Below are 55,169 nucleotides of genomic sequence, written 5' to 3' on the forward strand. Positions count from 1 at the left end.
CCGGGCGTCCCGGAACGCCGCAGCCACGACTACATCCGTGCCGGCACCACCACCCTGTTCGCGGCGCTGGAAGTGGCAACCGGCTAGGTGATCGGCTCACTGCACCGCCGCCATCGGGCAGTCGAGTTCAAGAAGTTCCTGGCCAAGGTCAACAAGGAAGTACCAGCCGGCCTCGAGGTGCGCCTGATCCTCGACAACTACGCAACCCACAAGGCACCCGAGGTCAAGAAGCGGCTGCTGGCCCACCCTCGATTCGACCTGCACTTCACACCCAATAGCTCGTCCTGGCTGAACCTGGTGGAACGGTGGTTCGCCGAACTCACGCAGAAGAAACTCAAACGCGGCATCCACCGTTCCGTCCAGGCCCTGAGCCTTTTCCAACCTCAGACTGAGGCTTGGTGAAGGACAAGAACGGTCTTCACGAGGTTGTTCCCGGTGGCACGCACCAGGGATTGGGCCCCTCGTCCGTTCCTTCAGGAAGCCCGGATCGCCCGATCGATCTCCGCGCCGGTACGGGCCACGATGACGGGCCACTCGTCCTTGAGGGCGGCAGGCAGAAGGTCGCGGTCCTCGTCCCGCTGAATCATGGTTGGTCCGCCCGGGACGACGAGCACGGCATCCAGCCGGCGTAGCAGGATGGCCAGGAGGTCCATGATGCCGTTGCCTCCGAAGCGATTGAAGGTGATGTTGCCCGGGCTGGAGAAGAACACACACGCCTCCTCCCTCTCCGCCGTACGCACCTGCAGGAAGTTCGTCCGGGAGTCCCGTGCCACCACATAGGGGTTGAGGACCTCCTGCGCAGTACGCATGTCCAGCGGCGTCGGCTCACCGTTGTCGAACCGGCATACGAAGATGTCAAAACTCATGAAGTCTTTTCTAGCCTCAGGTTGAGGCGTGGTGAAGGACGACGACGGCATTCAGGATGTCAGTGATCCGGTTGGTGCTGCAGCGGAGTTTCCGCAGAAGGCGCCAGCCCTTCAGTGTGGCCATGGCCTGTTCGACGAGGCAGCGGATCTTGGCGTGGCTACTGCTGTGCCGCCGCTTCCAGCGCTTGAGCCGACGGCCCCAGAAGGGCACCCGGACCGGGCGACCGGCGCCCTGGTAAGCCTTGTCCGCCCAGCACTTCACGTCGGCCTCGGCGAGTGCGTCGATGATGCCGTGGTACCGGGCGGCGGTCAGGTCATGGGTCGATCCGGGCAATGCCGGCGAGGCCCACAGCAGTCGGCCGAACGGATCGGTGAGGACCTGGACGTTTATGCCGTGGCGTTTGTGTTTTCCCGAGTAGTACGGGGTGTCGGCGGCGATCCGGTCGATCGGCAGCAGGGTGCCGTCCAGGATTACGAAGGCTTGCGCCCGTATGGTCTTCGTTGCCTCGGTCAGGGTCGGCGCGGCGGCGGCCAGGACGTCGATCACCTCACGTACGCATCGCAGGGCCTGACGCCCGCCGACAGGTAGGCGTCGCCACCGAGTCCCGATCTCTCGTTGCCGGGCGCGCAGCCGTTTGGTCAGGAAGTGCAGGGTGCGGCTGGACAGATCGATCGACGAGGGGTGAGCAAGCACGTGAAGCTCCTGAAGCACACGGATGTTCATGGTCGACGACCCGTCTACCAGGACCTTCGTTGCTCCGCGGAGCTGGCAACCTCCAACACATCACCGCCGCCGTCAGATTGGAAAAGGCTCACTGCAGCCTGAGAAGTGAGGAGCATCGGCCCGGAGGGGCCTCGCACTGGCGGGTTCAGAGCGGCCGGGTCTCGAGGATGTCCTGTCTCGCTGAAGCCGAGGCAGTCTCGGTCCATGCGAGGCATGAGGTCGTACGTCTCGCTCGATTCCGGGCATCTGCTGCTGGGTCCCAGTGTCAGCCCGGCGCGTCCATCAAGGCGGTGACATAGGCATCCAGCCGCTCCTCCACGGATCGCGTCGTCAGCTCCGCCCTCCCAGCCTCCCGCCATGGCTGGGACACCGACCGCACTTCTTCCGAGGCGGCCAGCGCGTCCCGCACCCGCCAGTACAGCCGCTCGCTCGCCGTCGCGGCCAGTACCCCGCGGGACTCCTCGTACGCCTCGGCGAACCGCATACCCCACGCCGGGCCGTGCAGCAGCGCGAGATTGACGGAGCAGTGCGCCACATCGAGATCCACCGGACCCCAGGAGGCCGCTGCCCAGTCGACGACGCCGGTGATCCGGGCATCTTCCGGGTTTGAAGGCGGTACGTCGAACAGCACGTTGCCGGGCTGGAAGTCCCGGTGCAGGAAGCGCCCTTCACAGGGCGGCGCGGGCTTGCGGATCACGTCGATCGCCTCGCTCCATACGGCCGCGTCGGCGCCCTTCGGGACGATGACGGTGTCGGCGGTCGTCAACGTCACATATTTTCGGGGCCGCTCGACGGGTCGTAACGCGTGGATCGCCACGAGTTGGCGGGCCAGCAGGCGAACACGCGTCTCCACTTCCTGATCGTCGAGGACCGTCCGGCCCGCCAGATGTGTCATCAGGAGCGACGGAAACTCGCACTGCGCGGCGGTCGGATCAACCGCGACCAGTGAAGGAGCCGGCACGCCGGTCCCCGTGAGCAGGGTCAGGGCGCCAGCTTCCGCATACAGCCCGCCCTCGGCGTGCTCCAGGTAGAACGGGTCGACGTAGGTCCGCAGCACCAGGTCACGGGTGCCTCCGTCCCGCGTCCCAATGGTCAGCCTCCGCATCTCGGCGGTGATGCCGCCGTGCAGCGCCACGGCCTTGACGATCCGCTCGCCGGCCTCCAGGTGCCGGCTCACCCAAGCCAGTGTCAACGGCCGGACAGTTGCCGCCTCATCGTGGTTCATCACCGTGCCACCTCATCATCCGGACGGCGGCACGCGCGAAGGTTTTTACGGGTGGCGACGGGCGTGCGGCTGAAGTCAGCAAGCCGCCAGCTTCCGGTGCAGGGCGACGGCGTGAAGGCTCCAGCCGGTCAGCGGCACGGCGGCGAGCGTGGTCAGGAGCAGAGCGCGCTGTGCGGAACCGGTGCCTAAGGGCAGGGCGGAGTCCATACTGGAATCTCTCTCGTCTCGTAAGGGATGAGGAGCCCGGGACGGCCGTCGGTTGCCAAGCAAGGCGGCTGTCCCGAAAGTCATACTGCGGACAGCTCAGGCCAGATCCGGCCGGATGGCTGGGGACGGTCAGGGCCCGGCAGTGTCGATACACGCGCAACGCGGTGCCAGGAGAGCCGTCAGCGGCTTAGCCCCTGGATCTCCGGACCCGCCGCAGTCGCGGCACGAGGCGTTGGCGCCCCCGGGTCGAGGCCCCGTGAGTGCCCGCAGTGTGTACACCGAGCGCGATCGAAGACATCGCCGGTGTCGGGGTTTTGTACCTGATACTCCTCAGCGCCGGCCCCGTCCCGGGGGCAGCGGATCGTGCTTGCTGAAGTGGGGATCCGTGCGGTGCCACGGTCGCGGTCGCGTCGGGGGTCCCAGCGGGTGCAGTGCGTGTGGACGTGGCCGTTGGCGCTACGCACGGTGATCTGCCAGATCGTCGGGTGTTTGCCCTGCTCCTGCTCGAAGCCCTCAAACCCGGCGAGACCAGTGAGCGGCATGACAGAACCCTGAACCTCTTCAGATTCCTCTGCTTGGCCAACTGCGGCATTTGCCGCCCCTTGCCGCCATCGAAGGCCCTGATGACGATGTCGTCAATGCAGAAATCGTTGAGTGACGGGATCGTGGGATCGCTAACCCCGTAGCCCAGTTGTCTGCCTGAAGTCGAGCATGCCGAGGTCGACCATGCCGTGGCGTGGAACGTGCAGGAACCCTCCGGTCCGCCGGTCTGACCGAGAGGAGACCTGCTGCTACACCGCCCGGCGGGACACCATCTGGGACGAGGAGAATCGTGCCTGAGCCTAGCCCCTGGACAGGTGCTCGACTGCGCCGAGGAAGTCGCGGAAGGCCCGGTCGGTGCGGGTGGTGTCGCCGGTGGCGTCGAGGTCCATGAGGAGACCACGGATGACAGCGAGAACGAGCGTCGCGAGATCCGGCCGGCCGATGCTGCGCAGGCCGTCCTCGAGCGGCCCGAGCCAGTCGGTCGTCGCGGTGCGCCGGAAGTTGGGCCACAACTGCTGCTCCGCGCTCTCGCGCAGCTGACCGAACATCCGCAGGTACGGCTGCCCGTCCGGGCCGGTGATGGAGGTCCAGGCGCGGTTCAGGGTGGCCGTGTACGGCTCGTCGGGTCGCACCCGCAGGAGGTCGCCGAATGTGTCGAGCTGACGTTGCCGTGCGTGCCCGAGGACGGCCCGCAACAGTGCGTCGCGGGTGCCGAAGTGATAAATCAGCATGCGGGCTGACGTGCCGGTGGCGGTGGCCAGCGGCTCGAGCCGGTCGGGGAGGCCGTGCGCGAGGGCGTGGTCAGCGCAGGCATCGAGCAGCCTCTCCTTGATGTGCGGTTGCGGTCGTCTACCCACCGCCTCACTTTTTCACGTAACGGCTATTACGTCTATCGTCGGCAGGGGGGCAGTCACGGCAGACGTGGAGGTAGCGATGAGGGTCGTGTTCGTGCATGGGGCGGGCGTGCGGGACGGGTCGTGGTGGTGGCACCGCACCGCCGAGCTGCTGCAGGAGCGAGGGGTGCCGAGCGTGGCCCCGGCGCTGCCGAGCTGCGGCGAGGCGGGCCTGCCCGGCGGCGTCGGCGGTCCGGGGCTGCCCGAGGATGTTGCCGCTGTGCGGCAGGTGCTGCAGGACAGCGACGAGCCGACCATCGTGGTCGCCCACAGCTACGGCGGCATCATCACCGCGGAAGCCGCCGCGGGAATCGGGTCAGTACGCCACCTGCTGCTGGTCTCCAGCTACCTGCCCGAGGTCGGGCAGAGCCTGTCGGAGTTCGGGGACGGCAGCCCTGCCCCATTTCTCGACGTCGACCCCGACGCCGGCACATTCGGGGTCCGCCCCGAGCTGCTCGTGGATACATTCCTGCAGGACTGCGATCCCGAGGTCCAGGCCCAGGCGGCGGCCCACCTCGCCCGGCAGAGCGTGCAGGTGACCGGGCAGCCGGTCGGGGCGGCCGCATGGCAGCAGTTGCCCTCTACGTACCTCATCTGCGCCCAGGACCGGGGCACCCCGCCGCGGCTGCAGCGCGAGTTCGCCCGTCGGGCCGGCAGCATCGTCGAACTCGACGCCGGACACCACCCGTTCCTGTCCCAGCCCGCTGCGGTCCGGGACCTGCTGCTGAGCCTGTGACGGCAGCTGCGGACGAGCCGGGCCGGCGATCCGAAGGCCAGGAGACCGTCGTGAGTGCCGAGGAAGAACTGCTGTCAAGGGCCTACCTGGCCTACAACGGGCAGGACGTCGACGGCCTGCTACTCAACCGTATCCGCCCGATTCTCGGCGAGTCCTACGGAGACCCCGAGAGGGCCGACGACTTGACGGGTGCAGAGAAGGTTCGTATGGGCACATGGTTGAGGCAGGTAAGGGTCCACTTTGTGCGTTGGCAAGATGTATGGAACGCACCCAGGGGCGATCGCGGCTACTGGATGCCGTCGGCGAAGCAGCGATGGTGCTGTCGTTCCAGGAGGACCGCACGTTCGCCGCACTCAAGGCGGACGAACTCGCCGTCGTGTTCTGGAGCAATCTCGCAGTGCCATCCGTGGCTTTGCCTGCCGCGCTTGTAGCAGTCCAGGCGGAAGCGGTGTTGGGGTGCTCTCCTGAATGCTGGATCTACTCGTCGACTGATCAACGTTCATGCTGGTGTGACGGGCATGTCCGTTTCGATTCGCCAGGTTGGTGCGGATTCTCCCGTCAGCTCGCGGGACATTTTGTTAGCCATTGCCCAGTGGATCATTGTCCCGGACCTCTGTGGCAGGGCTTCGTAGTCCCGTGCCAGACGGCGGTGCTGCATCAGCCAGCCGAAGGTCCGCTCGATCAACCACCGCTTCGGCAGCGGCTCGAATCCCTTCGTCCGCGGTCGCTGTGACCGGGGTCTTGGAAGACCTGCTCGGCGACCGGCTGGGCGGACTCGCTGACGTGCACCACTATCCGGTCGATGGGGTGGTCCTGGGAACGGTCGGTAGCGCGGTAGTTGGCGCCGGACGCGGCGCTCCATGCGGCTCCGGTCTGGTCGACACCCCTGGCCGCGACGCTGATGCCGTAGCCGTCCGTGGTGTCCGCGGCGGTGCCGACGAAATAGCCGATCGCGCCGAGGGCGGCGGCCCGGTGCCGATGAGCAGCGCTGCGTGGAGCCGGAGGCGCCGACGTCGGTACGGGGGCGGGTTCGGGTGGTTCATATGGTCCTTCACGTGATGGGCGCGGGGGCGTAGGGCGCACGGCGCGAGGTCATGCGGCCGTTGGCCGTGTCGCGAGCGGCTTGTCGGCCTGCGCGCCCCGCTGGGCGATGGCGCGCAGGCAGCTGATTCGCGGCCGGCGCGTAACCGGTGTCGGGGTGTGAGGTGGAGCGGGCGAAGGCCATCCCGTGCACCCGCCCGTCGGCGGTCAGCAGCGTCCGCCCGCCGGAGTTGCCTGGGTGGACGGTGGAGCGGAGCTGGTAAATGTTCCGGGTCGGCCAACAGAATCCGACGGTCGAGCAGTGCCACATCGGGCCCCTTTCCCAGTGCCGGCCTGAATGAAAGGGGGCGCCAGCACGTGGATCATGAACGGAAGCCGGTGGAGATCAACCTCTTCGGCACGTGGCGCGTCACCAGGCATTTGTGCCGCTGCTGCGCAAGGCGCAGGGTGCCCGCATCGTCAACGTGTCCAGCGAGGCTGCCTCGCTGGCGCGCATGGGGGCCGGCACTCCTGCCTACGGCACGTCCAAGGCGGCTCTCAACGCGCTGTCCGTGCCGCGAGTCCGGGCTGGACGGCGACCCGCTGTTGGTGGCGAGGGTGGCCGTCCCGTCGCGGAGGGCACGGCCACATCAAGCACGTCGTCAACCTGCCCGCCGAGGCGGGTACCGGCGTCTTCTACCAGGACGAGCAGATCCTGCCCCGGTAAGACCACGATGCGCAGGGGCAGGACCGCGCAACGGTCCTGCCTGCCGCCCTTCAATGACGCGGTGCCAGGCGGTCGGCGATCTGGACAAGCGTGCTGCCGTGCTCGCCGCGCTCTTCGCCAGTGCGCCACTTCTCCTTCTCTCCTGACCGCGAAGGCTTGCCGACGCCTGATGGCCCTGCCTTAACCGAACGAGCTCAACATGCAGCAGTGATCAGGGCATCGAGGGCCGTCGCCCGCCCCCGGCTTCCGGGCGTAGGCGTGCACCACCATCACGTCGTGTCCGTCGGATGACGCCAGCGCATCCGCCGCGGGGATCGCGAAAGGGGTGGTGCGCTGCACGACAGGACGAGGTGTCTTCCGTGATGGGTTTCAGTGCTGTTCCCTGTCGCCGGTGGGCTCTCCTCGCTGGAGCCGAGTTGCCGCCCAGCTGGCGAGAAGCTTGAGCCGGTCCTCGTCGGGGGTGCCCGGCTCGGCCGTGTAGATGGTCAGGGAATGCACCTCACGAGGGGAAAGGGGCAGGACCAGCGGCTGGTAGACGAGTTTCAGGGGGCCGGCGTCAGGGTGCTGGAACTCTTTGACCCCGCCGTGGTGGATGCGTACGTCGTGGGCGGCCCAACGGGTGCGGAACTCGGGGCTCGTCGTGGACAGCTCACCGATCAGTTCACGCAGCGCCTTGTCGTGCGGGTAGCGGCCGGCCTCGGCGCGCAGCAGTGCCACGGTGACGTCGAGAGCACCCTCCCAGTCGGCGACGAAGTCGGGTGCGCCGCGGTCGAGGAACCAGTACCGGGCGAAGTTCGGACGGCCGCGTCTGTCCGTCTCGCTGTCGAACAGCGGCGCGAACAGGGCACGGGCCAGTGCGTTGGTGGCGACGATGTCCAGGCGGCCGTTGGTGACGAACGCCGCGGACAGGGTCATGGAGTCGAGCAGCCACTGGACGCGGGGCGGGATGTCGACGGCCTTGCGGCGGCGCGGCGTCCGGCTGGGCGGCTGTGCGGCCTGGGCCAGGTCGAACAGGTAGATGCGCTCGTCCTCGTCCAGCTGCAGCGCGCGGGCGACCGCGTCGAGGACGTCCTCGGACACACCGGCGATGTGGCCCTTCTCCAGCCGCGTGTACCACTCCGTGCTCACACCGGCCAGGACAGCGACCTCCTCGCGCCGCAGCCCCGGAACCCGGCGCCGCCCGCTTGTGGGCAGCCCGACCTCCTCCGGCGTGATCTTGGCGCGCCGGGTGGCGAGGAAGTCACGGATGTCGGCGCGGTGGTCGGGGAGGCGTTCCATGCCATCCACGCTACGACCCTCACCCCGGGAAAAGGGGGGTCGAGCTTGTGCCCCCCATAAACGCAGCCTGCCGCGCCTGACGCAGCTGCGGTCTCCTGGAATCGCGTCTCGGTCACGACACCACCGACCTTGCGCCTTTCCCCCCGATCGAATATGAGGTCCACTGAAATGGAACGTCGCAAAACGCTCGGACTGATCGCCGCTTCCGGCGCCGCCGCCTTCACGGCTCTGCCCTCCTTCGGTGCGGAGACCGGCCGTGCCGCAGGCGCCACAGGCCAGGGCAGGGCCACGGCCAAGGGCGGTTACACCTTCGCGTTGGACAAGAACGTCAGGCGGACCTCGGTGCGGTTCAGGAACCGCTACGGCATCGAGGTCGCCGCAGACCTCTACGTGCCGAAGAATGTCAGGGGCAAGCTGCCCGCCCTGGTGGTCAGCGGCCCGTACGGCGCGGTCAAGGAACAGTCCTCGGGGCTCTACGCCAACGAGTTCGCCCGCCGCGGCTACGTCGCCCTCGCCTTCGACCCCTCCTTCACCGGGGAGAGTGGCGGCACGGTGCGCGATGTGGGCTCGCCCGACATCTTCACCGAGGACTACAGCGCCGCCGTCGATTTCCTCGGCGTGCAGAAGATCGTCGACCGTGATCGGCTCGGCGCGCAGGCCATCTGCGGCTTGAGCGGTATGGCGCTCACCGCGGCGGCGGCGGACAGCCGTATCAAAGCGGTCGCCACGTCCTCGATGTACGACATGTCGCGCAGCATGTCCCGCGGGTACAGGGACAGCTACACGCGCGAGCAGCGCCAGAAGGTCGTGGACTACCTCAGCCGGCAGCGCTGGATCGACGCCGAGAAGGGCACCTTCGCGCGGGGATCCCACGAGGTGCCCTTCGACGAGAACGGCAACGTCGCCCCTTCGAACCTCATTCTGCCCAAGGCCCTCCCGGCGGACGCCGACCCGATCACGAAGATCTTCTTCGACTACTACCGCACCGAGCGCGGCTACCACCCGCGCTCGATCATCTCCACCACCGCGTGGACCGCGACCACGCCGATGTCGTTCTTCGCCTTCCCGCTGACGACGAACATCGAACTGTTGGCGCCCCGCAAGGCCCTCCTGGTGGCCGGCGCCGACGCGCACTCCCGCTACTACTCCGAGGACGTCCACGCGAAGGCCCCCGACGCCGCCGACCTCGTGATCGTCCCCGGCGCGGACCACGTCGACCTGTACGACCGCAAGGACCTCATCCCCTTCGACCGGCTCGACGAGTTCTTCACCAAGAACCTCGCCTGACCGTGAGTACCTCTGCAGGCGGCTTGCCCGCTTGCCTGCAACTTGGCGTGACCAGCTGCCACAACGCTGGCCTCCACCCCCGATTTCGACCAGCTGCGGAGTAGAAGAATGACTACGCGAGGAGACACCCTCCACGCCCCTGCCGAGATGCGGAGCAGCAGCCACAAGCTGCCGCCCGCCCGGCTTCCGCTCCTCGTCTACGTGCTGGCCCTGGGCACGTTTCTGATGGGCACGACCGAGTTCGTGGTGGCGGGCCTGCTGCCGGAGATCGCCGCTGACGTGCAGGTCGGCGTGGCCCAGGCCGGACTGCTGATCACCGTCTTCGCGGTCGGGATGATCGTCGGCGCGCCGCTGATGGCGATGCTGACGCTGCGGCTGCCCGCGCGGCTGACGCTGGTCATGGCGCTGGGGATCTTCGTGGCCGGGCACGTCGTCGTCGCCCTCGGCTCCAGTTTCGCCCTGATCCTGGGTGCCCGGTTCCTGACCGCTCTGGCGACCGGCGCGTTCTGGGCGGTGGCCAACGTGGTGGCCGCACGCGCCGCCGGCCCGGCCGCGAGCTCTCGCGCGCTGGGTGTCGTGGGTGCCGGTGCGATGCTCGCCAACGTCGTCGGTGTACCGCTGGGTGCGTTCGCCGGGCAGCTGATGGGCTGGCGGGGGCCGTTCTGGGCGCTCGCCGTCCTGGGAGCCGCCGCCATGGTGCTCATCGCCCGGAAGGTTCCGCGCGACACCGGCGGCGACCAGGCGGTCTCGGTCCGTTCCGAGCTGTCCGCTCTGCGCTCGGGCCGCCTGTGGCTCGCTCTTGCGGCCTGCGTGAGCACCGCCGGCGGCGTGCTGTCGACGTACACCTACATCTCGCCGCTGCTGACCGACCGGGCGGGTCTGGCCGCCGGTCTGGTGCCGCTGGTTCTGGTCGGGTTCGGTGTCGGCGCCTTGGCAGGCTTCCTGGTGGGAGGCCGTCTCGGGGACCGCCGGCCGTACCTGACGACGATCGTGGCGCCCGCGGTGACCACGGTCCTGCTGCTGGCGATTTGCCTGTTGTCCGGATACGCCGCGCCCACGATGGTGCTGGTCGCCCTGCTGGGGCTGTTCGGTCTCGGCGCCAACCCGGTGCTCATCTCCCTGGCCGTCCGCTTCGCAGGCAAGGCCCCCACCCTGGGCTCCGCCCTGACCGTCTCGGCGTTCAATCTCGGCACGGCCATCGGCTCCTGGATCGCGGGCTTCGCTCTCGAATCGCCCTTGGGAGCCACAGGTCCGGCCGCCGTCGGCACCGCCATCGCCGCTCTCACGCTGATCCCCACGATCGCCATCGCGCTCACCCAGCGCCGTCGCCACTCGGCCCCGGCGCACACCCAGGGCGCACCTGCAGCGAGCTAGAGGGTGTCTGCCCTAGTCCCTTCCAGCGGACTCGACGGCGCGAGCCCCGCACATCGAGGAAGCCGCCGCACTGCTGTGCCTTCCTGAAACACAAACCGGCGCCTCGGGCGCCCGCACCACAGAGCAAGGAGAACCACCATGCGTGGAGTAGTGATGTACACCGCCGGCGACGTCCGGGTGGAGGAGCGCGAGGATCCGAAGATCATCGAGCCGACCGACGCGATCGTGAAGCTGACCGCGACCTGCATCTGCGGCTCGGACCTGTGGCCGTACCGCGGCATCGAGCCCGCAGACCACCAGGTCATGGGGCATGAGTACGTGGGCGTCGTGGAGGAAGTCGGCTCCGAGGTCAAAAACGTCGAGGTCGGCGATTTCGTCGTCGGGTCGTTCGTCATCTCCGACAACACCTGCGAGATCTGCCAGGCCGGGTTCCAGTCCAAGTGCGTGCACGCCGAGTTCGTCGCCCAGACGATCGGCACCCAGGCCGAGAAGGCCCGCATCCCGCACGCCGACGGCACCCTCGTCGCCACCCCGGGGCAGCCCGACCCGGAGCTGATCCCCGCCCTGCTGGCCGCCTCCGACGTGCTCGGCACCGGCTGGTACGCCGCCGTCGCCGCCGAGGCGGGTCCCGGCAAGACCGTCGCGGTCGTCGGCGACGGCGCCGTCGGGCTCATGGCCGTCCTGGCCGCCAAGCAGCTCGGCGCGGAACGCATCATCGCCATGTCCCGCCACCCCGAGCGGCAGAAGCTGGCCCGCTACTACGGGGCCACGGACATTGTCGAGGAGCGCGGCGATGAGGGTGTCGCGAAGGTCAAGGAGCTGACGAACGGGCTCGGCGCGCACTCGGTCGTCGAGGCGGTCGGCACCCAGGAATCGTTCATGCAGGCTGTCGGTGCTACCCGCGGCGGCGGGCACCTGGGCTACGTCGGCGTGAACTACGACGTGTCCATCCCCGGGATCGAGCTGTTCTTCGCCGGCATCCACACCCTCGGCGGCCCTGCCCCGGTACGCCGGTTCCTGCCCGACCTGATCCAGCTCATCTGGGACCGCAAGATCGACCCCGGCAAGGTCTTCGACCTCACCCTGCCCCTGGATCAGGCAGCAGAGGGCTACAAGGCCATGGACGCACGCCGCGCCACCAAGGTCCTGCTCACCCTCTGACATGCCCCAGGGGCGCTGTCGTCGGGGCAGGAGCGCCCAGCCCTGCCCCGACCGGGCAGTCCTACCGAGCCCTCATAGGAAGCTCGAAGCCTCGGAGGGCCAACACAGCAAGGTCATTTTGAACGGGCTGCTGTACGCCGTCTCCACACGGTGGCCTTGCGCGTCCCCACCTCAACACGCGTCCAGGAACGCTTCGGGGCCGGCGAGCAACCAGACGGGGAATACCTCGTCCGTCTGAACCGCGCAATGTGCATGTGAGGAGGGACGGGGGCTGACGCGGTGCCCGTGAGAGGCCCTCGTGTCTCGCCCTCCAGCCGCTCCACGCGAACCCGGTTTACCCCCGGCGGCCCGCCGCCCGGCGCGAGGAACGTCGGCACGGCCCTGACCGGCGCTGGGCTGCACGGGGCAGTCAAGCAACCTGCTCTCTTCCCGCTCCGGTGACAGTCTGATGCTGGCGGCCCAGCCCGTCCGCGCCGCAGGTGAGAGTGTCGCCAGGCGTGAGGTACTGCGGCGGGCTGAGGTCCTTGCCCGCGCCGAACGGGGCGCCGGTGTTGATGAGGTCTCCGGGCTCCAGGACCATGAATTCGCTCAAGTGACGGATGATGCCCGCAGTGCTCAGGAGCATGTCGGCGGTCGTGCCGTCCTGTCGGCGTAGGCCGTTGTGGTCCAGCCACAGGCGCAGGTTCTTCGGGGCGCCGAGATCGTCCGGGGTGACCAGCCAGGGGCCGCAAGGGGTGAAAGTGGGGGCGGACTTGCCTTTGAGCCACTGGCCTCCGCGCTCCTTCTGGAACGTCCGCTCGCTGATGTCGTTGACGAGGACATATCCGGCGATGACGGTGAGGGCAGCTTCGTCGTCGGCCAGGTAATGGCTGCGGGTGCCGATCACGACGCCCAGTTCGACTTCCCAGTCGGTATGCGTGGAGTCGCGGGGGATGTGGACGGGGTCGTACGGTCCGGACAGCGAATTGGGTGCCTTGGAGAAGACGAGCGGCTCCTGGGCGACAGGGGCGTCACTGCCTGGGCTGCGGTAGTTGGCGCCGACCCCGAGGATCTGGTGGGGGCGGGCGATGGGGGCACCGATCCGTTCGGCGTCGAAGCGGTGGACCGTGCCGACGGCGCGGCGTGCGGCGACGGCTTCGTGCAGCAGGCGGGGGCCGCCGGCTGCGAAGAACGCTTCGTTGTAGTCCTCGACCAGGTCGGAGACGTCGATGTAGGTCTGCTGGTCGACCCTGACGACGGGCCGCTCCCGGCCGGGCGGGCCGATGCGCATGAGCCGCATGGAAGAGCCTTTCGGTGGCTGCTCGCAGGCCGAGCACCGGAGTACTCGGCCTGCGGGCCAGGACGGGGTCAGCGAGCTGAGGTCAGGCGGGGCGGCACGACGGTGGGTGTGGCTCCGGCCGCTTTGGCCGCGTCCCGGACGGCGCCCGCGACCGCGCCCGCGACCTTGTCGTTGAAGACCGAGGGGATGATGTAGTTCGCGTTCACCTCGTCCTCCGCGACCACGTCGGCGAGGGCGCGCGCCGCGGCGAGCATCATCTCCGTGTTGACGGTGCGGGACTGAGCGTCCAGCAGACCGCGGAAGACACCCGGGAAGACCAGCACGTTGTTGATCTGGTTCGGGAAGTCGGAGCGCCCGGTGGCGACAACGGCCGCCGTCTCGCGAGCGATTGCCGGGTCGACCTCGGGGTCCGGGTTCGCGAGCGCGAACACGATCGCGCCCTCCGCCATGGCGGCGACGTCGGCGCCGTCCAGGACGTTGGGGGCGGAGACGCCGATGAAGACGTCGGATCCGGCGACGGCCTGCTTGAGGGTGCCGGTGACGCCCTCGGGGTTGGTGTTGTCGGCGATCCAGCGCAGCGGCGAGTCCGGGGTGGCGTCCACCAGGTCCTCGCGGCCCGCGTGCACCACGCCGTGGATGTCGGCGACGACCGTGTGCTTGACCCCGGCCGCGATGAGCAGCTTCAGGATGGCCGTACCGGCCGCGCCGGCGCCGGACATGACGACGCGTACGTCACCGATCGCCTTGCCCACCACGCGGAGCGCGTTGGTCAGCGCGGCCAGGACGACGATCGCGGTGCCGTGCTGGTCGTCGTGGAAGACGGGGATGTCCAGGGCCTCGCGCAGCCGTGCCTCGATCTCGAAGCAGCGGGGTGCGGAGATGTCCTCCAGATTGATGCCCGCGAAGCCGGGGGCGATCGCCTTGACGATCTCGACGATCGCGTCGGTGTCCTGCGTGTCCAGGCAGATCGGCCAGGCGTCGATGCCGGCGAAGCGCTTGAAGAGGGCCGCCTTGCCCTCCATCACGGGGAGCGACGCCATCGGGCCGATGTTGCCCAGGCCGAGCACCGCCGAGCCGTCCGTGACCACCGCGACGGAGTTGCGCTTGATGGTGAGGCGGCGGGCGTCCTCGGGGTTCTCGGCGATCGCCATGCAGACCCGGGCCACACCGGGGGTGTAGATCATCGAGAGGTCGTCACGGTTGCGGATGGGGTGCTTGGACGCCATCTCGATCTTGCCGCCGAGGTGCATCAGGAACGTACGGTCGGAGACCTTGCCGAGGATGACGCCCTCGATGTCGCGCAGACCTTCGACGATCTCGTCCGCGTGTGAGGTGGAGGAGGCCGCGATCGTGACGTCGATGCCGAGGCGGTCGGCGTCTGAGGAGATGACGTCGAGTGCGGTCACCGAGCCGCCCAGCGCCTCCAAAGTGGCGGTCAGCCGGGAGACGGCGTTGCCTCCCGCGGGGACCTCGAGCCGGATGGTCATCGAATAGGAGACGCTGGGCGTGCTCATGGGATGGTCCTCATCTGTCTTGGTGCGCGGCGGCGTGGGGGTGCCGCCGGTGAGTGCCGTGGGGGAGGTGCCGCTTGGCCGGCGAGATCACTTGGTTGCGTCGGCCTTGGTGGTGTGGACCTTGGACGCGTCGGCGTCGGACTCGGCGGTCTTGATCGACCGCGGCGGCGTGGTGCCGGAGCTCAGGATCGTGCGTGCCTGATCCATGTCGATGTCCTTCTCCCACTTGCCGATCACGATGGTGGCGACGGCGTTGCCGAGGACGTTGATGAAGACGCGGCCCTCGTTGAGGATGCGGTCGATGCCGACGATCAGGGAGAGCGCGGCCAGGGGCACGTGGCCGACCGCGGTGACGGTGCTGGCGAGCACGATGAACGCGCCGCCCGCGATTCCGGCGGTCCCCTTGCTGGTGAGCATCATGACGCCGACCATGATCAGCTGCTGCTGCCAGGAGAGGTCGATGCCCATGGCCTGGGCCAGGAACAGGGAGGCCATCGTGAGGTAGACCGCGGAGCCGTCCAGGTTGAAGGAGAATCCGGAGGGGATGACGATGCCGACCACGGGCCGGCCGATGCCGAGGGTCTCGAGCTTGCGTACCAGTTGCGGCAGTACGGCTTCGCTGGAGCAGGTGCTCAGGGCGACGAGCAGTTCGGCCTTGAGGAAGCGCATGAGGCCGAACAGGCTCAGGCGGCAGGCCCGCATGATGGCGCCGAGGACGACCAGGACGTAGAGGATGCAGGTGGCGGTGAACAGGATGATGAGGTAGCCGAGCTGCTTGAGGCTGTCCGCGCCGTAGGTGGCGACCACGGTCGCCAGTGCGCCGAACGTGCCCAGGGGTGCCAGTCGCATGACCCAGCCGACGATGCGGAAGACGACGTCCGCGAGTGCCTTGATGCCGCGGGTCAGGGGTGCGCCGTCCTCGCCGGCCATGTTCAGGGCCACGCCGAAGATGATCGAGACCATCAGCGCGGACAGGATCGCGTCACCGGTGATCGCCCCGAGCAGTGAGGTGGGGATCAGCGAGGAGACGAAGCCGGTGAGGGTGGCGTGCTCGGTGGCGGTCTCGGGCACGTCGTCCGCGTTCAGCGAGGCGGGGTCGACGCTGAGTCCGGAGCCGGGCTGGAAGACGTTGGCGATCACCAGCCCGATGAGCATGGACACGAAGGAGAGCACCAGGAAGTAGCCGATCGCCTTCACACCGATCCGGCCTGCCTTGCGCAGGTTGTCCATGGAGGCGATGCCGGTGGTGACCACGCAGAAGACGACCGGGATCACGATCATCTTGACCAGGGCGATGAACCAGTCGTTGAGCGGCTTGAGTTCCTCACCGAGCCCTGGTGCGAGGATGCCGACGGCGATGCCGAGGACCGCGGCCAGCACGACCTGGAACCACAGCTCGCGTATCAGGCGGTTCAGCCGTGACCGCTGGGGGCGGTCGGCGGTGGTGGTGCTTGTCATCGTTTGGTGCTCCCTTGCACGACGATCGTGTGTAGCCCTGTCCCGTGGGGGGTGCGGGGGACATGAGGCGGCCTGCGTCCCCGGTCTCGTACGCGGCGGTCGGTAAAGCCGCGCCTGCGCAGGCGGCCCGCGGTTCGAGGCGGGCCGCCCTGCCGTTCCGTCAGCTGTGCAGGTCGCGCAGCACCTTGTAGAAGGCGGCCTTGCCCTCGAAGCCGATGCCGGGGGTGTCGGTCAGCCCGACCCTGCTCTTCTCGACGACGGCATCGTCGGCGAAGCCGCCGGTGGGCTGGAACTCACCCGGGTAGGACTCGTTGCCGCCGAGCTTGAGGGCGGCGGCGATGTGCAGGGAGAACTGGTGGCCGCCGTGCGGGATGCAGCGGCGGGAGGACCAGCCGTGCTGGCGGAGCATGTCCTGGATGCGCAGGTACTCGGTGAGCCCGTAGGAGAGGGCGGGGTCGAACTGGAGGGTGTCGCGGTCGGGGCGCATGCCGCCGTAACGGATCAGGTTGCGGGCGTCCTGCAGGGAGAAGAGGTTCTCTCCGGTGGCGATGGAGCCGGCGTAGTGCTCGGCGACGGTGGCGTTGAGGTGGTAGTCGAGCGGGTCGCCGATCTCCTCGTACCAGAACAGACCGTAGGACTCGATGGCCCGCCCGTACTCGAGCGCGGTGTTGAGGTCGAAGCGGCCGTTGACGTCGACGGCCAGCCGGGAGCCGTCACCGTCCAGGACGTCGATGACGGCTTCGATGCGGCGCAGGTCCTCGGCCAGGCCGGCGCCGCCGATCTTCATCTTCACGACGTCGTAGCCCAGGTCGAGGAAGCCGCGCATCTCGTCCTGCAGGTCGGTGAGGGTCTTGCCGGGGGCGTAGTAGCCACCGGCGGCGTAGACGAACACCGAGTCGTCGGGCTGCCCGTCTCCGTGGCGCTCCGACAGGTACTGGTACAGCGGCTTGCCCTCGATCTTGGACGCCAGGTCGAACAGGGCCATGTCCACCACGCCGACCGCGACCGAGCGCTCGCCGTGCCCGCCGGGCTTCTCGTTGCGCATCATCACGTCCCACGCCTTGGCCGGGTCCAGGCCGCCCTGCTCGTCGAGGAGGCTGCCGGCCTCGGCGTTCAGCAGGCGGGGCAGGATACGGCGGCGCAGGATCTCGCCGGCGCTGTAGCGGCCGTTGGAGTTGAAGCCGTAACCGACGAGCGGCTTGCCGTCACGGATGACGTCGCTCTCGATCGCCACGATCGAGCAGTCCATGGAGCTGAAGTCGATCCAGGCGTTGCGGATCGAGGAGCTGATCGGGACTACGCCCTCGTAGACGTTGGTGATCTTCACTGTCGACCTTTCTAATATCTTATAAGTTACGTCGGTGTTAGGCTGAGGTGTCCCAACCGGGACTGTCAAGGGGGTGTGAGCACCCGGAAAGGATTCGTACGGGACGATGGCCGACACGAACCTGTTCCTCAGCAAGAGCGACCTCGCCTACGCGGAGCTGCGCGGCCGGATCCTCTTCGGCACGCTGCCCGCGGGGTCACGGCTCGCGCAGTACGACCTCGCCGAGTCCCTGAACATGAGCATCACGCCCTTGCGCGAGGCCATCCGCCGCCTCAGCAGCGAGGGGCTCGTCACCGTCGAGACCCACCGCGACGTCCGGGTCTCCACCATGACCTCGGACGAAGCCCGCCAGTTGTTCGAGGTCCGCCTGTCCCTGGATCCGACCGCCGCCGAACTCGCGGCCCTACGGCGCACGGACGAGGACATCGCGACCATGCGGGCCGCCGTCGACCAACTGCTCCCCGTCACGCGTCAGTGGGGGGAAGAGGCACTCACGGCCCACCGTGCCTTCCATCAGGCGCTGTACCGGGCCTCGCACAACGACGTGCTCATCGGTCTCCTGGACGATCTCTGGGACAAGTCCGACCGCTACCGGCGCCTCGGCCTCGAACTTCCGCCCGGCGACGAACCCCGCACCCGGGACCTCCAAGAGCATCACCAACTCGTGGAACTCATCGAGGACGGACGGGCTGCCGAGGCCGCCCATCTGATGCGTGACCACATCGCCCACAGCCTCACCGCGACCGCCATCAGCGCCCTCGAAGACCGTGAAGGCGCCCATACGGCGTGATGCGCTGATGGACATCCGGACGCTGGAGTACGATCTGACGATCGTCGACTGCGGCGGCTTCAACCGGGCCGCCGCGCTGTACGTCTGCCAGCCTTCCCTGTCCCAGGCGGTCCGCGCGCTGGAGCACGACCTGGGATCCGAGCTCTTCCACCGGACCGGCCGGCGCGCCGTGCTCACCGCCATGCCGTCCCAGGCGGTCGAACCGCTCACGACCCTGATCCGTGGCTTCAGCCGGCGCCACCCCGGTGTGGTGGTCGCCGTGAAGGCGGTCTGGTGAGGCGGGCGCGGGTGTTTCGGGCGAGCCAGCGGTGGATCTTCTGTTCATTGCCGGTAACCACCTGCTGGGTGGCCCACTGAGCGGTTTCCCGGTCGGGGTAGGTGGCCGAGCGTGTCCGTACGGTCATGTCTGTCCACTTCAGCTTGCGTCGAACGACCAGATGAGGCCGACTTCTTCGTCAGACACCGCGAGGAGCCCGAAGTCCCAGACGTACTGGGACATCGGCCAGCAGCCGGAAACCCGCTCATAGAAGTCCGGATTGTCACCGCCATGGCGGGTGTTGGTGAAGAATTCCGATCCTTCGGGAAAACGCGAAAGGATCGTCTTGGCGTGGCATTCCATCCCGGCCCTGCGCTCGGCGAAACCATGTTGCCTGGTCACGCTCATCTCGTTGGTGGCCAGCATGACGAGGAGGCGTACCACCGAGCTGCGGGGAATCTCGAAGAGCCTGCTTCGCCACTCCGCAGCGCCGTCCTCGTCCACCGGCGGAACGCGGAACGGGAAGGCGGGGTCCTCCAGCAACTCCGGTTCCCCCACTTCCGGGTCGGCGCCTCGCCACCCCCGAGGGTCCGCCACCTCCCTGCGCATGATTGGGGCTACATCGGGGAGCCAGTGCGCTCCAGTCCGCGGACCCACAGCGATGAATGAGTACCGATGGCGGTACATCTCGACCGCCGCCGACCACGGGTCGGCGTCCAGAGACGCTGACGGTCCACACGTCGAGTCATGGTGGGGATCGCTGTGCATCCGGGGGCCTCTCACTTGGGCATCGAGCTGAAGACGATGTAGGGCGGGTTCATATCCGGTTTATGCAGGAGACGTATCGCGAGTCCCTTGGTGTCGCTGACCTCCGAGGGCTTGCCGTCGTCGCCCACAGCCGAGCCTCTCCCGGTGACCACATCGCCGACGAGAGGTCCCTGGACGGGGATGGACTTCGTCTCGATCTCCTTCGCAGCGTTCGGTGGGTCCTCGTTCAGCCAATCGTCTATCTCGGCAGTATTGTCACGGAGGCAGTACTGCGTGAACCGCTGAGCGGACTCTATGTCGGCATAGGTAGATGCGCCGGGAATGTTGTACTTACCGCTCTGCTTCTGCTCGTCTCGAAGCCGCTGCTCATCGGCCTTCCCCACGTGCTTGTCGAGAGCATGCGCTCCGCCCACGCCTTCCATCGCCGCAAGGTCCACCGAGTATTTAGAAGTCATCTCATTTGGCGAGTCGGCGGTAGCAGATGAGGGTGCAGGCGATGCTGGTGAAGGCGAGGAAGTGGTCGGCCTTGCGTTGGTAGCGTCGGTGGAGGCGGCGGCAGCCGGCGAGCCAGGCCATGGTGCGTTCCACGGTCCAGCGGTGGCGGCCCAGCCGTTGCGAGGACTCGACTCCCTTGCGAGCGATGCGGTGGGTGATGCCGCGTTCGCGTAACCATTGCCGCAGGTGGACGTAGTCGTAGCCCTTGTCGGCGTGGAGTTTGGCGGGCTTGCGCCGTCGTCGGCCGCTGCGCGAGCGGATTGGCGGGATGCCCTTCACGAGGGGGATCAGGGCCTGGCTGTCGTGCAGGTTGGCGCCGGAGATGCCGACGGATATGGGCAGACCTGACCTTTCTGTGATCAGGTGGATCTTCGAGCCGTACTTGCCCCGGTCGACAGGATTCGGACCTGTCAGGTCCCCCTTTTCAGGGCTCGCATGTTCACGGAGTCGATCGCGCACCGTGACCAGTCCAGCTCGCCGCGGGCACCGAGTTCGTCGAGGACCAGGCGGTGGAGCTTGGCCCACACCCTGGCCTTCGGCCACTCCGAGAACCGCCGGTGGGCGGTCGCGCCGGACGGGCCGAACGACGCCGAAGGAAGCTGCTGCCAGGTACAACCCGACGTGGCCACAAAAACGATCGCGGCCAGCACTTCCCGGTCGCCGTGCCGACGCCGACCACCACCCTGCGGCCGCGACGGCGCCTCCGGCACCACCCGCTGAAACAACTCCCACAACTCGTCCGGCACCAACCGCTCAACGATCCCCACCATGACCCACAGAATACCGAGACACCCAAATGAGATGATTTCTAAGCGTGAGCGATTTCGACTGTCCCCCGCTCTTCCTGCCACCTCGTTGGACGTTCGGGGAGGTAGGAGGAGCGGGTAGTGACTGGCACGTATGACGGCCCACCGACCGCGAGGTCGGAGGGCCGACGTGATCGTTGAAGGTCCGTCGGCACCGAGGAAGGCGGCCGGTTGCCTACGCGCGTGCCACCGAGGATCGGGGTGCTCACACAGCGAACCGCACCTTGATTGCGTGGCTGAGGGCAGTCTGCTCATCCTCGGGAAGGCGACGCTCGGCATGGAGCATGCGCAGGGCGGCGGTGATGCTCTCCTCGTCCTCAGGTGTGCCGAGGCTGCCCACGTACGGGGGCAGCAGCAGGCTCAGGGCTTCGAGGTCCGTGCGTGCGCAGAGCTTGGTGAGGAGTTCGCCGACTGGGTCTTCGTGCTGCTGTGGTGCGGCCGGGGCGGTGGCACGCAGTCCTGCAGCGATGCGGTAGCGGAGCCATTGCTGGTGGGGGCCTGCTGGGACGTCGTCGATGTGCTTCGCTGCGTACTCGAAGTGTTCGCGGGCTTGGTCGATCTGGCCCAGGTCGCGGTGGGCTCGGGCCATGTTGCCGTGAAGTGAGGCGTAGAAGCCGCGGACACGGTCGTCGCCGACCTTGTCGGCCCGGGTCAGACACTCCTGGTTCCAGCGCAGGGTCTCTTGCGGGGTCGGCTGGTGCCGGGCGAGGTAGTGCGCGGCGATGCAGGCGTCGTAGTCGTCCTCGGCCGCTTCCCACGCTTGAAGGAACAGGTCCCGTGCTCGGTCATCTCGGCCTTCGGTCTCGGCCTGCATACCCTGCACGCATAGTTGCACGACGATGTTCTCGGGGCCGGTCACGGTTCTCCTGAGGTTATGAGGGTGCGGTGTTGAGGAAGGATCAGCTGGAGGTGCTGAGTGCGACGGGCATGACCAGCGTGGTGAAGCTGCCCTGGTCCGCGGAACGCACTACCACAGGACGGTCTACTGCGGAGATCTCCAGCAGGACGTCGGGCCCGACGCTGGCTTCCAGCGCGGGAGCCAGGACGGCAGGGTCGAAACCGATCCGCTGGGGCAGGTCTCCATGGCAGATCGCAGGCAGGGTGATGGCGTTGGAGTGATCGGCGAGAGAGACGACCAGATCGTCGCCGGCGAAGCTCAGAGCGATGTGTGTAGCGTCTCCGCGGCTGTCGACCGCGTCACGAAGGGCCAGGCGATCCACGATCACGCGGTATTCGGACGGGGCCAGAGTCGAGAGCATCTCGCGGTAGGCAGGGAACAGGTCATCGGTCGTCACCAGGACACGGCACTCTGACGTACTGCGTGCTCGGGCCCCGTCCGGTCCGACCTGGATGGTGACCTGGTGGACTCGCGCCGCCCATTGCCCAAACTCGATCAGGTCAGCCGCGTGCACCAGCAGACGGCGGGGCCCTCCGTCGAGTGCCGCTAGCCTCAGGACGCGCATCGACAGGCGATAGCGATCCGTGGCCACCAGACGAACCTCGCCGTCTTCGAATTCGATGAGAACGCAACCCAGCGCACGGTGTTCCCCGTCGGAAGCCGCGGCCGGCACCACCTGGCGTACTGCACTGGCCAATTCCACGCCGCCGATCCGCGCTTCCGTCGTACTGTCGGCAGTCGAGAGGGAACGCAGAGCCACCGCGATGGCGGCCTTCGCGGTCTGAGTCTGGTCCCGCATCCTTTCCAAGTGCCGCTCCAACGCCTCTCGGCCCTCACGTTCGGGCCCATCGAGTACCACGGTGACCTCGGCCAGCGGCAGTCCCGCTTCTCGCAGACTGCGCAGGAGAGCGGCACGGGCCTCCTGAGCAGGGCTGTAAAAGCGGTATCCGGTCGCCCCGTCAACCCACGCCGGCCGCAGAACGCGGCAGTCGTCGTAGAAACGCAGGGCGCTCGAAGCGAGACCCACTCGCCGCGCGAAAACGCTGATGCTCAGTAGTTCCGTGGTGCCGTCCATGCACCCGATTGTTGACCTTCATCCAACTTGAAGGTCAACTCGCCCCTCGGCGCGTTCCACGCCACCACCAGGCACGGGAGCTTCCTCAGGGTCAACCCCCGAAGGACTTCCAAACTCGACCACTAACGAGCTGGTGCGTGATTGCGGGTGAGGTGTTCTTGCTGGTGGGTGGCATGATCCGGTTGTGGCGATCATGGTCAGTCGGACGGTTCTCGCGCATCAGGTGTTCACGGGGGTCTCCCGGGGTCATCTCGCCTGCTTGGTTGAGGAGTTGGCCGACCCTTGGCAGGCCGTGGTCGAGGGCCGGCGTTACGAAGCTCGCGGCGGGGCCAGGAAGCGTGGGGCAGGAGCGGGTGTCCGGCATCGGCTGGTGTTCGTCGACCGGGTCGTGGCCACACTGATTCATCTGCGGCACGATTTGCCGCATGCAGCGTTGGGGCTGCTGTTCGGCGTCGACCGCTCCACGATCACCCGTGCGATCGGTGAGATACGAGGGCTGCTGGCCGAGCGGGGGTGCGCGGTCCCAGACCGGCCCGGCCTGCGGCTGCGGACCCTGGCGGATGTGTTCGCGTACGCCCAGGCTGAAGGCATCGAGCTGCGGCTGGACGCCACCGAAGTCCAGGTCCGCCGGCCCCCGGCCAGCCGCGGCGGACGCCGTTCCTTCGTCTCGGGGAAGAAGAAGCAGAACACGATGAAGGCCACCGTCATCGCCGACCATCAGGGCCGCACACTCTGGACCGACACCCTGCGACCAGGACGGATGCATGACGCGACCGCCGCACGCAATGAAGGCATCGGCACCTGTTTCCAGCACTTTCCCGACGTGGAAGTCCTCCTGGACGACGGCTACCTCGGACTCCGTCGCGACCACCCCGGCCAAGCGGTCACCCCCGCCCAGGAAGGGAAACAAGATCAGCCCACCCGAGGTCCTCGAAGCCCGCCTACGAGCCCGACACCGGCACTCCTCAAAGCGCATCACCGTCGGACACGCCCTCGCCGACCACAAGCGCTGGAAGCAACTGGCCCGCTGGACCCACCGCCGGGAGAACCTGCCCGCCACCTAACGGGCTATCGCCGGCCTCGTCTCCGACCGCAACACCACCGACTGACACAAAGCCCCAGGTCAGGTCAGGCACCCACGTCTCCAGCGCAATCACGCACCAGCTCGTTAGAGGGCGTTCACCAGCATGACCACCGCTATCACCAGGAAGACTGCGCCCACGGCCCGGGTCATCGCGTAGCCGGCCGAGGTGGGCTCCGTGGCGTCATAGTTTTTGACGAATGGCGCCTGCAGGGGGCGGTTCATCTTCCAGAGCAGCTGCGGCCTGATGACCTGCACCAGCCCCATCACCACAAACAGACACAAGATCACGATGGTCATCGGCAGTGCGCCCCTCTCCTGCAAGACCCCCACCACCTCGGGAGGATGAACGAACTTGTGCCCGCGAATCGCTCGCGCAGGCCTGAAATGAGGTGCGCAGGACGTGGGCTGGGCGAGGGAGGTCGGGCTGTTTGGCGTGTTGAGCATGCAGCTGGGCAACACGACGTCCTGCGTCGCGGCCGGTCACGCGGAGACGTACAGCAGAAGGTATGAGCGACGCGCAGACGACGTGGCACCCGGGCGAGATCGTTCCCGAGAGCGGGATCTACGAGTGTGACTGCGGTGCAGCCCACCACTGGAGCACGGACGTGAAGGGCCACCGCTTCCCACTCTTCCCCGCAGGTTGTCCTGGCGGGGCCTGGGACCTGAAAACAGACGCGCCCCGGACAGCTGACCCGGTCCCGACCGACCCAGGAAGGAACGTCCCTGTGGTGATGCGTCCTCCCGTGGAGCCGATGCTCGCTCAGGCCCGCGAGACCATCCCGCTTCCCGGAGCGATGCCGGGCGGAATGACCGCCGACCCGGAATTATGGACAGGGTTTTGTGGTGTCCGGTGTCCGGCTGGTCTAGCTGAGTAGACCCATTACGCCGTAGCGATCGGCGACCCATTCCGTGCGAGGCACCGAGGTCATGCGGCGTGACGCCGATGAGCCCGGCAGCCCGCCACGGCACGGTCGAAGTACGCCTTGCGCCACTGGTTGTAGCGCAAAGGATTGCCGCCGGGTGTGACGAAGAGGAGCGCGTCCTCCCCACCCGCCAGCGTCTCCAGGTGCCGGCCGATCCGCGACGCCCGCGCTCGTCGGCGGACAGCCAGCCTCCACGACATGGCTGTCGTGCACCGAGGTCGTTAGAGGTCATCTCGATTGGCGGGTGGTTCGTCGAAGTGCCCTGCTGGGGGGAAGGGTGCGACGATGCGGGCATGCGTGAACTGAGCCAGCTGATCGACGTTGAGGAGCCGGCCTGGCCGGAACTCAGGCAGACACTCGATGCCGCGCCTGTGTCCGTCGAGGTGCTTCCGGCCGACAGCGGCCTGGGCAGGGGATCACTTCTCCAGTTGCAGGTCACGGCCATGTCGTACCTGGGCGCGGTGGTCCTGCACTGCGGCGGTCTCTTGGTGGACGACGGATGGTTGCGGGTCTTTGGCAGCCCCGTGGACGGGGCCCCGCACGGGGTGCCGGGCCTGGCCCGGATCAATCAGTTCCTGGGAGCGTTCGACTCGGAATGGCGAGCGGATACGGGCCTGGTGGTGGCACACGACGTGCTGGGCGGCGTTTTCGCTCTCAACGGCGGAAGTCCCGCCAGCACCGGCCGCCCCGGGACCCCGGGAGAGATGGTCTACTTCGCCCCGGATTCGCTTCGCTGGGAGGCTCTGGGCGTCGGCCACTCGGCGTGGATGACCTGGCTGGTGTCCGGGGCTCTTGACGAGTTCTACGCAGATCTTCGCTGGGCTGGCTGGCAGGACGACGTCAGGGCGCTGAAGAGCGATCAGGGTTTGTCGCTGTTTCCGCCGTTGTGGTCTGCGGAGGCACGACAGGATCTTTCCGCGACCAGTCGCCGCGCGGTACCGATGACGGAGCTGCTCGGTGTCGCCCGGGACTCATGCCGACAGTTCGATGGGGTTGATCCGGGCTTTCTCGGTGCCGTGTGAACTGTTCGGGCGGTCCAGCCGGCGGTAGCAGATCAGGGCGGCGGCGATCCCGGCGAAGGCCAGGAAGTGTTCCGCCTTGCGCTCGTAGCGACGGTGCAGGCGGCGGCATCCGTGGAGCCAGGCCGCCGTCCGTTCCACTGTCTAACGGTGTCGGCCCAGCCGTTGGGAGGACTCTGTGCCCCTGCGGGCGATGCGCGGGGTGATGTTCCAGGCGCGGAGCCACCGGCGCAGGTGGTCGTAGTCGTAGCCTATGTCGCCGTGGAGCCTCGAGGGTCGTCGCCTACGGGGTCCGCGCCTGGACCGGATCGGTGGGAAACCCCGCACCAGAGGCTTTAGGCCCTGACTGTCGTGGGTGTTCGCGGCAGAGATGCCGACGGACAGGGGCAGACCGGTCCGCTCGGTGATCAAATGGATCTTTGATCCTTTCTTGCCGCGATCTACGGGATTCGGGCCCGTGAGGTCCCGCTTTCGCTGCCCGCATGTTGACCGAGTCGATCGCGCACCGCGACCAGTCCAGGGCGCCGCGGGCACCGAGTTCGTCCAAGACCAGGCGGTGGAGCTTGCCCCACACCCTGGCCCGGCTCCACTCGGTGAACCGCCGGTGCGCGGTCGGCCCGGAAGGGCCGAAACCCGGCGGCAGCTGCCGATACGTACAGCCCGTCGTGGCCACGAACACGATGGGCCCCAGTACCTGCCGATCCCCATACCTGCGCCGGCCGCCACCTTAGGGTCTCACCCGAGCGGCCGGAACCATCCGCTGGAGCAGCTCCCACAACCCGTCCGGCACCAGACGCTCCACCATCGCCAACACGGCCGCCACTCTAGTGATCAAGCCAGTTGAGATGCCCTCTTAGCTAGGACTTGTCCGGGCGATCTCTGAGGCAACGGCGCCCAACACCCGTGAATCTCGGTATCGAAGTCTCGTCGAGTGAGGTAGAAGGGCGGCATGGACACCGCCGTACTTGAGCAGATGCTGGACGAGACCTTCGATCACGCTGTCGTGCACCACGGATACACCAACTACATGCGCGACTACGAGGTCATCGTCTACGCGACGGCTGATCCCAGTACCGGCATCGCGCCGTCCCACCTGCGGTATCTCTTCCGGTACTGCGTTGAGGCCCGGTGTGAGACCTCAGTGCCGGCGGAGACCTGGCGGGTCTCGTTGGACGACCGGCTCATCGACCACGAGTCCGGTGTCGACCTCGATGGATACGTCTGGGGCGTGAAGTGGCACGCCCTGTACCCGGGAGTCAAACTCCTTCCTGAGTCCGAGGCGACCCACCGCTGGTCGAAGGCTCTCGGAATCGATTTTCACGAGGTGCGCATTGAAACCAACGCGCACAAGGTGACCTTGCTCTTCTCGGACCTTCGGGTGAGCGAGGTCCCGGTTGGATACGCACCATTCGTCACGGAGTAGGGATCAGGATTCGTGTGATCTTGTGACTGCCGTCTGTCCGGGTCGTTCTTCCGGTCATGGGGCGGGGTAATCTGAGTGATGCTGAGTGGGAACGGCTGCGGCCGTTCCTGCCGGTTAGCAACAGGCGTTGTGGCCGGTGGCGGGACCACCGGCAGGTGATCGACGGGATTCTGCACCGCGTGCGGACCGGCGTGCAGTGGCGTGACCTGCCCGAACGGTTCGGGCCTTGGAAGACTGTTTATGAACGGCACCGGCTGTGGTCGGCCGACGGGACGTGGGAGCGTCTGCTCCAGCAGGTCCAGGCCGCGGCCGACGCCGCAGGCGAGATCGACTGGGACGTTTCCGTCGACTCCACCATCGTGCGGGCGCATCAGCATGCCGCGGGCGCCCGTACCAACCCACCGCCTGCCCTCCCGCGAGGCATGGACCCAGCCCACCCCACGGGCCGAGGAACCGCGCTCGTACCAGTAGTGAGCCACGGCCCCCGGACGGCAGCCAGGACGTTCCCCCGCACAGTCTCGGACCCGCTTGTCCACGTAAGAGGCTGTTGTCTTTCCGAGTGTGACGGCCGTGTTTTCGCTGGTCAGGGGTAGGGGTGGCGTCGGTGTGGGAGTGATGGATCGTCGTTTGGTCGCTCTGGTGGAGGTCGCGAATGCCGTCGGTTGTCGGACTGCTGGAACAGCACGCGCTTGCTGCCCGTCGTCGTGTGGACGGGCTGCGCGAGGAAGCCGACCGCATCCAGGCGAGCAGGAGTGGCTGGAGTGGGCGATTGCCTGCGAGCGTGTGGGTGCGGTGCTGTCCGCGCCGGGCGGGAGTCCAGCCGACGCGGTGGTCATCGATGTGCCGGGAGGCGTCGGGACGGAGGCCGGGGTGCAGGCGTCACCATCCGTGGCGGCGAAGGCGAAGTCACAGGTTCCGGTGTGGCGCGAAGGGCTGGCCCGGACGGCACTGTCGGCGGACTATCAGCGCATCCTGGCCGCGCTCGAGGATCGAATCCGTCTCGGTCAAGGACCTCTGACGTGCCAGGAGATGGCCCTTTCCTTCGGCATGGACGTGGTGCCGGCCAAGGTGGAGGGGCTGCGGTCGAAGGCGAAACGCCTGGTCGCGGGGCTGGCGGGCCGAGCCGGCGACGGGGCGGTTCACGCTCGCGTGGGGCGTGAGCGAGCCAGACGGCGGGTCATGACCATGGTCATCGACCAGTAGACCATCGCCTCGGCGCTGCTAGTGCGGCACTCGAAGTCCCGGACCAGGCGGCGGCTTCGCATCAGGTGCGCGAAGAGACGCTCGACGATCCACCTCTTGGGCAGCACCACGAATCCGCGCATGTCGTCGCTGCGCTTGACGATCGCCAGGACCAGTGCGAGCGCGGCCACGCAGTGCTCGACGAGGCTGCCGGTGTAGCCGCCGTCGGCCCAGACGAGTTCCAGCCGGTGATGGGCGTCGGTCACCCGCTCGAGCAGCACCTTCGCGGCGGCCCGGTCCCCGATGTCCGCGCTCGTGACCATCACGCCCAGCAGCAGGCCGAGGGTGTCGACCACGACGTGCCGCTTGCGGCCGTTGATCAGCTTCCCACCGTCGAAGCCGCGGCTGTCCGCGCCGACGACCGCGTCCGCCTTGACGGACTGCGAGTCGCTCACACCGGTCGTCGGCTACGCGTCCCGCCCCGCCTTCTCGCGGACCCGGCCGCGCAGCCGGTCGTGGAACTCCCTGACCAGTACGTGGTCACGCCAGCGGCGGAAGAACGCGTAGACCCGGTCCCACAGCGGGAAGTCGGCCGGCATCGCCCGCCACTTGATCCCGTTGTCCACCAGGTAGCGCACAGCGTCCAGCATGGCCCGGTGGCAGTACGCCTCCGGCTGCCCGCCCCGGCCCCGTAGCCAGCCCGGCACCGGCAGCAGCGGCCGGACCACAGCCCACTCCGCGTCCGTCATGTCCGAGGGATACCGCCGAACACGCTCCGGATGGTCGGCCGCATTCCCGAACCGGTGAGCCACGCAATCACACGACAGAGCAGCTGAGTTGAACTCCACCGGCGCGAGCACGTACAACTGCGGCAACAGGGTCTTCTGGATCTCGGTTGGCTTCGCAACCCCGAGCTACCAAAAGGCCCTGCCTTCATGCCCACGGCCCGCCGCGATCACCCGATCGAGACTCCCGTTCGACACCCACCCCTCAAGATCGGAATGACAACGGCTTCTCACACATGAATGCGACATGGATGGCACCCGCGCTGGGCGGCGGCGCGGGCCGCGCGCGCCGCCGCCCAGCGCGGCGGTCAGGGTTACTGGGCACGGCAGGTCCTGAGGTAGCTGAGGAACGATGCCTGCAGCCCGGTCACGTGCGTTTCGTGCATGAGCGCGCTGGTGACGGATCCGCTGCGTGAGGGGAGGCGGTGAAGGAACGTGGCCGCGTTCTTCGCGAGGTTCTGGTAGACCGCCAGGTCTCCGAGGATCTCCCGCTCGTTGAAGGTCACGTGAAGCTTGGTAGCAGGCAGGGTGTCACCCGTGGCTCGAAGAAGGGCGAAGACCTGGCTGTCCCCGTTGATGATGCCGGGGCTGCCCGCGCCGATGCTCTCGAAGAAGGTGCTCTTGGTGAGCCAGGCATAGAGGCTGAAGAGTCCGCCGTAGGAGTAGCCGAAGAGGCCGTGACCGCTCAGGGCTGTGCCGTAGTCGCGTTCGATCCGCGGGTGCAGGTCGTCGGTCAGAAAGTTCAGGAACATGTCCCCGCGGCTGTCGCTCAGTTCAGCGAGGTAGGCGTCGGCTTGTTCGCGTGTCATCGTGCCTGTTTCGATCCCCATCTCCACCGCATCGACGTACTCCTTCGCGATGGGTTCGCCGGGGGGCACGAGGTCGCGGTTGCGCAGGCTTTCCCAGTGCTCTGCTTCCTCGCCCGCGTATCCCACGCTGACTTGGACGTAGGGCTGAATGGACTGCATGGGGTCCAGTTGCGTGACGATGAGTGGGGCGGTCATGCCCACGGTCCAGTTGCCGTCGAGGACGTACACGACAGGTGCTTGCGCCGCGGCAGGGTCGTAGTTCGGTGGCGTGGTGACCCAGACGCCGTAGTTGTGCCCACCGCTGGAGCGCATCTCGAAGTAGTCGGTGTGGGGGAGGCAGCCCTGCCACATGGTGCTCATCTGAGGTCCTTCACGATTTGGCCGGCCTGGATGACGAGGACGGCGTTGTTGGGGTCGGAGAACAGTTCTGGGTCTTCGAGCGGGTTGCCGTTCCAAAGAGTGAGGTCTGCCTGCGCGCCGGGAGTGATGACCCCCACCCGGCCGGACAGGCCGAGGATCTCGGCGTTGGTCCGGGTCGCCGCCACGATCGCTTCCATCGGCGTTTCGAGGGCTGCACGCAGGCTGAGTTCCTTGCCCCGGCGGCTCTGGGCCGGACCGATGAGGTCGGAACCCAGCCCGATCCGTACTCCTGCGTGCTTGGCGGCAGCGAGCGCCTTGGTCATCTGCTCGCGTACGCCCTCGACTCGGTCGCGGGTCGACTCTGTGAGACCGGCTCCGGCGGTGTCGTGCAGCAGTTGCTCGACGACAGCGAACGTCGGCACGAGGGCAACGTCGCGAGCGGCCATCAGGGCCGCTGTGGATTCGTCGAGGCTGGTGCCGTGCTCGACACAGCGCACCCCGGCCTCGACGGCATTGCGTATACCCTCGTTGTTGTGGGCGTGAACGGTCACATAGGTGTTCCGTGCCGCAGCTTCTTGAACTGCAACAGCGATCTCTTCGGCGGTGAACTGGGTGTCGGTCAGTCGATCATGTGCGCCCACCACTCCGCCGGTGACGCAGAGCTTCAGGAAGGAGGCTCCGCGACGGAAGGCTTCGCGGACGTTGCGTCGCAGCTCGTCCGCGTTGCCCGCCATCATGGAGAGGGCGCACAGGCCCGGGATGTGGTGGCTGCTCCACAGCTCGGTGGGTTCCCATTCGGCTCCGTAGTAGCCGTGTCCGCCGATCTGGCACTGAACAGGTCCGCACGACAGGACGAGCGGCCCTCTGACCTTGCCCTTCGCGATTGCGGTGACGACACCGCCGTCGATCCCGCCGGTGTCACGAACGGTGGTGAAGCCGGCGTCGAGCGTCGCGCCGGCCGTGGCGAAGATGTCCGCCGCGATCTCGGCGGCGCTTACCTGAAACGAGAAGTGCGGCTGGATGGGGCTCGAAAGGCCCAGGTGGACGTGAGCGTCGATCAGGCCGGGCGTCATCGTCAGTCCCTCGGCGTCGAGACGCTCGCCGTGCGGGCTGGAGGCACCGAGCCGGGTGATGCGGCCGTTCTCGATAGTGATGTCGATGTTGCTGGGATCGCGCCCCGATCCGTCGATGACCGCCGCTCCGACTACATGTACAGGTCCCATAGTCGATCCTCCGCCGTGTGAGCCGTCTGCGACCATGTGCGAAGCAACACGGAACCGCCAACCTTTCTTTTCCAATGGATAAACTGTGGGAGTGGTCCTGTCAACCTCAGAACGCAAGGGCAGCGCGCGCGAGCGACTCCTGGCACGGCTTCTCGACGCCTTCGGCGAGGCCCTTCCCCCGCCGGAGATGTCGCTCCGCGAGGTCGCCGCCCGGATCGAGACCAGCCACGCCCTGTTGCGCTACCACTTCGGGTCACTCCCGGGCGTCCTGGCCGCCATGCTCACGGCGCAGCGATCCCGTGACAACGAGGCACTATTGGAGGCCGCCCAGCAGGGCACCTTCGACGATCTCGTCGTGGCGATCTGGCGTAGTTACACCCGGCCGGAGCAGCTGTCGCGCGCCCGCGGCTTCTTCTACGTCGTCGGACTGGCCGCGTACGGCCCCGAGGACTTCCGTGAGTTCGTGGAGTCCATCGGCGACCTGACCCTGATGCTGTCCTCACTCGCGGAACGCGAAGGGCTCGACACGAAGGAAGCGCAGGACGTGGCCACCGTCACCATCGCCGCGATTCGCGGCCTCCTCCTTCAGGAAATCCTGACCCCGGGAACCCGCTCGGAGGACGCGGTCGCCTTGATCCTGCGCATCAGAGAAAGCCGATCCGTTCCACGACTGCGCCCGGAGCGTTGAGCAGGCCTTCGCTCACGCCTGCGCGAGCCACGGCCCGTCGCTGTCGTGTCCGGAGTCGACCTCACCTCCGTGGCCTGCCTATGACGGCAGTGCATGGGCCCTGAAAACGGACGCCCACCCGAATACCTGACCAGCCCCGATCGGTGACGGGAAGGGAGCCCCACATGGTGCTGCGCCCTCCCGTGGAGCCCATGCTCGCCCAGGCCCGGGAGGCCATCCCGCTCCCTGGAGCGATGCCGGGGGGCATGCTCATCGATCCTAAGTTCGACGGATTCCGGGCACTGCTGTTCACCCCGCTCGACACAGGACAGCCGGTGCTGCTGCAGTCGCGGCGCGGCGCGATGTACCAGGCACGCTTTCCCGATCTCATCGCGGCAGCAGAAGACCAGCTGCCTCCCCGCCTCGTCCTCGATGGCGAACTGGCAGTCCTCGAACACGGCCACTCAGCTTCGCCGCCTTGCAGCGCCGGGCTCGCACGGTTCGCCAAGCCAGGACCTTGGCCGATGAGCTGCCTGCGCACTTCATCGCCTTCGACATCCTCCAGCTTGACGGCCAAGAGCTCCTCGATCAGCCCCAGATGCGCGGCCGTCAGATCCTGGAAGCGCTGTTCGCCGATCACCAGCTGACGCCGCCGTGGACGCTGTGCCCGACGACGACCGACCCGGCCGTCGCCCAGGAGTGGCTGACCGAATGGACCGACGTCCCAGGCGTTGAGGGCGTAGTCGTGAAGAGCCGGGCAGGGCGGTACCGCCCAGGCGTCCGGGGGTCCTGGTACAAGGTTCGGCGACGAGCCACGACAGAAGCGATCATCGGCGGGATCACCGGCTCCTTCCGTCGCCCTCAGGTTCTCCTCCTGGGCCGCTTCGATGCGATCGGGCGTCTGCGGCTGGTCGGGAAGACGGTCCCGCTGAAGTCGGCCGTAGCCGCCGAGGTCGCCGACCAGCTGATGGCGGCCGACACCGACCACCCATGGGCCGGCGTGCGATTCTCTTCCCGCTGGGGGAGCCGAGACGATCTCGACCCGGTGCTGGTCGAGCCCCGATGTGTTGCGGAGATCAGCGGGGACACCGCCTAGGACGTGGGGGTCTGGCGGCACCCCGTCCGGTACGTACGGCTCCGTCAGGACATGACCGCAGCTGACGTGCCCACCTTCGGGGGCATGCAGCCCCACACTGGGTGACAACCCGGCACCGAGACCGGGCAAACACCCCGTGCGGCGGCCAGGCCCTGGAGCGGCGAAGCGCTGGGTCGCTGCTCCTGGGGCGCCATCCCAGTAGCACCACGGAACCACCCACGTTGTATCCCAGCCCGGCCTACTCCCGCTCACCAGTAAAGTCACACACGTGTGACTGAATCCCGTTGCCCTGTCGCCGTCGAACGGGCACGCTTCCGGCATGCGATTCCCCGCCGAAGCCCGCCGCGACGTCCACGTTCGCTACACCCGTCCAAGCTGTATGGGCGGGTTCGCATGGTTCACCGTGGACTTCGAGCCGCTCCCGGACGGGCGGCTCGGCTTCGAGTTCGTCAACCCGCTCGGCACGGAGGACATCGACGCGGAGTGCGCGCAGGCGGTGAGCGACGGGATACTTCTGTGGCTGATCGGAGCAGAACGGGAGAATCTGCACTCCGTCCACCGCGCGCGGCTCCCCTCTGCGACGGAGCTCGGCGCGGGAGTGCCCGTCCGCCCGGACGCCGGCCCGGGGCTCATCGCCCTGCGCGCAGTACTCCGGCACTCACGCCTGCACCCCATCGACTCCCTGTCCTTGACTCACACGCGCGCCGGTTGGCGGGCCGCGGACAAGAGCTGGCGGGGTGGGGAGGCGACGGATGACCCGATGGACCGTGCGCTGTAGAGCCGTGCGGTCGACGGGGGCCCCACGAAGCCGCTCTGGCCCTGCTCGTTGAACGCGACGACCTCACCATCGAGCACCGCGGTGCGCCTTTCGGTCAACCGGGTCGAAGACCGTCTGCCTCTCGTCGGTACGTGCCGCGACAAGCTCCAAACCCAGAAACTGAGCGCCGTACCTGGCCACACGTGCCAGGTACGGCGCTCAGTCACAACCCGGCTGTGACTGAGCGCCGTATTTGGCCGGTCTGGCCAATTACGGCGCTCAGTGAGGTGCGTCAGCAGTGAGCCAGGCCGTCGGGAGCGGCCGACGGGGTCACTGCCCGGTTGTTCCAAGGGTCTGGTCGGCCGTTGTGAATCGGTGCTCCGTCGGCTTCAGCACGTCGTAGAGGTAGCCGAAGTACTCCGTTTCCGCCGTTCCGGTAAGTACCGCCAGCAGGAAGGCGACGCACCCCATGTCGTGGTGCTCCCAAAGGGGGCCGCGCCCCTCGTTGTAGAGCACGGTCCAGTCGTCGGGGTGCTGACCGGGGCGCGCGAGCCAGTACAGGAACGCTCCCGTGCCCTCCTCGAATGCCCACGGCAGGATCCTCGCCCCCGCCTCCTGCAGGCCAGCGGGCTTGTCCTCGAACTCCCACAGGTCGGCCAGGATCTCGCGCCGTTCCGTCGTCTGCGCGTGCAGGTCACAGTCGTCGTAGGCGGAGTCGGGGACGAGCAGCCAGATCGTCTCGTCGAAGATGCCGTCGCCGTATGTCTCGACGAGCTGTTTGTAGTCGGCGGGCAGAGCCAGACCGAGGGTGCGCTCGGCTTGTGCCCAGTCCACCGCCGGTGGCGGATTGGCCGGCGGCGGGCACAGGCGGACGAGCGCATCGAGGGTGACCATGGAACGGACGCTACCGGGACACCAGCCGGTACCCGTGGGAGGGTCGACAGGCCGGGCGAAGATCGGTAGAGGAACCCGGCCCAGGTACCGCTCGCCGGGATGAAGACCTTGGCATGCCGGGAGCTAACGTCCGTCGGGTGGTCGATGAGCGCGCACCTGGCAGGTTGGGTCACTTAGAAGTGGTTTCTTTTCCGAATCTGATGTGCGAGTTCCGCAGGTCAGGCATGACGTCCGCGCCGTCGAGGCAGGCTTGGGCCATCGTGTTCGTCAGACAAGGTGGAGGTAGCGGATGCCATCGATGCGGGCAGTGCTCGAGCAGCGTGAGAAGGCTGCCTTGATGCAGGTGGAGGAACTGCGGGCCGAGTTCGAGCGTGTGCGGGCGGCTCTGGCTGGAGCGGAAGAGTTGCTGAACCGCCGGGTGATCGGCTTGGAACAGTATCTCGAGGCGCTGGCCGAGCAGGACGCGCCCGCTGTGGGAAAGACGCCGGTGCCGACTGCCGTCCATGCCCCGCTGCAGGAGCCGGTGCCGGTGGCCGGGCCGCGCAGGATGGTGGCCCGCCGTGAGGACGGGGTGCCGGTGGAGGTCCTCGGACCGGACTACCGGCGGATCATGACCGTGCTCGACGAGGCGGACGGGGACGGTCTTACCGCGCGGCAGACGGCGGTGGCACTGGGCTGGGACAGCTCTGTCGCGTCCCGGGTCGAGGGCGCTCGGGGGAGGTTGAAACGGCTGGTGGAGCGGGGCTGGCTGGTCGAGGGCGGGCCGGGCCGGTTCACGGTGCTCCGACCAGGTCCGGCAGCTGCTGCCGTGCAGTGACCGCGCGGCGGCCGAGGCGACGGCTCATCACCATGGTCATCGACCAAAGGATCATGGCTTCGCTACTGGTCGGCTGTGCTTCGTAGTCACGGGCCAGCCGCCGGGTCCGCATCAGCCAGGAGAAGGTGCGTTCGCCGACCCAACGGCGGGGCAGCACGGTGAAACCGCTGGTGTCGTCGCTGCGTTTGACCACCTCCAGGACGAGGTCAAGGTTCTGGGCGGCCCAGTCAACGAGGTGACCGGTGTAGCCGCCGTCCGCCCAGATCAGCCGCAGTCGGCGAAAGCCTTCCCGCAGGGTGGGCAGTATCGTGCGGGCGGCGTCCCGGTCCGTAGTGGAGGCAGGCGTGACCAGCACCATCAGCAACAGGCCGAGGCAGTCCGTGATCAGGTGCCGTTTGCGGCCGTTGATCTTCTTGCCGCCGTCGTAGCCGCGTGAGCCGTTCTGGACGGTGGCGTCCGCCTTCACCGACTGCGAGTCCACGATGGCTGCCGTCGGCTCGGCGTTGCGGCCTTCCGCCCGGCGGACGCCATCGCGTAGTCGGTCATGGAGTTCGCGGACCAGGCCATGATCGCGCCAGCGGCGGAAGAACGCATAGACGCTGTTCCACGGCGGGAAGTCCGCAGGCATGGAACGCCACTTGATGCCGTTGTCGACCAGGTAGCGAACTGCGTCGAGCATCTGCCGGTGGCAGTAACTCTCCGGTCGGCCGCCCCGGCTGGCCATCCATGCCGGCGTCGGGAACGCCTGCCGGACCACCGACCACTCCGCATCGCTCACATCCGACGTGTAGCGGGGCTCCCGGCCCGGATGATCGGCTGCGTTCCCGAACCTGTGGGCGAGACAGTCACACCCCGGGGTGGCCGAACTGGACTCCGCGGACGTGACCACGTACAACCGCGACACAGGGCCTCCTGCCCGCTCTGGCTTCGACAACCGCGAGCTACCAGGAGGACCCGTCTTCATGCGCGTTCGGCCGCCAACTCACTCAATCCAGCGCCCTGTTCGATCAAGAGCGACCGCCTGATCGAAAGAACCGCGGCTTGTTAGGAAAGCCAGGACTGTTCGACAACCGGGCGCAGACGCCGTCCGTGCGGGGTGAAGGTGAACGATTCCCGGAACAGACCATCGCCTTGGCGCACGGCGAGCAGCAACGGCTGCTCGTGCGCAGGGGGCCAGCCGTCGCCGCGACCGGGCTCGGTGCCGTTCCACAGGTGGAAAACCACCATGGGCAGCCCGGAGTCGTCGGTGAGGTAGCCCAGTGACTTGCTGTACAGAGGGTTGCTGCCGCCGAACAGCACCGAGGGCGGCCCGAACCGGTCAATGACGTCGGCCCAGGTGCGGTCCTTGCCCGCCCAGTCACGCACCTGGTCGACCATGGCCTGGTATGCCTCGGGGGCCAGAGTGCACTCCGGCCTGAGCCAGCCACGCGCCTGCGCGAACTCCGCGTACACCGACGCCATCCCACAGCTGTAGTTCGGCTTCGGGATCAGGTCCCGGAAGGCCCCGATCACCCCGATCGATGTCCATATCCCGCGCTCTTCCCACGACCGCTGCAGCCGCCCGAACGCCTCCGGCTCCCGTTCGGCCATCAGCAGCCGTAGGGAAATCTCGCCCCCGAACATCTCCGGCCCACTCAAGGCCCCGTTCAGTCGCTCGACCAGATACGCGTGGATCTCTTCGGCTGAGGCCAGCCCACGGGAATCACCAGAATCGCTCATCCGTACAGTTTCCTTCACCGCCGCCTGCAACCGAATCCACCTGACCAAACAGGCACCGCCACCGACATCGACAGCAATCCGCCCCGAGGCCACTGCGGGCTGAACGGTCAGCCGACGGCCTGCTGGTCACCGCCCGAGCAGCCGGTGGTCAGCGGATCACGTTCGGTTGAGATACGGCTTCTCAGACTGATAGGAGAAACCCACCGATCTGGTATTCCAGCCCATCACGGAACTCCAGGTGCGGGATGGCACCCCGCATCGCCGAGTACAGCGCGGGCGGCACCTCGTAGACCGCGGTCTCAAGGAAGTCGTCGTCCCGGCCGGGGAACAGGTCTCTGATCCTCAGAATCTCAACTCGGTTGAGGCCAGTGATACGCGCGGCTTGCTCGTCGCTGTCCCAGCCGATGAGGTCCCACCCAAGCATTTTGGTGTTGATGTCGTTCACGCGCCTACGGTAAGCGCGAACTGTCCATGAGGTTAGACGGCAAGGTAAGTGCGTGTTCCTGATCCTCGGCTCTGAGCGGCGCTGGGACTGCTGGCGTTGTGTCCCAGGGTGCCGCGTCGCGGATGCCTAACCGAGCTGGGCGTGTCGGCAGGTTCCGGTGAAGACGCGGCCGAGTTGGTCGTCCAGGGCGGCGAGGATCGCCGGTTTCGGTGTGCCGTCGGGGTCGATGTGCGTGTGCGGGACCAGTCCCTCGGTGAACGCGACGATCCGAAGGACCTGGTCATCTGTGTCGCCCCCTCGGCGACCTCGCCGCATCGGGTGCCGTTAGCGATGGCCTGGGCCCCGCGTGAGCGGATGCTTGCGAGAAGAACCGCGTCGAGCTGTGCTTCACGCCGACATACGCGTCCTGGGCCAACCCAATCGAGGCGCACTTCAGGCCGCTGCGGCAGTTCACCATCGCCAACTCCAACCACCGCAACCACACCGTGCAGACCCGGTCCCTGCACGCTTATCTGCGCTGGGGCAACACGAATGCCCGTCACCCCGACGTGCTGGCAGCCCAGCGCGGCGAACGCGCTCGCATCCGTAGTAGAAGGGCATCCGTTGGGGCAGATGTCCCCTCGCCGACGCCGCTTGACCAGCCCGGCGACCTTGCCCGGCCGGGTCCTAGCAGTAGCCGTCCACCCTGGCGCCGGCAGGAGCGAGGTTGGGCCAGGAATATCCTGCTCTGTCGGAGGCAGCGGACCGTAGAAGGTCAAGAATCGTGCATCCCGGGTAGCCCCGAAAACTCGCGTAGGTGCCCCGGTAGTAGCAGCTCCAGTAACTCACGACCCGCCGTTGAGTGCGCGCGAAGAAAGCAGGGTTGTCCACGAGGAACTGCCCGTAAGCGAGGTGGCCGCAGGTGCCGGGCGAGGCGAGATCACGGAGCTCATCGCAGATGACGACCAGGATCTCCAAGACGTACTCGCCAACCAGCTGCACCACGAAGGGGACGACCCATGGGTCCGTGGAACCAACGACCTTCTCCAGGTGGCGCTGCCTGACCATGCCGTCGCAGTGCCTTGAGTACAGGCAGTGCAGAAGCTGTTGTTGGCGCGACGAAAGCGACGCCACCCTGTCGGTTGACGGCTCGTCGTTGTAGAGGCGCCCGGGGATCGAAACTTGCTGGCCCTCGACAGCGGCCGGGAACGAGGCATGCGGCTGGAGCCGAGAGTCAGGCATCACCGCCAGGACTGCCTCGGCATCACTTGCAAGCTCGGCTGGGAACGCCGTGATCAACGGACTGCTGCGGTCGGAAAGCGGCTGCATTAGCCGAGCATAGGCGGATGCCTCGGCCAGGTACCTGGCATTAATGGCTCCACGTCCGCCCAATCCGGCGAAGGTATGCGGTCAGAGAAGCGCGCTTGAGTGCCTATCAGCGGCTGCTGAACGGCTGGGCTGCGAAACACGCCCAGGGCTCCGCCGCGCCCGCCCCGGTCGTCGCAGCCGAGCCGGAGCGAGCCCCGGAGAAGTCCACCGGCCACACCGGCACAGTGCCCCAGCCGGAGGAGCCAGCCACACAGCACAGGCACGCTGCCAGGGCCCCGCAGGACGGTGAGCCCTCCCTGGTGTGCCGGATGCCGCGTCGTCGCAGGTAACGACGGTTCTTGCGAGAGGTGTAGGCCCTGTCTGCCAGGACATGGTCGGGCCGGGTCCGGGGTCGGCCGACTTCGATGCGGGGCATGGAGACCTGCTCCAGCTCTCGCTCGAACTGGGGCCGTCACCGTAGTGTCCGGGTGTCAGGACGAGGGCGAGGGGCCGGCATCGCTCGTCGGCGGCAAGGTGGATTTTGGTGGTGGACCGTCTCGGTCGGTCTGGGTCATCTGGTCTTGCGTCTCGGTCCACCTGGCCCAGACAACTCTGGAACGACCGCGGACATCTGTACGGTGCACAGCCGAAGACTGCGAAGGAGACCGATGAGATCGATCAGGGAAATGAGTGAGCGCGAGTACTTCGCCTCCGTCGGCCGACGGCCCGGCATGTTCGTCGGCACAGCCTCGTCGTTCCACCAGCTGACCGCCTTCCTCACCGGCTACGACCAGCACGCGATGCGCCACGGTGGACAGGGACTTACAGGCTGGCACGAGTGGCTTGTCGCCAGCCGCGGCCGCAGCTGCAACCACGCCTGGCCAGGACAGGTCCTGCATATCGCGCTCCCGGAGGGCTGGAACAACATCGCCGACCTGCCGCCCGAGGACGAGAAGCACGCGATCGAGATCCTGTTTCAGCTTCTCGACGAGTTCGCCGCCGAACGCGAGGCAAGCCCTGACGCTCGGCACTCGGATTGAGTGGGACGCCAACGGCGCCTCCGTCTCGCTCTATCTGAACCACCGCTGGTGACAGCACCGACGTGGTTCACCTTGAGCGAGATGGGTCAGTCGTACAAGCGACTACCGATCCGAGCATGGAGACGCCACGAGCGAAGCTCTGGCTGCGCCCGCGCTCCTGCCTTTGGCCCGCTTTGCGCTGTCGCCGCCGACGCGCGCCCACAACTGGATAGGCCGGAGGGCATGAGAAGAGAGCCAAGCCCGCGGCTTCAAGACATGCCTTCGGCGGGGCACTCAGACTCCGGGATGGATGGGGCGCCGTTCGCGAGTGTCGGCGGATTCGTGGTGAGCGTCGTGGGGCTCCCGCCCCATCCACCTCCGACCCAGGCAAAGCCGAGCAGTCGCGGCCCAGGGCGTCAAGGTCGTTCGACAGTGGCGCGCTCCACCTTGACGCCCTGAACCACGCCCGCCCCACGTACGTGTGGGCCGACGGTAGGTTGACGTGAGTTGATCAACGCGTAGAGGCCAGGGGGAAGGTTCGCGTGAACGAAGACGAGATCAGGCGTGCGGTGGCTCGGGAACTCAGGGAACATCAGAGGTCACAGCCAAAGCCCAAGGGCATCATCGACGAAGCGTCCAGTGCCGCGTGCGGCTGCATTGTGATGTTCGTGGTGGCCCTGGTCGTCGTAGGAATAGTCGTGGCGTACAACAGCTAGTGCCACATCAGGCAACGTTCGCCCTGGGCGGTCTGCGACGATGGTCGCCATGGACGAGGAACTCATTCCCATTCTTCGCGTCGAGGACGCTGCGGCGGCGGTCGCCTGGTACGAGCGGCTGGGCTTCGCCACGCAGTGGGAACACCGCTTCGAACCGGGACTTCCCGCGTTCGTCGAGGTCGCCCGAGGCGGGGTGCGGTTGTTCTTGTCGGAGCACACCGGCGACGCCCGCCCCGACACGTTGGTCTATTTGCGCGTTCGCGATGTCGAGACCATCGCCTCCGAGTTCGGGGTGCAGGCGAAGGACGCTCCGTGGGCGCGTGAGATTGAGCTGCGCGACCCTGACGGCAATCGGCTTCGGATCGGCACGCCGACAGAATGACACTTGTCGGCGGCGCGCCGCAGGGAAGCGGTGCGGGTGGCTGAGCGAGTACGTGTCCGTGAGATCGAGGACGACGAAGGCACGCCACACCCCGGCCGGCAATGGGCCGAACGCGGTTGCAAGCACAAAGACCCTGACCGCGAACCCCGCCGCAGACCCCGGGCCACCTACAACCGCTACGGCGGGGTACGGCATCTGTTCGCCGCCCTATCCTGTTCCATCGCTGGCGGTCAGCCGCGCACGTGCAGCCCGAAACCCGTGCGGCCCGCCGGTTCCAGTCCCTCCTTCAGGTGCAGCGAGGGGATCTCGTAGTCGCCGAAGTTCTGCCGCCGGAACGCGATCGGCTCGGTCGACTCCAGGGTGAGCAGGCGCTGTTCCCAGGCCTTAACGATGTCCGGGTAGTCCTCGGTGGTCGTCCGGTCGGCGCCGTACAGCACGAACGGCGGCAGCACCTCGATGCCCGGGTAGTAGAGGATGCCGTGCTGGATCGGGAACAGCGCCAGTGCTGAGGAGCTGGACGAGGAGCACCGCGATGGGACTGCAGCCTGCGCGGCTTCCGGGTTGATGGGTGCGCTGGCCTGCCTTCCGGGGTGCCGGTCGCGGTGCCCGTGCCACCCTCCAGCGCCCTAACGACCACGGTGGGCTGCTCCGACGCCTGTCACCACCGCGACCAGGATGGTGACCACCGCCGACCCACCCGGTCCGCGCCGCGCCCGGCGGAATCCGAGGCCTTCGCTTCAGCAGCGGGCACATGAGGTGGTCCGGAACAGGTACAGGGAGTGCAGGTGGCAGGTCAGGTGTATGAGGCCATGACGTTGGTGTCGGCCTGGGCTCGGGCGGCACTGCGGGCGCGGCGCTCCGGCCGGCTGGACACGGGCGCCGGAGTGGGTTAAGGGGAGACCGGAGCGACCGGGGTGACGCTCTGGGCCTGGCCATGGAGGCCAGTGCATCGGCTGGGCCAGCAGTGGACTGCCGGGCTGGGGTTCTGGACCTGGCGTGCGTCTGCCTCGAAGTCCGTTTCGTTGAGGGGGCGTGCTTCGCGATCGGTCCGGCTGCCGCGTTGTTGTTGAGGCGCTTCTTCAGGTCGGCATTGCCCCGGTGCCGCCTGCGTTCGTCGCGGCCCCGGAGACGCTGCGCGGCCGACGTCGGTCTCTCTCCCACCTCCAATGGGGTGGCAAGAAGTGCCCGTTGGACCAACTGACCTTGAGCGTGATCGGCATGGTCTGCAGGATCCCCGGAGTGCAGCGGGCGGCCGTCCGTCGACTGGCAGGTCGTCTCGACACCTCACCTCTCGTGGACCTGCGCAGCGCAGCCAACGCGCCGACGGCAGTACGGTCGACCGCGGCTGCGGGCGGTTTGCCGCCGGCAGCGCCGTGGGGTCCGGAAGAGCCCGCACGGCAGTGCTACGCACAACGCGACGGATTGAATTCGCCAACAGTGTCGCTGCAACCCGGGGAAGAAGGTCGAGCGCATCCCGAACAGCCGCAGTCGGATGCCGTCGCCGTATGGAACGTGCACTACAACTAACACCGGCGGACGACCCGAAGCGGTTCGCCTTCATGGCCGGCGGCGGCGGTGAACCCCGCCATGATCGGGAACGAACCACTCCGTCGATCAGCGCGTCACAGGGCATCCGCGCTGAAGGTCGGGTTCGGCTGTTGTCAGCCGAACTGCTCAACCGCGCTCTGCAGCGGCATCGGTCACAAGCTGCCACATCTCATAGTTTCCGCATTCTGCCGTGATCTCGGCCGTCGACTGAGCCGCGGCGAAGAAGTCGTCGGCCAGCGGCGAGGTGCGCGACGCCGCCATCGCGACGAACACCTGCTCGGGCGCCAGGTCCGGGACGGGTACGTACCTGATGTCCGGCCGTGAGTAGAACACGGTCTCCGAGCGCCCCACGAACGAGATGCCACGGCCGGCCGCGACGTGCTCGAGCTTCTCCTCCACCCCGCGCACCCGGAGCCCGGAGTCGGGGAGCGGACGCCTCGTGGGCCGCGTGCTCGGGTCGGCATGCCAGATCAGCGGTTCACCGGCCAGGTCCGCCTCGGTGACCTCCTCCTTGCCGGCCAGCGGGTGGTCCGCGGGCAGCGCCACCATGAGCGGCTCGGTGTAGAGCGGGGTCAGGCGCAGGCCGGTCTCGTCGACAGGCAGCCGCACAAAGCCGACGTCGACGCGGCCGTCGAGCAGCATAGGGACCTGGTCGTCCCATTCCATGCGCTGCACGTCCACGACCACGTCCGGATGGCGGCCACCGAACTCTCGCGCCGCGGGGATGACCGGGATCCCCGCCCGAAAACCGACCACCAGCCGCCGGCCGCCACGGGCAGCCGCGGTCACCCGGCGCCTGACTGCTTGCGCGGAGGCGAGCAACGGACCGGCGTCGTCCAGGAGTTGTCGGCCCGCGTCCGTCAGCGTGACGCCGTGGCTGTCCCTGGTGAACAGGGGGGCGCCGAGGTCCTGTTCCAGCGCGCGGATCTGCCGGCTGAGCGCCGGCTGCGCGATGTGCAGGTCCTCGGCGGCGCGGCCGAAGTGCAGCCTGTCGGCGACAGCGACGAAGTAGCGCAACTTGCGCAGATCCAGATCCATGGAGCCCCTCCCGGTCCGGCAATGCCTTGAGGTTATCACCACAGCTAAAACGGGTCTTGGACACCCGCTCGGGCCAATGGCATCGTTCATGGGGCCGAGAGAATTCGGTACAAAAATTCGGGATCGGTAATTGCTACTCATCAATTCAATGGAGTGATCACGGGAAAGCTCGATGGCAAGGTAGCGGTGATTACCGGGGGATCCACCGGATTGGCACTGGCCGGAGCCAAGCTTTTTGTCGAGGAAGGAGCGCATGTATTCATCCAGGCCCGGCGGCAGGAAGCACTGGACGAGGCCGTCGCCGTGATCGGCCGCAACGTCACCGCGGTCCAGGGTGACGCGTCCGACCTGGACGACCTGGACTGCTTGTACGACACCGTCAAGCGGGAGAAGGGCTCGATCGACGTGCTGTGGGCCAGTGCCGGGATGGGTGAGCCCGCCATGCTCGGCGAGATCACCGAGGAACAGTTCCACCGCTCCTTCTCGCTCAACGCCCGCGGGACCCTGTTCACCGTGCAGAAGGCACTGCCGCTGATCAACGACCACGGCTCGATCTTGATGACCGGATCCAACGCCTCCCTCGGCGCCTTCCCCGGCTGGAGCCTCTACGCGGGAAGCAAGGCGGTCCAGCAGGCCTTCGCCCGTGTCTGGCTCAACGAGTTGCGCGACCGAAAGATCCGGGTGAACGTTCTGACCCCCGGCCAGGTCGGCACGGCCAAGCAGGAAGAGCTGTTCGACGAGGCGATCAGGACTGCCTTCGAGTCCCTGATCCCCCGCGGAAAGATGGGCCGCCCCGAGGAGATCGCCACGATCGCCCTGTTTCTGGCCTCCGACGACCCCAGCTACGTCAACGGTCTGGAGCTTGTCGCCGACGGCGGCACCACCGCTATCTGAACAACGCACGAACGAGGCCGGGTCATGCACGAACGAGGCCGGGCCACGCGCGAACGAGACAGAGCGGCACCTCAAGGACAGGCGCCCCCGAGAACAGGAAGAGAGCGCAGCTCATGAGCAGCATCACCTTCATCGGCGCGGGGAACATGGCCCGCACGATCGGCGCACTCGCGGTAGCGGGCGGCAACACCGTCGAGATCATGGCACGCGATCACTCCAAGGCCGAGGCCCTGGCCAAGGCTCTGGGCGGCGGCACGACGACGGGTGAGTGGGGCGCCGTCCCGGCCGGGGACATCGTCATCACGGCCATGTTGTACGACGGGGTCGTTCCGACCGTCGCCCAGTACGGGGACGCCCTCGCGGGCAAGACCATCGTCGATATCAGCAACCCCTTCAACACCACGGGCGACGGCCTGGCCCACAGTGAGGAGACCTCGATCGCGCAGGAAGTCGCCAAGGTGGCCCCGGCCGACGCCAGCGTGTTCAAGGCCTTCAACACCATCTTCCGTGGCGTTCTTGAGAACGGCAGGCCCGACGTCTTCTTCGCCGGTGACGACCCGCAGGCCAAGGCGGACGTGGCGGCATTCATCAAGAGCCTCGGACTGCGCCCGCTGGACGTCGGTGGCCTGAAGATGGCGCACTGGCTCGAAGGAGCGGGCGTGCTCACGGTAGGCCTCGCCGGCAACGGAATTGGCCACGTGAACTTCGCCCTGGGCGTCAACGAGTTTACGGGCTGACCCCCGGGGCTGACCAAACAGTCGGCGAATAGGGCGCCGTGCGCTGCGGCTAATTGACGGAACCACCGACTTGTCGATGCCGGATGTCAGATGCCAGACATCAATAGTGGCGAAGAGTTCGCCGAGGAGGCACAACGCAATGCAGCTCGGTTTCGTGATTCCCCTTGTCGGGCCCGCGGTCAGCGACGCCCCCGCCCTGAGCGCTTTCGTCCGCGGACTCGAGGACCTCGGCTACGACACCCTGTGGGTCGGCGATCGCCTGGTCACGCCGGTTGATCTGGGCAACGGCTATCTGGACCGGGGGCCGCAGATGGCCCGCTCCTTCGACCCGATGCTGCTGTTGACCGTCGCTGCGGCGGCGACCGACCGGGTACGCCTGAACACCAGCACGCTCAGCACGTTCTACTACGAGCCGCCGCACCTGGCCCGGCAGTTGACCACGCTCGACGTGCTCAGCGGCGGCCGGCTCGGCGTGGGTGTGGGGGTGGGGTGGATGAAGCAGGAGTACGACATCGCCCGCGGCGCGGACTGGAGCCGGCACGGCAAGATGCTCGATGACACGCTGGCGTTCCTGCGGGCGTGGTGGACGACCAGTCCCGTGTCCTGGGACAGCGAGTTCTTCACCATGCCACCGGTCCACGCCGACCTCCGTCCGGTCCAGGCGGGCGGGCCGCCCATCTGGATCGGGGGTGCCAGTGAGGCCGCGATGCGCCGGGTCGGCCGCAGCGGGATCGGCTGGCTCGGGGTCGAAGGGCCGGCGCCCGCTGCGTCGGCCAGTAGTCACGACGAGGGCGCCGGTCGCTTGTGGTCGATCGCGCGTCGAGCGGCGGAGGAGGCCGGCCGCGATCCCGACGCACTCAAGACGGCCATGCGGATCAACCTCGAGCCGGGCACGTCCGTCGACTCGGTCGCGAACCAACTGAAGCGGTACGCCGAATCCGGTGTCGATGAGGCGTACTTCGATGCCTCCACGTTGTTCGCCGGCCTTGACCAGCTGCTCGACTTCGCCGGCCAGGTGATCGAGCGTACCGGCCGGTTGTGACACCCAAGAAACGACCACCGACGAAGCCAGAGGAAGAGAGAACTCACCATGAGCAGCATCAGTTTCATCGGTCTCGGGGGCATGACCCACGCCATCGCCTCACGTGCGGTAGCGGGCGGTAACTCCGTCGAGCTGATCGGCCGCGACGCCGCCAAGGCCAAGGGCCTGGCCGCCGAGTTCGGCGCCGGGGCCACGGTGGGGACCTTCGGTGCCGTCCCTGTGGGCGACATCGTTGTCCTCGCCGTGCCCTACACCAGCGCCGTGCCGGTCGTCGCCCAGTACGGGGATGCCTTGGCCGGCAAGGTCATCATCGACATCTCCAACACCTTCGACGCCGACGCCACCGGGGTGGTCACTCCCGAGGGCACGTCCGGTGCGCAGGAGATCGCCAAGGCGGCCCCAGCGGGCGCGCACGTTGTGAAGGCGTTCAACACAGTGTTCGGCCATGTCCTGGTCCAGGAGCGTCCGTTGGACGTGTTCTTCGCCGGAGACGACGCACGGGCCAAGGCCGACGTGTCGGCGTTCATCGCGAGCCTCGGACTGCGTCCCCTCGACGTCGGCGGCCTGGAGATGGCCCGCTGGCTGGAAGGGATCGGGCCGCTGCTGATGGGGCTGGCCCGGAACGGCGCGGGGACCTTCGACGTCGCCCTCGGCGTCGACCTCCGCGGCTGAGCACACCCGCACCACGACCCGGCACCACCACTTCGCGCACCACCACTTCGCGCACCACATCACCGACAAGGAGCAGTACGTTGCGAGTCTTCGTCACTGGCGGGACCGGCCATTCCGGTTCGTACATCATCCCCGGACTCATCGCCGCAGGACACGAGGTCACCGGCCTCGTCCGGTCGGACACGGCCGCCGCGGCACTGTCCGCGCTCGGCGCGAAGATACGCCGCGGCGACCTCCAGGACCTCGACGGGCTCAAGGAGGCGGCCGCGGACTCCGACGGCGTCATCCACGTCGCGCACCGACAGGACCTGCTTCCGTCCGGCGGGATGGCCGCCGTGGCCGCCGCGGAGCTCCCGGTCATGCTCGCGTACGGCGAGGCCCTCGCGGGGACCGGTAAGCCGCTGGTCGCGGCGGGAAGCATCGGCTCGCCCGGGACCGGGACGTACCTGGGCCGGCCGGGTACCGAGGAAGACCCGGCCCTGCCCGTCGGCGACGAGCACAAGGGCACCCTGCGGGCCCGCAATGTCGTGGAGTCCACCGTCATCGGACTCGCCGAGCAGAACGTACGGTCCTCGGTCGTGCGGATCGCCAACATCATGCACAGCACGACCGACCGTGGCTTTCTCCCCATGCTGATCGCGCTCGCGAAGGAGAAGGGCTTCGCCGGCTACCCCGGAGACGGCGCGAACCGGTGGAACGCCGCGCACGCCCGCGATGCCGCCTCCCTGTTCCGTCTGGCGCTGGAGAAGGGCCCGGCCGGCAGCTACTGGCACGCGGTCGAGGACGGGGGCGTCCCGTTCCGCGAGATCGCCGAGGCCATCGGCAGCCGCCTGGGCCTGCCCGCCGTGAGCGTTCCCCTGGACGAGCTGATTCTGCCGGCACATTTCGGGTTCCTTACGAACGTCGTCACGCAGAGCTACCCGACGTCCAACCTCATCACCCGCCGGACCCTCGGCTGGGAGCCGGCTCAGCCCCGCCTGCTCGCCAATCTGGACAACGGGCATTATTTCCCCGCCGGCTGACAGCAGGGAAAGGGCAAGGCTCGTACAAGGACAAGGCTCTCCTGGAAGGACGCCGAGAACATGACGACTGTGGGATTCATCGGAAGCGGAGCCATCGGCAGCACCATCGCGCGGCTCGCCGTCGAGGCCGGCCACCAGGTCGTGCTCAGCAACTCGCGGGGTCCCGGGACGCTCGCGGACACGGTCGCGAGACTGGGTCCGGGGGCCTTCGCGGCAACGAGCGCGGAAGCCGCAGCGGCCGGTGACGTCGTCGTGGTCAAGGTGCCGGTCACGGCCTTCCCCGACCTTCCTGCCGCGCCACTGGCGGGAAAGACGGTCATCGACACGTGCAACTACGGCCCTGAGCGTGACGGGCACATCCCCGAGCTCGACAGTGGATCGCTTACCTCGAGCGAGCTGCTGCTGCGGTACGTCCCGGACGCCGGGCTCGTGAAGGCGTTCAACACCATCTACTTCAAGCACCTGCTGGCACTCGCCCGCCCGGCGGGGGCGGCCGACCGGTCGTACCTGCCGATCGCCGCGGACTCGGCGCCGGCGAAGGCGGCGGTCACCGACTTCATCGACTCCATCGGGTACGGCGTGGTGGACGCGGGCCCGCTGGCCGACAGTTGGCGGCAGGCCACGGGCACACCGGTGTGGGGCGCCCCCTATGGGCCGTACTCGAACGAGAAGGGCCGGCCCGCCGGCGACGACGTCATCCGCGCGGCACTGGCCACCGCCACGCGGTAAGGGCAGGTCGGCGCGGGCCGGCGACGTCGTCGACCAGCACTGAGCACGTCAGCACGACCAGGAGAGGCACATGACCGACCACCCGCGGCTGATCGCTGTGACCGCTGCGGAACTCGCAGACCTGCGCACGCGGCTACGCGCCAGCCGGTGGCCCACCCGGTGGCCCGTCGACGGCTGGGAAGCGGGCGCCGACACCACTGAGGTGCACCGCTTGGCCGACTACTGGGCCACAGGCTATGACTGGCGCACCCACGAGGCGCGGATCAACGCTCTGCCGCACCGGACGGCCACCATCGGCGGCACGCCCGTCCATTACCTCCGGTTCGACGGCGAGCGACCGGGCACCCTGCCGATCGTGCTGACCCACGGCTGGCCCAGCACACAGGCCGCCAACTGCAGCGCGGAGGAAGGCGGTTACCTGCACCAGCAGAACAGTCGGCCCCTCACCCTGGCCCACGCGACTGCAAGCACTTCCGGTTCCCGGCTGAACAGTAACGACGTCCTACCCCGACGAGACAACCCCCGCCGGAGCTGCGGAACCCGGCGCCCACCGACGCGAGAGCCGGGCCGTCAGCCTGCCCGCCACCAGCCTCAACAGCCGAAACGGCCCGCCAGGCAAACTGACGGGCCGCCACGAAACTTCGAGGTTAGAACTGGGGTCCGTGCCTTACCGGGTGCCCTGATGACCGAATGCAGTCGTCAACTTGACAACGACATTTGTACAAGACCGATGGTCGACACCCCACGCATCATCATTCGCATGAATGAGTACGACCTTGAGCACGTACATGCAATGCATGTGGTCCACGATGGCCCTCGACAGGCGCTACCGCTGCTGCTCATCCACGGATCGGGCGCCACGGGCGGCTCCTGGAGCCCGATGGTCCCAGCACTGGCCGGTGATCATCACGTCCTCCGGGTCGATCTCCCGGGCTGCGGCCAGTCACCGCCCGCGGCCTCGTACGCCGTGCCCGAGCAGGCGGTCCAGGTAGCGGCGCACCTGGACCACCTCGGCCTCGGTCCCGTCACCGTGGTCGGACACTCCAGTGGCGGCTATGTCGCCACCGCGCTTGCCGAACAGCGCCCCGACCTGGTGAGGTCGATCGCGTTGATCAGCACCGGCCCAAGCTCCGACGCGCTCCTCCCGCAGCCGCTCGTCCTTCGCGTCCTGCTGGGCCCGCCGTTCGGCCCTCTCCTGTGGTCAAGGCGTTCAGACGCGATGATCCGCAAGGGGATCGGGGCAACGGCTGCTCGTCCCGTGGATGTCCCGGACGACGTGGTCGCCGAGATGCGGGGCACCACATACCGAACGTTCAGGACGGTGCTGCGCCGGAACACGGAGTACATCGCCGAGCGGAGTGTGCCCGAGCGTCTCGCCGCCCTCAATGTGCCCTTACTGGCAATTTTCGGCGCCGCCGACCCCCGTTGGGACCCGTCGTCGGTGCACCAGTACGACGCGGTGCCGAACGCGCGGGTCGAGCAATTGCCCGGGGTCGGGCACATGCCTATGCTCGAGGCGCCCGAGGCGACCAGCGAACTGCTCCTCGATTTCGCGGCAACAGACGTCCGACATAACGCCCTTGACGAGGTCTAGGCTGATCATATGCTGGCAACAGGGGCACCACTCGACTGGTCGCATGTGGACATCGCCGTCCCCCGCTCGTCAGATCGGCTGCAGGGGGTCAGCATGGCCGGGTTCCGCCACCGCGCCCGGGCATCCGTGGACATTGCGATGGTCGCGCATCCCTCCGTCACCTTGTTCATCGACCTGAACGAGGGCGAAGGCCTCGTCCACCGCGCCCATGGCCGGGATGTCCGCGGCAGTGCCGTGGTCGGGCTCCTGCCAGGCGATCTCCGGGCAGGTGGCCGGGTGGGCGAGTGCCTCCAGATCCGGCTGGATCCGGTCGCAGCGGCTGTTGTGCTCGGCACGGCGACCGAGTTCACTGGAGCCGTGGTGTCCCTCGAGGATGTCTGGGGCCGCGACGCCGGACGAACCGAGGAACGGCTACGCGCCGCCGCGTCATGGGGCGAACGGTTCACGATTGCGGCGGACCTCGTCGGCCGGCGCCTGGGCAGGCGACCAACAGTCGCCCCAGAGGTCGCCTTCGCCTGGCGGCAGATGCGCGCCAGCCGGGGGCGGGCGCGGGTTGACGGCCTTGCGGACGAGGTCGGCTGGAGCCGGAAACGTCTGTCGGCTCGCTTCCAGGCTCAGCTCGGTATCGCGCCCAAACGCGCCGCCCGACTGGTGCGGTTCGACCACGCTGCCCGCCTTCTCGCGAGGGGTCATGCCGCCGCCGGCGTCGCCGCTGAGAGTGGCTACGTCGACCAGTCCCATCTCTACCGCGAGGTCAAGTCGTTCGCCGGGCTTACTCCCACGGCGGTGGCCGTCGCGCCGTGGCTCGCGATCGACGACGTTGCGTGGCCGGCTTCCTCGCCGATGCGGAGCCGGCTGACGCCCGCTGCACCTACGCAGCCGACTGGGTCGCCACCAAGCTGCGCTGGGGCCTGACCGTCGACCAGCCCGAAGCCGAAGCACTCACCACCCTCGCCGAGACGTGCGGCAACCAGCCTCTCGCGTACGAAGTCGCAGCCGACGGCCGACACAATGGCCGACAGCTGACCGGAGCGGCCGCTGCATAACCGCAGGTCAAGCCCCGGTTTTTCCGTGGTGAGTGCTCAGACTTCCCCTCTTCTACCTGGCTGCCTTGCTCTGGGGGTGGGGTGGTGGTGGCTGGTGGGCGGGCGTGGTCTCGGGGACGGCGCTGCGCCCTGCCTCCCGGCCCGCCGCCTGGCTCCGGACCGGTGACCAGGCCGACGAGCTGGTGGCGGGACCGGCCGGGCCCGTCGCAGCATGTCGGGCAAGTCCCTGAGTCGCGCCCTGCGGCGGGTGGTCGTACCCAGGGAAGATGAGCGAGGAACAGACGTCGTGGCATCCGGGCGAGGCCATACCGGAGAGCGGGATCTTTCATTTCTGAGTGCAGACCCCTTGGCCCTACACGTCGTACGCGCCTGATTGTCAGCCATTAGCGACACCTCACCGGACACCGCCGCTGCCTGCCCGTCCGGCCGTAGCCGAAAGACGGCAAAAAAGGTCCGTAAGGATTGCCGGAAGACGGCAATGATGCGGCGTGCCTTGCCATGTCAGGATTCCGTCAAGCTGGAGATCGACGACAGGTACCCGGGGGCGGCGCGCATGGCCGGGCCGATCACAAGGGAGGGGGTGGCGTGGGGCTGCAGCACGCGGCGGGCGGGCGACGCCGGTACAGCACGATCGGCGCCGTACAGGCCGCGTTGACGGTGCTGGTGGTGGGCGGAGCGGCCCTGGGAGCGCTGCTGCTGCGCCCCGACACGAGTCTGTTGGCCAAGGGGTGCGGGCCGCTCGGCGCCAACGCCGTCCTCGTGGTCGGCTTCGCCCTGCTGTCACTCCTTGGCGGCCTGGCGCTGCGCGGGAAGTACAGGGAGCAGGTCAGGGCCGCCCGGGAACTCAACCCGGTGGAACAGCGGATGGTCGACGGCGTGAGCCGCATCCTGCTGGCCGCGACACTGGTCGTCCCACTGCTCATCATGGTCCTGCACCAGTTCGGTCCGCCCCGCAGCAGCCACGGGGACGACCACGAGTCGTTACCACTTCCCAGCCCGCGGCAAGACCCGGTACCCACCCCGCCACCCGCACAGCATGCCGAGCACGCTGGCCACAGCATGCACTTCGGGCTGACGCGCATTCTGCTCGGTCTCGGCATCGCCCTGCTTGTCGTGGTCGTCATGATCGCCGGACTGTATCTGTGGCGGTGTCTGACCCGGCCGCCGGCACCCGAAGCCCCGGCGAGTTACGCGACGCTCGACGACGAGCAAGAACGCCTGGCTCAGGCCGTAGACTCCGGGCGCCGTGCCCTGCTGGACGGAACCGACGCCCGCGCAGCCGTCATCGCCGGCTATGCCGCCATGGAGGAGTCGCTCGCCGGCTCCGGCGTAACCCGGCGCGCCTCGGACAGCCCGCAGGACCTGCTGGAGCGGGCCGTCGCCGGCGGCTTGCCCACAGGGGCGGCCGCCGCCGCGCTCACCGCTCTGTTCCGCGAGGCCCGCTACTCCACGCACCCGATGGACGGCAGCCACCGCGACCGGGCCGCAGCCGCGCTCGCCGAGATCGCCGACGGCCTGCGCCCTCGGACGTCTGAACCCGAAGCCGTGACGGGTACCTCATGAAGGCGCCGGCCCGGATCCGGGCCATCGTCAACTCCGTGATCGGAACGCCCGGTTCGGTACGCCACTCGCTGGCCGTGCTGGGCACCGCCGCGGTCGCGACCGTAGTGCTGCTCGCCCTGGCCGACGGTGCCGCGGCGGCCGCCACCGGCCTCGCCCTCATCACCGCAGTCGCGCTGGCCCTGGGGCGCTATGCCGCGGGCGGCGCCGCCCAAGACAGCAGCTATCGCAAACCGGTGCGCCTGCTGGACAGCCGGGGCCCGGCCCTCGGCGGATGGCAGCGCATCGTGGCCAACACCCTCGCGGGCGACAGCGAAGCGCACTTCGACGCCGTCATGCGGCCGCAGTTGCAGCGGCTGTTCGCCGCCCGGCTGGCCGAACGGCACGGCGTGGCGATGTACCGGAACCCGCAGGGGGCCCGGGCACTGGTCGGAGCTGAGCTGTGGCCGTGGATCGATCCCGAGGTGCCCGCTCCGCAGCCCGCTCTCCCCGAGCCCGTCCTGCGCTCCCTGCTCGACCGCCTGGAAGCCCTGTGACCGGTGGCGCTGCGGCCGACCCCCCAACCCGCGCATCCCGACCCCTGCCCTGTGAGGAACCGACCGTGACCAGCCCGCAACCTACTCCGGACCACGACACACTGACGCCCCGACAGGCGGGCGAACGGGCTGCGGCCGTGCTCGATGAGATCCGCATGGCCGTGGTCGGCAAGACAGAACCGCTGGCGCTGGTGATGCTCGGCATCCTCGCCGGCGGCCATGTCCTCATCGAGGATCTGCCGGGACTCGGGAAGACGCTGCTGGCACGCTCCTTCGCCACCGCTCTCGGCCTGGACTTCCGCCGCATCCAGTTCACCCCCGACCAGCTGCCCTCCGACGTCACCGGAGCTCCGTTCTACGACCAACGGACTGCTGACATGGTCTTCCGGCCCGGACCGGTCTTCACCCAACTGCTGCTCGCCGACGAGATCAACCGCACCCCGCCCAAGACCCAGGCCGCGCTGCTGGAGGCGATGGCCGAGTCCCAGGTGTCCATCGATGGAAGTACCCGGTCGCTGCCGAAGCCCTTCGTGGTCGTCGCCACCGCCAACCCCATCGAGTACGAGGGCACGTACACCCTGCCCGAGGCCCAGCTCGACCGGTTCCTGCTGCGGGTTCGTATGGGCTATCTGACGGCGCCCGAGGAGGCAGGCATGCTGCGCGCGCGTGTCGATCGGGCGGCCCCCGAGGCTGTGCTGCGCACGCTCAGCGGACCGGACGAGGTGCTGGCCATGCGGGCCGCCGTCGAACGCGTCGAGGTGGACGACGACCTGCTGGAGTACGTCGTCGCGCTGGTCCGCGCCACCCGGGCCCACCCGCACATCCAGGTCGGCGCCTCTCCGCGCGGCGGCCTGGCCCTGGTGCAGCTCGCCCGCGCCCGTGCCGTCCTGGACCTGCGGGACTACGTGACCCCGGAGGACGTCAAGTCCGTGGCGGTGCCGGCCCTCGCACACCGCGTCACCCTCAAGCCGGAGCTGTGGGTCCGGCAGATCGACAGCGACGACGCGATGCGCGAGATCGTGCAATCCGTGCACGCCCCGCAGACCATGCCGCGCACGCCGATCGCGTCATGACGGAGCCCCTGCCGGCCCGCAGGGCGGCCGCTGCCGTCCAACGGGCCCTGGACGGCCGCCACGACGCGACCGCCCAACCCCCGCCGCCACCTCCGCCCGGCCGGCGCGCCGGTGAACGCGCCCTGCGGCTGGGCACGCTGGCCGTCGTCGCGTTGGCCGCCGCGCTGGTCACCGGGCGCCCCTGGGTACTTGCTCTCGCCGCCGCGCCCCTGGTGCTGCTCGCCCTCGCCCTGCCGAGTGGGCCACGCCCGGAAGGGGTGACGGCCGAGGCCGAGGTAGGGCCGCGGCGGTGCTTCGAAGGAGAGCAGGTGACGGTGCGTATGACGGTGTCCTACGACGGTGAGACCGGCCGCCTGGACCCCGG

General features: G+C 68.0%; 54 protein-coding genes and 14 pseudogenes (2 of these 68 running past the window's edge). 35 read left to right on the plus strand and 33 right to left on the minus strand.

Annotated elements, in window-relative coordinates; translation table 11 throughout:
* Positions 1–369, plus strand: a pseudogene (locus tag OG379_RS39070) (IS630 family transposase); its annotated part reaches 192 nt to the left of the window's first position; the annotation flags it as partial.
* A 104-nt stretch (positions 370–473) separates the two neighbouring features.
* Here OG379_RS39070 and OG379_RS39075 read toward each other — a convergent pair.
* The 5 genes from OG379_RS39075 to OG379_RS39095 form a co-directional block, all read right to left on the minus strand.
* Positions 474–866: a hypothetical protein gene (locus OG379_RS39075; RefSeq protein ID WP_405668197.1), complete on the minus strand. Its 393-nt coding sequence runs from the start codon at positions 864–866 to the stop codon at positions 474–476.
* Between the two features lie 16 nt (positions 867–882).
* Complete coding sequence (locus OG379_RS39080; protein WP_405668199.1) at positions 883–1,560, minus strand: transposase family protein; 678 nt, start codon at positions 1,558–1,560, stop codon at positions 883–885.
* 295 nt (positions 1,561–1,855) lie between these two features.
* Positions 1,856–2,815, minus strand: coding sequence for a phosphotransferase family protein (locus OG379_RS39085; protein ID WP_405668201.1), 960 nt, complete (start codon positions 2,813–2,815; stop codon positions 1,856–1,858).
* Positions 2,816–2,890: 75 nt separating this feature from the next.
* Positions 2,891–3,022 carry a hypothetical protein gene (locus OG379_RS39090; RefSeq protein ID WP_405668203.1) on the minus strand — a complete coding sequence of 44 codons (132 nt, stop codon included), beginning with the start codon at positions 3,020–3,022 and terminating at the stop codon, positions 2,891–2,893.
* An 842-nt stretch (positions 3,023–3,864) separates the two neighbouring features.
* Positions 3,865–4,422, minus strand: a complete 558-nt coding sequence (locus tag OG379_RS39095; protein ID WP_393766915.1) for a TetR/AcrR family transcriptional regulator — start codon at positions 4,420–4,422, stop codon at positions 3,865–3,867.
* A 76-nt stretch (positions 4,423–4,498) separates the two neighbouring features.
* Here OG379_RS39095 and OG379_RS39100 point away from each other — a divergent pair, with 76 nt between their 5' ends.
* Complete coding sequence (locus tag OG379_RS39100; protein ID WP_405668205.1) at positions 4,499–5,194, plus strand: alpha/beta hydrolase; 696 nt, start codon at positions 4,499–4,501, stop codon at positions 5,192–5,194.
* A 499-nt stretch (positions 5,195–5,693) separates the two neighbouring features.
* Here OG379_RS39100 and OG379_RS39105 read toward each other — a convergent pair.
* A pseudogene (locus tag OG379_RS39105) lies at positions 5,694–5,912 on the minus strand (transposase); the annotation flags it as partial.
* A 745-nt stretch (positions 5,913–6,657) separates the two neighbouring features.
* Here OG379_RS39105 and OG379_RS39110 point away from each other — a divergent pair.
* On the plus strand, positions 6,658–7,125 hold the full coding sequence (locus tag OG379_RS39110; protein WP_405668820.1) for a hypothetical protein: 468 nt from the start codon (positions 6,658–6,660) through the stop codon (positions 7,123–7,125).
* Positions 7,126–7,310: 185 nt separating this feature from the next.
* Here the strand turns inward: OG379_RS39110 and OG379_RS39115 are convergent, their stop codons facing one another.
* On the minus strand, positions 7,311–8,219 hold the full coding sequence (locus tag OG379_RS39115) for a helix-turn-helix domain-containing protein (RefSeq protein ID WP_405668207.1): 909 nt from the start codon (positions 8,217–8,219) through the stop codon (positions 7,311–7,313).
* 168 nt (positions 8,220–8,387) lie between these two features.
* Here OG379_RS39115 and OG379_RS39120 point away from each other — a divergent pair, with 168 nt between their 5' ends.
* The 3 genes from OG379_RS39120 to OG379_RS39130 all read left to right on the plus strand — a co-directional run bounded on the left by OG379_RS39120 (position 8,388) and on the right by OG379_RS39130 (position 12,041).
* On the plus strand, positions 8,388–9,506 hold the full coding sequence (locus tag OG379_RS39120) for an alpha/beta hydrolase (RefSeq protein ID WP_405668209.1): 1,119 nt from the start codon (positions 8,388–8,390) through the stop codon (positions 9,504–9,506).
* 108 nt (positions 9,507–9,614) lie between these two features.
* The gene (locus OG379_RS39125; RefSeq protein ID WP_405668211.1) at positions 9,615–10,880 is read left to right on the plus strand and encodes an MFS transporter; all 1,266 of its coding nucleotides are present in this window, start codon (positions 9,615–9,617) and stop codon (positions 10,878–10,880) included.
* Between the two features lie 138 nt (positions 10,881–11,018).
* A complete protein-coding gene (locus OG379_RS39130) occupies positions 11,019–12,041 on the plus strand; it encodes a zinc-dependent alcohol dehydrogenase family protein (protein ID WP_405668213.1) in 1,023 nt (340 codons plus the stop codon).
* 409 nt (positions 12,042–12,450) lie between these two features.
* Here OG379_RS39130 and OG379_RS39135 read toward each other — a convergent pair whose 3' ends face one another.
* From OG379_RS39135 to OG379_RS39150, 4 genes are all read right to left on the minus strand, one after another.
* The gene (locus OG379_RS39135) at positions 12,451–13,320 is read right to left on the minus strand and encodes a fumarylacetoacetate hydrolase family protein (RefSeq protein ID WP_405668215.1); all 870 of its coding nucleotides are present in this window, start codon (positions 13,318–13,320) and stop codon (positions 12,451–12,453) included.
* Positions 13,321–13,388: 68 nt separating this feature from the next.
* Positions 13,389–14,834 carry an NAD-dependent malic enzyme gene (locus tag OG379_RS39140; protein WP_405668216.1) on the minus strand — a complete coding sequence of 482 codons (1,446 nt, stop codon included), beginning with the start codon at positions 14,832–14,834 and terminating at the stop codon, positions 13,389–13,391.
* An 87-nt stretch (positions 14,835–14,921) separates the two neighbouring features.
* The gene (locus OG379_RS39145; RefSeq protein WP_405668218.1) at positions 14,922–16,292 is read right to left on the minus strand and encodes a cation:dicarboxylate symporter family transporter; all 1,371 of its coding nucleotides are present in this window, start codon (positions 16,290–16,292) and stop codon (positions 14,922–14,924) included.
* 160 nt (positions 16,293–16,452) lie between these two features.
* Positions 16,453–17,619 (minus strand): mandelate racemase/muconate lactonizing enzyme family protein, encoded by a 1,167-nt coding sequence (locus OG379_RS39150; RefSeq protein WP_405668220.1) that lies wholly within the window; start codon positions 17,617–17,619, stop codon positions 16,453–16,455.
* A 106-nt stretch (positions 17,620–17,725) separates the two neighbouring features.
* Here OG379_RS39150 and OG379_RS39155 point away from each other — a divergent pair, with 106 nt between their 5' ends.
* A complete protein-coding gene (locus tag OG379_RS39155; RefSeq protein WP_405668222.1) occupies positions 17,726–18,409 on the plus strand; it encodes a GntR family transcriptional regulator in 684 nt (227 codons plus the stop codon).
* 7 nt (positions 18,410–18,416) lie between these two features.
* Positions 18,417–18,683: pseudogene (locus OG379_RS39160) on the plus strand (LysR family transcriptional regulator); the annotation flags it as partial.
* A gap of 141 nt (positions 18,684–18,824) precedes the next feature.
* Here the strand turns inward: OG379_RS39160 and OG379_RS39165 are convergent.
* The 5 genes from OG379_RS39165 to OG379_RS39185 form a co-directional block, all read right to left on the minus strand.
* Positions 18,825–19,208 carry a hypothetical protein gene (locus tag OG379_RS39165; RefSeq protein ID WP_405668224.1) on the minus strand — a complete coding sequence of 128 codons (384 nt, stop codon included), beginning with the start codon at positions 19,206–19,208 and terminating at the stop codon, positions 18,825–18,827.
* Positions 19,209–19,444: 236 nt separating this feature from the next.
* Positions 19,445–19,870: an RNase A-like domain-containing protein gene (locus OG379_RS39170; RefSeq protein ID WP_405668226.1), complete on the minus strand. Its 426-nt coding sequence runs from the start codon at positions 19,868–19,870 to the stop codon at positions 19,445–19,447.
* Positions 19,871–19,889: 19 nt separating this feature from the next.
* Positions 19,890–20,698, minus strand: a protein-coding gene (locus OG379_RS39175; protein WP_405668228.1) for an IS5 family transposase whose coding sequence is annotated in 2 segments (ribosomal slippage) — positions 19,890–20,350 and positions 20,350–20,698 — 810 coding nt in all. Because the reading frame shifts where the segments join, the coding sequence is not laid out codon by codon here.
* A 241-nt stretch (positions 20,699–20,939) separates the two neighbouring features.
* Entirely contained in the window at positions 20,940–21,593 is a 654-nt protein-coding gene (locus OG379_RS39180; RefSeq protein ID WP_405668230.1) for a hypothetical protein, read from the minus strand.
* A 40-nt stretch (positions 21,594–21,633) separates the two neighbouring features.
* Positions 21,634–22,707 carry a MerR family transcriptional regulator gene (locus OG379_RS39185; RefSeq protein ID WP_405668232.1) on the minus strand — a complete coding sequence of 358 codons (1,074 nt, stop codon included), beginning with the start codon at positions 22,705–22,707 and terminating at the stop codon, positions 21,634–21,636.
* Positions 22,708–22,900: 193 nt separating this feature from the next.
* On the opposite strand from OG379_RS39185, the pseudogene OG379_RS39190 reads away from it, so the two are divergent.
* Positions 22,901–23,771 (plus strand): annotated as a pseudogene (locus OG379_RS39190) (transposase family protein).
* A 104-nt stretch (positions 23,772–23,875) separates the two neighbouring features.
* Here OG379_RS39190 and OG379_RS39195 read toward each other — a convergent pair.
* On the minus strand, positions 23,876–24,088 hold the full coding sequence (locus tag OG379_RS39195) for a DUF6199 family natural product biosynthesis protein (protein ID WP_405668234.1): 213 nt from the start codon (positions 24,086–24,088) through the stop codon (positions 23,876–23,878).
* Between the two features lie 581 nt (positions 24,089–24,669).
* A pseudogene (locus OG379_RS39200) lies at positions 24,670–24,878 on the minus strand (site-specific integrase); the annotation flags it as partial.
* Positions 24,879–25,007: 129 nt separating this feature from the next.
* Here OG379_RS39200 and OG379_RS39205 point away from each other — a divergent pair.
* Positions 25,008–25,736: a DUF2625 domain-containing protein gene (locus OG379_RS39205; protein WP_405668236.1), complete on the plus strand. Its 729-nt coding sequence runs from the start codon at positions 25,008–25,010 to the stop codon at positions 25,734–25,736.
* Here the strand turns inward: OG379_RS39205 and OG379_RS39210 are convergent.
* Positions 25,686–26,538, minus strand: a pseudogene (locus tag OG379_RS39210) (IS5 family transposase). The gene OG379_RS39205 and the pseudogene OG379_RS39210 sit on opposite strands and share 51 nt — an antisense overlap.
* A 144-nt stretch (positions 26,539–26,682) precedes the next feature.
* Here OG379_RS39210 and OG379_RS39215 point away from each other — a divergent pair.
* The 3 genes and pseudogenes from OG379_RS39215 (at position 26,683) to OG379_RS39225 (ending at position 28,339) form a co-directional block, all read left to right on the plus strand.
* On the plus strand, positions 26,683–27,156 hold the full coding sequence (locus OG379_RS39215; protein ID WP_405668238.1) for a hypothetical protein: 474 nt from the start codon (positions 26,683–26,685) through the stop codon (positions 27,154–27,156).
* Between the two features lie 56 nt (positions 27,157–27,212).
* Positions 27,213–27,590, plus strand: a pseudogene (locus tag OG379_RS39220) (IS5 family transposase); the annotation flags it as partial.
* Between the two features lie 218 nt (positions 27,591–27,808).
* A pseudogene (locus OG379_RS39225) lies at positions 27,809–28,339 on the plus strand (hypothetical protein).
* On the opposite strand, the gene OG379_RS39230 reads toward OG379_RS39225, so the two are convergent.
* The 4 genes from OG379_RS39230 to OG379_RS39245 form a co-directional block, all read right to left on the minus strand.
* Positions 28,296–28,793 (minus strand): transposase, encoded by a 498-nt coding sequence (locus OG379_RS39230; RefSeq protein WP_405668240.1) that lies wholly within the window; start codon positions 28,791–28,793, stop codon positions 28,296–28,298. The pseudogene OG379_RS39225 and the gene OG379_RS39230 overlap by 44 nt on opposite strands.
* Positions 28,794–28,805: 12 nt before the next feature.
* A complete protein-coding gene (locus OG379_RS39235) occupies positions 28,806–29,087 on the minus strand; it encodes a transposase (RefSeq protein ID WP_405668242.1) in 282 nt (93 codons plus the stop codon).
* 350 nt (positions 29,088–29,437) lie between these two features.
* A complete protein-coding gene (locus OG379_RS39240; protein ID WP_405668244.1) occupies positions 29,438–30,292 on the minus strand; it encodes an alpha/beta hydrolase in 855 nt (284 codons plus the stop codon).
* Positions 30,289–31,515, minus strand: a complete 1,227-nt coding sequence (locus OG379_RS39245; protein WP_405668246.1) for an amidohydrolase family protein — start codon at positions 31,513–31,515, stop codon at positions 30,289–30,291. Before OG379_RS39245 ends, OG379_RS39240 begins: the two co-directional genes overlap by 4 nt.
* 85 nt (positions 31,516–31,600) lie before the next feature.
* Between OG379_RS39245 and OG379_RS39250 the strand changes: the two genes are divergently transcribed.
* The 3 genes and pseudogenes from OG379_RS39250 (at position 31,601) to OG379_RS39260 (ending at position 34,056) form a co-directional block, all read left to right on the plus strand.
* Complete coding sequence (locus OG379_RS39250; protein ID WP_405668248.1) at positions 31,601–32,203, plus strand: TetR/AcrR family transcriptional regulator; 603 nt, start codon at positions 31,601–31,603, stop codon at positions 32,201–32,203.
* Positions 32,204–32,448: 245 nt separating this feature from the next.
* Positions 32,449–33,278 (plus strand): annotated as a pseudogene (locus tag OG379_RS39255) (ATP-dependent DNA ligase).
* A 319-nt stretch (positions 33,279–33,597) separates the two neighbouring features.
* A complete protein-coding gene (locus OG379_RS39260) occupies positions 33,598–34,056 on the plus strand; it encodes a hypothetical protein (protein WP_405668250.1) in 459 nt (152 codons plus the stop codon).
* Positions 34,057–34,365: 309 nt separating this feature from the next.
* Here the strand turns inward: OG379_RS39260 and OG379_RS39265 are convergent, their stop codons facing one another.
* Complete coding sequence (locus OG379_RS39265) at positions 34,366–34,929, minus strand: SMI1/KNR4 family protein (protein ID WP_405668252.1); 564 nt, start codon at positions 34,927–34,929, stop codon at positions 34,366–34,368.
* Positions 34,930–35,227: 298 nt separating this feature from the next.
* Here OG379_RS39265 and OG379_RS39270 point away from each other — a divergent pair, with 298 nt between their 5' ends.
* On the plus strand, positions 35,228–35,746 hold the full coding sequence (locus OG379_RS39270) for a hypothetical protein (RefSeq protein ID WP_405668254.1): 519 nt from the start codon (positions 35,228–35,230) through the stop codon (positions 35,744–35,746).
* Here the strand turns inward: OG379_RS39270 and OG379_RS39275 are convergent.
* The 4 genes from OG379_RS39275 to OG379_RS39290 form a co-directional block, all read right to left on the minus strand.
* Entirely contained in the window at positions 35,703–36,524 is an 822-nt protein-coding gene (locus OG379_RS39275) for an IS5 family transposase (protein WP_405668256.1), read from the minus strand. The two genes, OG379_RS39270 and OG379_RS39275, sit on opposite strands and share 44 nt — an antisense overlap.
* A gap of 266 nt (positions 36,525–36,790) precedes the next feature.
* Positions 36,791–37,495, minus strand: a complete 705-nt coding sequence (locus tag OG379_RS39280; protein ID WP_405668258.1) for a hypothetical protein — start codon at positions 37,493–37,495, stop codon at positions 36,791–36,793.
* A gap of 151 nt (positions 37,496–37,646) precedes the next feature.
* Positions 37,647–37,910, minus strand: coding sequence for a hypothetical protein (locus OG379_RS39285; protein ID WP_405668260.1), 264 nt, complete (start codon positions 37,908–37,910; stop codon positions 37,647–37,649).
* Between the two features lie 126 nt (positions 37,911–38,036).
* Positions 38,037–38,225: a hypothetical protein gene (locus tag OG379_RS39290; RefSeq protein ID WP_405668262.1), complete on the minus strand. Its 189-nt coding sequence runs from the start codon at positions 38,223–38,225 to the stop codon at positions 38,037–38,039.
* Positions 38,226–38,275: 50 nt separating this feature from the next.
* Here OG379_RS39290 and OG379_RS39295 point away from each other — a divergent pair.
* Positions 38,276–38,547: pseudogene (locus OG379_RS39295) on the plus strand (IS630 family transposase); the annotation flags it as partial.
* A 29-nt stretch (positions 38,548–38,576) separates the two neighbouring features.
* Here the strand turns inward: OG379_RS39295 and OG379_RS39300 are convergent.
* On the minus strand, positions 38,577–39,218 hold the full coding sequence (locus OG379_RS39300) for a hypothetical protein (protein ID WP_405668264.1): 642 nt from the start codon (positions 39,216–39,218) through the stop codon (positions 38,577–38,579).
* A 95-nt stretch (positions 39,219–39,313) separates the two neighbouring features.
* Here OG379_RS39300 and OG379_RS39305 point away from each other — a divergent pair, with 95 nt between their 5' ends.
* Positions 39,314–39,547, plus strand: coding sequence for a hypothetical protein (locus tag OG379_RS39305; protein ID WP_405668860.1), 234 nt, complete (start codon positions 39,314–39,316; stop codon positions 39,545–39,547).
* Here the strand turns inward: OG379_RS39305 and OG379_RS39310 are convergent.
* Positions 39,523–39,746: pseudogene (locus OG379_RS39310) on the minus strand (transposase); the annotation flags it as partial. The gene OG379_RS39305 and the pseudogene OG379_RS39310 sit on opposite strands and share 25 nt — an antisense overlap.
* 119 nt (positions 39,747–39,865) lie before the next feature.
* Between OG379_RS39310 and OG379_RS39315 the strand changes: the two are divergent.
* Positions 39,866–40,237: a hypothetical protein gene (locus tag OG379_RS39315; protein WP_405668266.1), complete on the plus strand. Its 372-nt coding sequence runs from the start codon at positions 39,866–39,868 to the stop codon at positions 40,235–40,237.
* A 578-nt stretch (positions 40,238–40,815) separates the two neighbouring features.
* Here OG379_RS39315 and OG379_RS39320 read toward each other — a convergent pair.
* Positions 40,816–40,983, minus strand: a complete 168-nt coding sequence (locus OG379_RS39320; protein WP_405668268.1) for a hypothetical protein — start codon at positions 40,981–40,983, stop codon at positions 40,816–40,818.
* Here OG379_RS39320 and OG379_RS39325 point away from each other — a divergent pair.
* Both OG379_RS39325 and OG379_RS39330 read left to right on the plus strand, forming a co-directional pair.
* On the plus strand, positions 40,982–41,314 hold the full coding sequence (locus tag OG379_RS39325; protein WP_405668270.1) for a glyoxalase superfamily protein: 333 nt from the start codon (positions 40,982–40,984) through the stop codon (positions 41,312–41,314). The genes OG379_RS39320 and OG379_RS39325 overlap by 2 nt on opposite strands.
* Positions 41,315–41,398: 84 nt before the next feature.
* A pseudogene (locus OG379_RS39330) lies at positions 41,399–41,524 on the plus strand (IS630 family transposase); the annotation flags it as partial.
* Positions 41,525–41,544: 20 nt separating this feature from the next.
* On the opposite strand, the pseudogene OG379_RS39335 reads toward OG379_RS39330, so the two are convergent.
* A pseudogene (locus OG379_RS39335) lies at positions 41,545–41,811 on the minus strand (flavodoxin family protein); the annotation flags it as partial.
* Between the two features lie 1,177 nt (positions 41,812–42,988).
* The gene (locus tag OG379_RS39340; RefSeq protein ID WP_405668272.1) at positions 42,989–43,900 is read right to left on the minus strand and encodes a LysR family transcriptional regulator; all 912 of its coding nucleotides are present in this window, start codon (positions 43,898–43,900) and stop codon (positions 42,989–42,991) included.
* Positions 43,901–44,056: 156 nt separating this feature from the next.
* On the opposite strand from OG379_RS39340, the gene OG379_RS39345 reads away from it, so the two are divergent.
* The 13 genes and pseudogenes from OG379_RS39345 to OG379_RS39405 form a co-directional block, all read left to right on the plus strand.
* Entirely contained in the window at positions 44,057–44,794 is a 738-nt protein-coding gene (locus tag OG379_RS39345; protein WP_405668822.1) for an SDR family NAD(P)-dependent oxidoreductase, read from the plus strand.
* A 113-nt stretch (positions 44,795–44,907) separates the two neighbouring features.
* Entirely contained in the window at positions 44,908–45,531 is a 624-nt protein-coding gene (locus OG379_RS39350) for an NADPH-dependent F420 reductase (protein ID WP_405668274.1), read from the plus strand.
* 76 nt (positions 45,532–45,607) lie between these two features.
* Positions 45,608–46,573, plus strand: a complete 966-nt coding sequence (locus tag OG379_RS39355; RefSeq protein WP_405668276.1) for a TIGR03619 family F420-dependent LLM class oxidoreductase — start codon at positions 45,608–45,610, stop codon at positions 46,571–46,573.
* Positions 46,574–46,621: 48 nt separating this feature from the next.
* Positions 46,622–47,245 carry an NADPH-dependent F420 reductase gene (locus OG379_RS39360; RefSeq protein WP_405668278.1) on the plus strand — a complete coding sequence of 208 codons (624 nt, stop codon included), beginning with the start codon at positions 46,622–46,624 and terminating at the stop codon, positions 47,243–47,245.
* Positions 47,246–47,325: 80 nt separating this feature from the next.
* On the plus strand, positions 47,326–48,267 hold the full coding sequence (locus OG379_RS39365; RefSeq protein ID WP_405668280.1) for an SDR family oxidoreductase: 942 nt from the start codon (positions 47,326–47,328) through the stop codon (positions 48,265–48,267).
* 60 nt (positions 48,268–48,327) lie between these two features.
* Complete coding sequence (locus tag OG379_RS39370) at positions 48,328–48,996, plus strand: NADPH-dependent F420 reductase (RefSeq protein WP_405668282.1); 669 nt, start codon at positions 48,328–48,330, stop codon at positions 48,994–48,996.
* 70 nt (positions 48,997–49,066) lie between these two features.
* A pseudogene (locus OG379_RS39375) lies at positions 49,067–49,318 on the plus strand (epoxide hydrolase N-terminal domain-containing protein); the annotation flags it as partial.
* A 471-nt stretch (positions 49,319–49,789) separates the two neighbouring features.
* A complete protein-coding gene (locus OG379_RS39380) occupies positions 49,790–50,590 on the plus strand; it encodes an alpha/beta fold hydrolase (RefSeq protein ID WP_405668824.1) in 801 nt (266 codons plus the stop codon).
* A 9-nt stretch (positions 50,591–50,599) separates the two neighbouring features.
* Positions 50,600–51,505 (plus strand): helix-turn-helix domain-containing protein, encoded by a 906-nt coding sequence (locus tag OG379_RS39385; protein ID WP_405668284.1) that lies wholly within the window; start codon positions 50,600–50,602, stop codon positions 51,503–51,505.
* A gap of 716 nt (positions 51,506–52,221) precedes the next feature.
* Positions 52,222–53,199, plus strand: a complete 978-nt coding sequence (locus OG379_RS39390; RefSeq protein ID WP_405668286.1) for a DUF4129 domain-containing protein — start codon at positions 52,222–52,224, stop codon at positions 53,197–53,199.
* Positions 53,196–53,732 carry a hypothetical protein gene (locus OG379_RS39395; RefSeq protein WP_405668288.1) on the plus strand — a complete coding sequence of 179 codons (537 nt, stop codon included), beginning with the start codon at positions 53,196–53,198 and terminating at the stop codon, positions 53,730–53,732. Before OG379_RS39390 ends, OG379_RS39395 begins: the two co-directional genes overlap by 4 nt.
* Before the next feature lie 65 nt (positions 53,733–53,797).
* Positions 53,798–54,805, plus strand: coding sequence for an AAA family ATPase (locus OG379_RS39400; protein ID WP_405668290.1), 1,008 nt, complete (start codon positions 53,798–53,800; stop codon positions 54,803–54,805).
* A protein-coding gene (locus OG379_RS39405; protein WP_405668292.1) for a DUF58 domain-containing protein crosses the window boundary here: on the plus strand, positions 54,802–55,169 show its beginning. 979 nt of this gene lie beyond the right edge of the window; only the first 368 of its 1,347 coding nucleotides appear in the window; its start codon is at positions 54,802–54,804; the stop codon falls past the right edge of the window. The genes OG379_RS39400 and OG379_RS39405 overlap by 4 nt, the downstream gene beginning before the upstream one ends.

The sequence above is a fragment of the Streptomyces sp. NBC_01166 genome, from assembly GCF_045039765.1.
GTDB lineage: Bacteria > Actinomycetota > Actinomycetes > Streptomycetales > Streptomycetaceae > Streptomyces.

Excerpts from the sequence above, each read along its gene's own strand:
- OG379_RS39075 (WP_405668197.1), bottom strand. The coding sequence starts at position 866 with ATGAGTTTTGACATCTTCGTATGCCGGTTCGACAACGGTGAGCCGACG.
- OG379_RS39085 (WP_405668201.1), bottom strand. The coding sequence starts at position 2,815 with ATGAACCACGATGAGGCGGCAACTGTCCGGCCGTTGACACTGGCTTGG.
- OG379_RS39090 (WP_405668203.1), bottom strand. The coding sequence starts at position 3,022 with ATGGACTCCGCCCTGCCCTTAGGCACCGGTTCCGCACAGCGCGCTCTG.
- OG379_RS39100 (WP_405668205.1), top strand. The coding sequence starts at position 4,499 with ATGAGGGTCGTGTTCGTGCATGGGGCGGGCGTGCGGGACGGGTCGTGG.
- OG379_RS39115 (WP_405668207.1), bottom strand. The coding sequence starts at position 8,219 with ATGGAACGCCTCCCCGACCACCGCGCCGACATCCGTGACTTCCTCGCC.
- OG379_RS39120 (WP_405668209.1), top strand. The coding sequence starts at position 8,388 with ATGGAACGTCGCAAAACGCTCGGACTGATCGCCGCTTCCGGCGCCGCC.
- OG379_RS39125 (WP_405668211.1), top strand. The coding sequence starts at position 9,615 with ATGACTACGCGAGGAGACACCCTCCACGCCCCTGCCGAGATGCGGAGC.
- OG379_RS39130 (WP_405668213.1), top strand. The coding sequence starts at position 11,019 with ATGCGTGGAGTAGTGATGTACACCGCCGGCGACGTCCGGGTGGAGGAG.
- OG379_RS39135 (WP_405668215.1), bottom strand. The coding sequence starts at position 13,320 with ATGCGGCTCATGCGCATCGGCCCGCCCGGCCGGGAGCGGCCCGTCGTC.
- OG379_RS39140 (WP_405668216.1), bottom strand. The coding sequence starts at position 14,834 with ATGAGCACGCCCAGCGTCTCCTATTCGATGACCATCCGGCTCGAGGTC.
- OG379_RS39145 (WP_405668218.1), bottom strand. The coding sequence starts at position 16,292 with ATGACAAGCACCACCACCGCCGACCGCCCCCAGCGGTCACGGCTGAAC.
- OG379_RS39155 (WP_405668222.1), top strand. The coding sequence starts at position 17,726 with ATGGCCGACACGAACCTGTTCCTCAGCAAGAGCGACCTCGCCTACGCG.
- OG379_RS39185 (WP_405668232.1), bottom strand. The coding sequence starts at position 22,707 with ATGGACGGCACCACGGAACTACTGAGCATCAGCGTTTTCGCGCGGCGA.
- OG379_RS39195 (WP_405668234.1), bottom strand. The coding sequence starts at position 24,088 with ATGACCATCGTGATCTTGTGTCTGTTTGTGGTGATGGGGCTGGTGCAG.
- OG379_RS39205 (WP_405668236.1), top strand. The coding sequence starts at position 25,008 with ATGCGTGAACTGAGCCAGCTGATCGACGTTGAGGAGCCGGCCTGGCCG.
- OG379_RS39215 (WP_405668238.1), top strand. The coding sequence starts at position 26,683 with ATGGACACCGCCGTACTTGAGCAGATGCTGGACGAGACCTTCGATCAC.
- OG379_RS39235 (WP_405668242.1), bottom strand. The coding sequence starts at position 29,087 with ATGACGGACGCGGAGTGGGCTGTGGTCCGGCCGCTGCTGCCGGTGCCG.
- OG379_RS39240 (WP_405668244.1), bottom strand. The coding sequence starts at position 30,292 with ATGAGCACCATGTGGCAGGGCTGCCTCCCCCACACCGACTACTTCGAG.
- OG379_RS39245 (WP_405668246.1), bottom strand. The coding sequence starts at position 31,515 with ATGGGACCTGTACATGTAGTCGGAGCGGCGGTCATCGACGGATCGGGG.
- OG379_RS39260 (WP_405668250.1), top strand. The coding sequence starts at position 33,598 with ATGCGATTCCCCGCCGAAGCCCGCCGCGACGTCCACGTTCGCTACACC.
- OG379_RS39265 (WP_405668252.1), bottom strand. The coding sequence starts at position 34,929 with ATGGTCACCCTCGATGCGCTCGTCCGCCTGTGCCCGCCGCCGGCCAAT.
- OG379_RS39270 (WP_405668254.1), top strand. The coding sequence starts at position 35,228 with ATGCGGGCAGTGCTCGAGCAGCGTGAGAAGGCTGCCTTGATGCAGGTG.
- OG379_RS39290 (WP_405668262.1), bottom strand. The coding sequence starts at position 38,225 with ATGCGGCGAGGTCGCCGAGGGGGCGACACAGATGACCAGGTCCTTCGG.
- OG379_RS39300 (WP_405668264.1), bottom strand. The coding sequence starts at position 39,218 with ATGCAGCCGCTTTCCGACCGCAGCAGTCCGTTGATCACGGCGTTCCCA.
- OG379_RS39315 (WP_405668266.1), top strand. The coding sequence starts at position 39,866 with ATGAGATCGATCAGGGAAATGAGTGAGCGCGAGTACTTCGCCTCCGTC.
- OG379_RS39325 (WP_405668270.1), top strand. The coding sequence starts at position 40,982 with ATGGACGAGGAACTCATTCCCATTCTTCGCGTCGAGGACGCTGCGGCG.
- OG379_RS39320 (WP_405668268.1), bottom strand. The coding sequence starts at position 40,983 with ATGGCGACCATCGTCGCAGACCGCCCAGGGCGAACGTTGCCTGATGTG.
- OG379_RS39340 (WP_405668272.1), bottom strand. The coding sequence starts at position 43,900 with ATGGATCTGGATCTGCGCAAGTTGCGCTACTTCGTCGCTGTCGCCGAC.
- OG379_RS39350 (WP_405668274.1), top strand. The coding sequence starts at position 44,908 with ATGAGCAGCATCACCTTCATCGGCGCGGGGAACATGGCCCGCACGATC.
- OG379_RS39355 (WP_405668276.1), top strand. The coding sequence starts at position 45,608 with ATGCCGGATGTCAGATGCCAGACATCAATAGTGGCGAAGAGTTCGCCG.
- OG379_RS39360 (WP_405668278.1), top strand. The coding sequence starts at position 46,622 with ATGAGCAGCATCAGTTTCATCGGTCTCGGGGGCATGACCCACGCCATC.
- OG379_RS39370 (WP_405668282.1), top strand. The coding sequence starts at position 48,328 with ATGACGACTGTGGGATTCATCGGAAGCGGAGCCATCGGCAGCACCATC.
- OG379_RS39380 (WP_405668824.1), top strand. The coding sequence starts at position 49,790 with ATGCATGTGGTCCACGATGGCCCTCGACAGGCGCTACCGCTGCTGCTC.
- OG379_RS39385 (WP_405668284.1), top strand. The coding sequence starts at position 50,600 with ATGCTGGCAACAGGGGCACCACTCGACTGGTCGCATGTGGACATCGCC.
- OG379_RS39395 (WP_405668288.1), top strand. The coding sequence starts at position 53,196 with ATGAAGGCGCCGGCCCGGATCCGGGCCATCGTCAACTCCGTGATCGGA.